Below are 57671 nucleotides of genomic sequence, written 5' to 3'. Positions count from 1 at the left end.
CGGTACACAGCACTACGGTTTCACCGTAGGTGACGACAACAGCGCCATCGGCCTGACGGGCAATTTTACCGGTTTCAAGAACCAGAGGGCGGCCACCCCATTCAATTTCTTTGCGGAAGTATTTGAAATCAATACTCATACTGTTCTGCTTTCCTCTTTAATACTGACAACAGCCATAGGAACAGAACGGAGCCGGGAATCTATGGGAGCGGACAGCGCATCGGACGGCATGGAGTCTGGCGGCTAAACCCCAGGCACCATGTGGTCGGAAACGCCGTGGCCCGCCGGGATTCACACCCCCGCGCCTTATTAAGCCTATGGCTGGTTTATCATCCCCCGTAAAACACGGAGGTGCAAGGAGGGGTGTGGATTATTCACGCCCCATTCCCTTTAAAAAGCGTGTGGGAATACAGCTTTAGGCCACATTCCCACACAAGCTCTTTTAGCGACGCAGGCCCAGACGAGCGATCAGCGCGTCATAACGTGCAACGCTTTTGCCGCGCAGGTAGTCCAGAAGACGGCGGCGACGACCAACGAGGATCAGCAGGCCACGACGGGAGTGGAAGTCCTTCGCGTGGGTTTTCAGATGCTCGGTGAGGTTGTTGATACGCTCGGTCAGGATAGCAACCTGCACTTCCGGGGAACCGGTGTCCGTCGGGGTGGTCTGGTATTCGCTGATAACTGCCGTGCGGCGTTCTGCTGTAATCGACATCACTGTCTCCATAAAACAAGTCGGTTTAGAGAATCCGTATCGGGCGCAGCAGCCCGTCTTCCAGGCGGCATAAACCTAATACGCGCCCCCCTTCCATGGCCCGGATGGGGCTGTCTTCATCAACCTGAGGAATACGTCCCATCAGATCGACAAGGCTCAGCGCCCGCCCGTGCAGCAAGGACGCTGCTTCATCTTCGGTCAGGGCCAGCGCCGGGATGTCGGCCAGCGCGGTCGCGACCGGACGCAGCAGCTCCGGTGAGGCATGGGGGTTGTCGTCGTTTGGCGTCAATTTGTCCAGTGTTATTGCATCGGCCTCAGTAAAAGGGCCCACGCGCAGGCGCCGCAACACAGTAATGTGGCCCACAGTGCCGCAGGCCAGAGCAACATCACGGGCAAGAGCGCGCATATACACTCCCTTGCCGGATTCGACCTCAAACACAGCCGTATCGTCATCTATGCGTTTGACCAGCTCAAACCGGTCTACTCTGGCAGGGCGTGGTGGCAGCTCCGGGGGCCGCCCTTCGCGGGCCATATCATAGGAGCGCTCTCCCGCCACCTTGAGGGCTGAGAAGACCGGCGGCACCTGCATGATGTTGCCCGTCAATGCGGGCAACGCCGCACGCAACTGGTCATCCGTGGGGCGCACGTCCGAATATCCTGTTACGGCGCCATCAGCATCATCGCTGTCCCGCGCTTCCCCCATCTTAAGGGTGAACTGGTACACTTTTGTGCCGTCCATAATATACGGAACGGTTTTGGTTGCCTTCCCGAATGCCAGCGGCAAAAGGCCGGTTGCCAGAGGGTCCAGCGTACCACCGTGCCCAACTTTCTGGGCATCGAACAGGCGTTTGGCGCGCCCCACAACCTGTGTGGAGGTCATGCCTGACGGTTTGTCTATGACAAGCCAGCCATCAATAGGTTGACCGCGTTTGCGTCGCATAAGGGGGAACCTCCCGTTGTCAGCAGGCTCTTCCGGCCCGGTAAAACTGGCCTGCATCTACCTGACGCCCGCAGTGGCTGCAATGCCGCCCTCCGCCAAAGTACCACACCTCCGCAGAGTCCCGGGGACATCAGGCACACCACGCATTGCCCAAAACTCCCGATATTTTGTGCTGCGGTCAGCCCATAGCTGGCAGGACTGGTCAGCCAGTTCCGGGTGCCTTATGTGTCAAAAGGCATCATGACAGACATACACGCACCTTCTCCCGTTACGGGCCAACACACACCGCAGCAGGCTGCGTGGTCTCTGGACGCGTCAGGGACAGCACTAGCGCTACGCGTGAGTGGGAACTGGGATGTTGAGCATGGGGGAATGGCCCCTTTTCCGCATGATGGTCTGCACTCCGCAACACCAGGCCAGGTTCTGCAATTAGATACGCATCAACTGGGAAACTGGGACACAGCCTTTATCTCCTTCCTGTGGGACGTAAAGCAGGCCGCCAATCATGCTGAGGTTCGGTTTGACCCCAGTACCCTACCCGGCCCGGCGCAGCGGCTTCTGGCGCTCCTCCCCCCAGAGCCTGCCAAACCGCCCTCCGCACAAAAAGCGGCTGCTCCTTTTCTGGAACGGGTAGGAGACAAGACCCTCCGGTATCTGGATGAGACGGGTACTGTGGCCATCATGGCAGCTGAGACCGCGAAAGGCGCTCTCAAAGCGCTAACCGGTAAAAGCGGTATGCGCCTGAAGGATCTAGCCACAGACCTCTGGAACGCTGGCCCTTCTGCCCTGCTGATTGTGGGCATTGTCAATTTTCTAGTTGGAGCAATTCTCGCTTTTGTCGGGCTGATTGAGCTCCGCCGTTTTGCTGCGGATATTTACGTTGCCAATCTGGTGGGCATTGCCTGCGCCAGAGAAATTTCGGCCATCATGACCGCTATTGTTATGGCTGGTCGTACAGGTGGAGCTTACGCTGCCCGCATTTCCACAATGTTGGGCAATGAAGAAATTGATGCACTGGAAGTATCGGGCATTCCAGTTTCCACCTATATCCTGCTGCCGTCTATTCTGTCCCTCTCCCTCATGATGCCGCTGCTATATATTTACGGCACCATTATCGCCATTTTTGGCGGGTTTGTCGTGGCAATGACCATGATGAGCGGGACCGCCATTGGGTACCTGACCACAACGGTAAACGGCATAGCCCTGCATGAATTTGTTTTTGGCTTCATCAAGTCTTTCTTTTTTGCAGGGTTCATTGCACTGGCAGCCTGCCGCGTGGGGTTAAAGGCAGGCCGAAGTGCCGCAGATGTCGGGATTGCAGCAACCCGTGCTGTCGTGATTGGTATTGTTGGGGTTATTGCCATGGACGCACTGTTTGCCATCATCGCTAACGTGCTGGATATCTGACCATGACAGAGACTTCAGCTCCCATAATCAGCGTACATGACCTGACCATTGCCTTTGGGCCAAAGGTTATTCAGCAGAACGTCTCCTTTGATCTTAAGCGCGGCTCCATTTTTGCCGTCATGGGCGGGTCTGGCTGTGGCAAAAGCACACTCCTGAAAAGCATGATCGGGCTTTTGCGCCCCGCTTCCGGCCAAATTCTGGTGGAAGGCGAAGACTATTGGGCACAAAACCAACGCCGCAGGACGGAACTGAACCACAGGTTTGGTGTCCTGTTCCAGAGTGCCGCGCTGTGGAGTTCCATGACCGTAGGGGAAAACGTTGCCCTGCCCATGGAAATGTTCACCTCTTTACGCCCGGACGTGATCCGTCGCCTTGTTGAGCTCAAGCTCGGCTTTGTAGGAATGGAACACGCTGTAGACCTGATGCCCTCCGAAATTTCAGGCGGGATGCGGAAACGCGCAGGCCTTGCGCGGGCCATTGCGCTAGACCCGGACATTCTGTTTTTTGATGAACCCTCCGCAGGGTTAGACCCCATTACATCGGCCCGGCTGGATGATCTTATCCTGACCTTGCGGGACGGGCTGGGCGCGACAATTGTTATCGTCAGTCATGAGCTGCCAAGCCTGTTTAAAATTGCTGATGATGGTATTTTTCTAGATGCCAAAACCCACACCCCCATTGCGCACGGTGCCCCGCGTGACCTGCGCGACCACAGCACCATTCCTGAAGTAATGGCTTTCATGAACCGTGAGGCGACCGTGCAGGACGCTTCTGCAACAAAGGGCGAAACGCATGGCTGAAGGCACGAACCGAAAAACCATTATTGGCGCGTTTGTGGTTGGCGGTGGTGTGTTGGCCATGGCCATCCTCATCCTGTTTGGCCATATGCGTCTCTTTTCCTCATCCCGTGAAGCTGTCGTGGTGTTTCAGAACTCCATTACCGGCCTGAGTGTAGGGGCTCCTGTTACGTTTCGCGGGGTTAAGGTGGGGTCTGTCAAAAGCATTACCCTGCGCTTCGACCCCAAAGACCATAAAGCCTATATTCCTGTTCTCCTGACACTGGAGCCGGAACAAATTCATGTGGTGCACGACTCGTTTGGTGGTGGGTCAGTGCATATTCAGGATCTAATAGATAATGGCCTGCGCGCTGAACTGAATGTGCTCAGTTTTGTCACTGGTCAGTCCAACATCGACCTGAATTTTGATAAATCCACGCCCGCCATTTTCCACCCGCGCATTACCAGAGAAACGGAAATCCCGGCCCGGCTTTCCCCTGTTGAAAAGCTGAAGGACACGCTTGGGCAAATTCCGGTCAAGGAAATGGCCGCTCATGCGGACAAGACCCTGCTTTCCGTGCAGGAGTTAACTGCCACCCTGAACGAGCAACTTCCGCCACTTATTGCCAGCATCAAAGCCACGGCAGACCATTCTGACGGCACGCTTTCTGCTGCAACGGATGCAATCCGCGATCTTCAGAAAAAGCTGGACGTTACCCTTGGTAAGATGGATGGCCTGCTGCAAACCAGCACGTCCCAGATGGCTGGCCGGGGTGCTGACCTGCATGCCACTCTGGTCTCTGCTACCAAAACGCTGGATACGTTGCAGACCATCCTGTCTCCACGGTCGGTTGACCGTGCCAATCTGGACGCCGCCTTGCGTGACATTGCGGCCTCTGCTGCCTCGCTCCGCGGGTTCGCCGGAGACGTGGAGCATAATCCGCAACTTCTGTTAATGGGACGCCGCCCATGATGCCTTACCTTCGCCACCTGGCGCTGCCCTTGCTCTGCGGGTGCGCCCTGCTTTCCGGCTGCGCTGCGCCGCCACTGCGCCTTTATACGTTGGGCATGCCATCAGACCAGAATACACAGCAGCAACCGCCCCGCCTTTCTGCCCATGCAACAACGGTGCTAATCAGCCGCGTTGTGCTGCCCGACTATCTGGACACACAGGACATTGTTATCCGCAATGGGGAAGAAATTGTCCGTAGCCCAAAGTCACGCTGGGCAACCCGGCTTTCGCTTGGCATTACAGATCTGATCACCAACGAAATCTCCCTCTCCCACCCCACGGCATTGATTACAGACCAACCTTTGGCGGACACCGCAACCCTGCGGGTACAGATCAATATTTCACGGTTTGATGTTGATACCGATGGTCATGCCGTACTGGATGCCAACTGGGCTATTATGCCCCAAGACCCTAACCAGCCCCTTATCCGAAACCGCGCGCACCTGACCGAAACAGGCCCACTGACATCTGACGCCGAAATGGCCGCTCTTATGCGCAAACTGGTTATTACGCTGGCAGACAACGTCAACGCATCTTTCCCGCCGCATCTATAAACAAACAGCCTGCCAGAAGGGTAAATGCCCCATCTTGCAGGCTGTTTGTTGTGCCAATTTTGTACGCTTAACGACTAAAAGGCTGTTTCAAAAGTTCAGAACTAAGGTCTGGGCGACTTTTCAAACACCCTCTAAGTCGGACGTGTCCTTTTAGGCTTCGCCTCTGCTTTGCGCGCCCCAACCGTGGTTTTCTTCACACCTGTAGCCGCAGGTTTAGCGTCTGCTTTTATCTTTTTCCGTACACTGGAGGAGACGATAGCACTCCTTCTTGGTTTGTTGGCTTTTGCCGAAGCGGAGGGAGCATCCCCAGCCTGCACCGTGTTGTGCTCTCTCGCTTTCTGAGGCTTCTGGGTGTTCATAATCTTAGCGATCAGTGCTTCGTACTCGGCTAAATAGGCCTCCATACACAAAGACCGCTCAGCCTCTGCCCGCACGGCTTTACGAAGACCTTTGGCCAGAGCTTTATCTGTCAGTAAGCGCAGAATCCCCTCAGCGATACGCTCTGGCTGATGGAAGGGCACCAGAAGGGCTGTCTCCTCGTGCGTCAGCAGCTCCTGCACCGGAGCTGTGTCACTGCCCACGATGGCACAGCCTGTTGCCATGGCTTCCCGCAATGACCAAGAAACCACAAACGGATAAGTCAGGTAAACATGGGCATCTGACCGCTGAAGAAGCGCTAAAAAGTCTTCATACGCGACTTTACCAACAAAATGGACACGCGACAGATCAATGGTATCGCCCAGTTCCTGCAACAAAATCTGACGCCAGCACCCTCTAGCCAGCTTGGCACCATAGCTGACCCCATCACTCCCTACGATAAGGACATGGGCATCTGGTTGCTCCTTAAGCACACGGGGCAACGCACGCATGAACACATGAAAACCGCGATACGGTTCAAGGTCACGGGACACATAGGTTACCAACTTCTGGTTGGGCTTGATGCGGACATCACCCAACACGAAATCTTTTTTATGGCTTTGAGAGTCAGGACAGCAAAGTGTCAGGTCCACCCCTTCTCTGACAACCGTAATCTTGTCCTGAGCCCAAGCGGGGTAAGCCCCTTTCTGGAACAAAGTGGGTGTCTGACCATAACCCGGATTTGTCAGCGCAAGGAGGTTAATGCTGTTTTTTGCCCGCACAAGCGGCACTAGGGCCGGGTCCATAGGGAATTCCGGATCGAAATTCACATCGTATCCCGGTTCCGTGTGGTAATAGAACTCAAAATATCCGAGCACTGGCACATCAGGGTAAACATCCTGAATATTCAGCAGTTCACCCCACCCATGATGACCAAGAATAATATCCGGCACAAAGCCAAGAGTTTTGAGAGTTGCGGCGGCCTTGGCAACTTCATCAGCCCGCATCAGGCCAGAATCAAGTTCCCGCACACCGGGGTGAGCCCCCTCTGCCACGGGCCGTGGCAAACGGTAGCGTACCCGCCTGACCCCCTGAATGACATTAGAGTTATCTTCGCTAATAAATACGATCTCATGCCCACCCTGCTGCACAAGATGTCTTACTAGATGAAGATACTGGCCTGGGAAGTTCTGATGAATAAAGAGGTATTTCAAGAGAGTGCTCGTTTGGTCATAAGATCATAAAAAAAGCCCGGCGCTGTTGGCCGGGCTTTTTTGTTTTACCGTCGGGAACCCGGTTTCCGTCCCCGTCCGACACCACGCTTGGGTACCGCTGCTTTTTTGGCACGACTGGAAGGCGCAGCGGCTACTTTCCGGCTGGGTGCCGGAGAAACTGGTGCAGCAGTAGCTGGCTTGCGCCCCCGCTTTGCGCGCGGTGAAGAAGGTGCCTCGTCTACCTGCTGTGTTTCCGCTTTTGCAGATGCCCGGCCACCACGTCTTTTCCGCGGTGCTTCTACCTCTGATACTTCGATTTCTTCTTCAATGAAGAGATCAAAGTCATCTTCATTCTCTGCAAATTTAGCAACGTCTTCCGCAAGCAGAGCAGCAAGATCGGCCGCGGCTTCTGCTGGGTTGGCAGCAACAGCCGAGGCTTTCCCTTTTTTGCTACCTGATGCACCACGCGGCACAATTTCCAACAGGAAAGCCTCTAGCGGGGCCAGAGAGTCTGCTTCAATCGGCGCATCTGTATCCAGCGGCCCAATTTTTGTCCCGTCCGTAAAAGTTGCGGTCAGACGGCACACAAATTTTTTGGCAGCCTGACCTTTCAGGCGCACACAAAGCCCAAGAATGGGCAGCGCCATCCCCCGGCTACCGCAATATTGTCCGCCCTCAACCCAAGGTGACAACCAGCCTTTGCCTAGAACAGCCTGATACTCAATATCAGCCGGGGAAATAATTTCTGCCGGAGACACACCAAACCCTTCGATCCAGGCGTTGCTGCCAGGCTGCCCCATCCATTCACCCAAACGCACGGCAACATCACCACGGCGCTGAATATGCGCGCCAATTTCTGGCTTCTGGTCTGGTACGTTATTGTGCTGGGCCTGTGCTTGTGCCTGCACACCTGCGGGAATGGGTGTTGGCGCTTTTACATCAGCACCACCTGCCGGAGCGGGAGCATGCGCCTGTGCACTCAGTTGTACAACCTGCAAACGAGGCGCTTCGTGGGGTGAGTTTTCTTCCTGATAAATCGTGACCATAACCTGTGCTGTGCCTGAATGCACCCGCACCAGAGCAGCGCCGCTAGCCGCGCCAAGCCACCCATCGTTTTCAAATGTTACGATATCGACCTGTCCAGCCATTTGGGTGGGGGAGCGGGTAATACGTACACCAGGGAGGCCTGCTGGCGTTGGGGGCTGCTGACCGGGCGTATAAAATACACAGAACAGGCCAGTCTGAAGCGTCATCAGATGTCCTGATACTTTTAGATCTGAAATACGCTGCTGCGCAGGCGTCTGGCTGGTCTGTGACATACATCCTCTTTCATCAGAAAACTTCGGAGAAAGTCAAAATCGAAACCATTAAAAATTTCGAAAAAGTATTTCTTCACTGCGTCATAGCTGTCTTGCCGCTAAGCACGCTTTTTATCAACACCTCATTTAGAGCGGCTCCGCGTAAATTTAGGGCTAACAAGGCCCCCCTCCCCGTTGCCCTGATACGCTCTGCCGGGGTCCCATGATCAAAAGCTAATACAGGCAGTCCAGCACGCCACGCCAACCCCATAGTAAAGCACCATGTCTCCGGCCAGATGGAAGGTAGAAATGCGGCATCCGATGCCGTAGAAGCAATAAGCTGTACGGCATCATCTTCCCGATATTCTCCGGTTATAAAAACCCGGCCCGTATCAAGAAGCGGCTGGTCATCCGGCGTATGTCCCACAATCACAAATTCCAGTGGAAGATCTCGCATTGCGGCATCCAATGCCGCCTGATGAAGAACACCGTACCCCTTCTCCATCCCAATCCCGCCGACAACGCAAAGCCGAATACGTTTGTCATATGTTGAGCCAAAACCAGAAAGAGCACCGCGCCCGACCACAAACTTGCTTGATGCCCCGCGCTGACCGCGGGAAAACTCACCATCCTCATCTTGCTCAAGTGGCCTTACGCGACATACGAGCGATGGGAAGTGCCGCGCCATACGGCCTGCAACATCATGCGACGGCGCATATACTAGCCGTGCCTTTTGCAAAAAGTCACCTGAACGCAACAAGAAATCAGGAACAGTTATAACTTCATCGCTCCGTGAACCAGCAATCGAGAGGCATTTTGTGCAACCGTCACTATTGGGCTCTCCGCAATATTCTCCATCTGGGCCCAGAAGCGAAATTCTTTGGCAAAACCACATATAATCGTGGATGTACACATCATAAGAGCACTCAAGCTCCTGAGGCAACGTATAGAGAAGTGGTGAGTAACCAACCAGATGATGCACTTCAATTTTACGGACCCCTTCCGCTTTCAGCACACGCTTGAGCATTGCCCAGTCGTCTGGCAACCGAAAACGTAAAGACGGAAATGAGTCTGGGTTACTACTCTCCTCCAAAACACAACCGCTATCGGTTGGACGTAATATTAAGCACCTTAGAGGCTTTTTTACATATTCTTTTGCGTGAGACTGAATGACACGCTCCACACCACCCCCATAATGGTGCGTGATAAGCAAAACAGATGTGTTTTTATCATTTTTAAGACTAGTTTCTTGACGAAATCTAACGAGGTCCATCCGCCTTCTGGCTTCAAATAACGGATCCTGTTTTATCCAGTCTGCAACCATATCATGATACCCTGGATGGAGCGTTTCCAGAATCTCAGAGTTTCGGTTTATCAGGTCTGTACGGCTTCTCCCAAAAGATGAGGAACCAAAATGCGCCACAAAAGCCCCAGCAGCAACCTTATGCTGCCACCCCAGAGCGTAGGCCCTCATACAAAAATCGTTTTCTTCTCCATAGCCCTGCGCAAAAACATCGTCGCGAAACAAGCCAGTCTTTTGCAAACAATCATGCCGGATATACAGGCAAAATCCATTACCTGTGGGGATGTCGTAAGCCTGCCCTTTATTGGCCAACTGAGCCACCTGCATCAGCTCTTCAATAAACGCTCCCTCAGGCATAGGATTTTCCCGATCGATAGCCGGATATGACAGGATACTGGCATCATTTGAAAATGGCGTTACTGTTCCAATGTTTTTTTGAGAATATGCTATAGATCGTAACTCAGCGACCCATCCATCTGGCACGAGCGTATCACTGTTTAGTAAAATAACATCATGCCCAACTGCCACATTCACCCCTGTATTGACAGCAGAAGGGAAACCACGGTTTACCGCATGCTCTCTATAAAGAAATTTATATTTTCTACAAAATTTCTTTATAGAATCAACAAGCTTCCTATCTGGGGATGCATCATTAATAACTATGATCTTAATTTTTGTCCGGCGTGTAGTTTTTTCAACTGCCCCCAGACACCCCATTGTTAGAGCATAGTCTTTGAAAACGGGTATGATAATCGCTAGCGGCGATTTTTTATCTTTATAATCTGGACCAACTATTCTTTCTTTGCAGTAAGGCAAAGGGAAGAAAGGAAGTGTTTGTGATTTATCCCGTATATGGTCTTCACCGTCTTTCTGTGAAATATACGTTGCAATAAGGTGAGCCCCCGTAGCTATTTTACGTGCATCAAGCGGGCTGCCCGCAAGGTCTTTCCCATCTGGGCCAAGAATGTGCACAGGGCCTTCCGGCAAAACGTTCCATGGAATAGCAACCTGCCTATACCGAGCTACAGGCCTTTCTGTAATAACCGTCTGGTTTATTTCCTGCGCGACAAAGCGGAAAAGTTCTTTTTTTCTGTCTCCACATAACACACGTAGAATGGGGGCTTCTTCGACATTATATGGCAACCAGGCCCACCCCGTTATGCCGCTTGCGTCTGCACGCACCAGCCCTTCACAGCGTGTTATTTTCTGAACATCAAATACGCCACCCAGGATGTCCTGACAGCCTTGTACAGTGACCTCGACCTGCTGTGCCGTATGCCATTCATCTGGACAGGACCAAACACCATGCCTCTTTTCTACTGGCATTTGTACATGATCGAAAAACAGGGTTGGCCGCATAGACTGCAAAGCTACACTGGAGACAAGCTCTCCATTCCCTGCCAATCCATACCAGCCAGGCAAGAATGCTTTTTGGCAGAGTTTATCCGCAAGCTCACCTACTTCAGGGCTATAGGCAAAATTGCATAAAACATAAGATAAAGACTTAAGGGCATCCGTGACATACCCGTAAGCATCCTGAAATGTAGCGAGTAAAAACCAGCCTTCCTGAAAATCAAACCGCTCCACAAGCGCATTCAGAAGCGCCAAAACACCGTTGCGGTCTCCCGCAGCATGCCGCGCCAGAACCAGAGCGAACATGACGTGAGGGTTATTCGGGGCTTGCCTGTTGGCACGCTCTAACCAATCCCAAGCTTTTTCCGGCTTTCCCGCAGCCCATGCCTCAACACCACACCGAAAGGATTTTTGAGCAGACTCACTCGCTATAGCTGCACGCTGCTGCTTGGTAAGAGATGCATCCTGCCATACAAAACCTGTGTGAAATGCTGTCATTGCTACAACTTTCTGCACATCAAACAGCTATATGTGAGTCAGCCCGGCTCTGACACACTGGTTTTTTCTTGTTCTTCCAAATTGGCAAGTTCACTAGCTGCTTGCGCTACATCCTGTGCTTTTGCTTTGGCATACCATTTCTTTGCGTCCAGAATATTTTTGTCACCAGCCAAGCCGAGAGACAAATATCGACCCATCATAAGCTGAGCGGCAGCATTCCCGCGCTGGGCTGCCTCCAAAAACCAGCGCTGCGCCGCAACACGATCCTGAGGGATGTCATGACCACCGCCATACATTGCCCCAACAGAGAACATGGCCCAAACCTGACCCGCTTTTGCAGCATTTTCATAAAGAGTGAGGGCTTCTGGGTGATTTTTATCTCCCCCCTCTCCTTTTATCAATAAATCAGCATAGGCTATCTGTGCTTCAACCATACCAGCGTCCGCAGCTTTTTTTATCCAGGCGCGCCCTTCCACCGGGTCTTTTTCTGCACCACGCCCATTCAGCAACATTGTGCCATACCAATACTGAGCATTTACGACACGCTCTGCAGCTTTATGCAGCCACTTAAGTGCCTCTGCTTCATTCGGCTGCGTCCCAACACCTTGAGCCAGACAAACACCAAAATTGAACGCAGATAAATAGTCGCCCTGTTCTGCTTTAGCCTGATAAGCATTCAGGATTTCTTGTCCGGCTTCAGGAGAAATTTTCCCCTGCAACACCATATTGCCAAGATTTGCTGCGGCTTCCCCATTGCCCTGTTCAACGGCAACTTTGAACCAACGCTTTGCTTCCTGCACATCTTGCGGAACAGCAACGCCCTCGCGATACAAATTACCTAAGGTATAACTGGCAGCTGCATGACCGTGATCCGAAGCATACCGGTACCATGCAACGGCTTCTGCATAATTGGGCGGTAGATCACCGCCCCGCCCATACATATCTCCAAGTGTTGCCGCTGCTTCAGCATCCCCTGCTAAGGCAGCACGCCGCAGCCAAGTTTCACCCCTGACTGTATCACGCTCAACACCCTGACCAAGCATCAGCCCCACGCCATACTTGGCCTGAGCACTGGAAACATGGTGTTCCGCAGCCTGTGCATAGTACTGCATGGCCTCAGTTATGCTGGCTTCTCGCCCCAAGCCGCGTTCGACCAGAACACCCATGAGGTAGAGTGCAGTCCCAAGACCTTTTTGGGCGGCTTTATCAAGCTCTATAGCAGCTTGTGCGTAATCCTCATCTGACTGAGCGGCATTGAGTGCTGCAATACCGAGACCCAGATTACCTTGGATGCATCCAGCCTGCGCTGCTTTCTTATACCAAAGCACTCCCTCATCAGGATTGCGAATATCCTCCGGCCCATTGCAGAGAATATAGCCATACATGGCTTGCGCATCCGGATTTCCAGCCTCAGCAGCCAGCTTCGCCCAAAATGCAGCTTTGTGATAATCCGGCTTGGGCTTGACCTCAGGAGCTTCCACCTCATCAAAAACGGAAACACTGCTTTGGTCTGCCTCCGCTTCTGCTGGAAGACCATACAAATAGAGCGTGGCAAGGATGAAGCCAGCCTGTCCCCACCCTTTTTTTGCTGCCCGCCGTGTCCAGCGTACGCCCTCTATAAGATTGGGAGGCGCACCGGTCGCATTAAGATATGCCTGCCCGACAAGAAACTGCGCCTCAGCATTTCCTTCCCGAGCAAGGACAGAAAGCTCCGAAAAGCCCTTGGCGGCATCATCCGGGTCTTCGAACAAAGTTTTGGCGCGGAGTAGCCTGTCTTCAAGTGAAGATCCATTACGCCCCAAAATACGCTTGAACAGACCCAGAACCATAAACCACCTTTCTTATGTCATAACCTCTCTCTAGGGGAGCGCGAACTCTCTTACGGTTCGCGCATACCGTTAGTCATGAGGGGCATGAAATTATTCAGCAGGTACTGCATGACAGTACGCTTACCAACCTTAATATCCGCTGAAACGGGCATACCGGGCTGCGGATGGAAGAAACTCGGCACGCCATGCAACGTGTAACGCTCAATCTTCAGACGAACACGATAGTATGATTTACCTGTTGCATCCGGCGTAACACCATTTTGCTGACCATCCTCGCTTGAAACAAAAGAGTCCGCACTGATGGTTCTTACGACTGCGTCAGCACCCCCATACTGCTGGAACGGGAATGTTGCGAATTTTACGAGAGCTTTATCACCAAGCTTAACAAAGCCGACATCCTGACCGGAAAGAACCGCTTCTACCTCCAGACCTTTCCCAACAGGCACAAGCGTCATAATACGCTGCGCTGTATTGACAACGGACCCTACAGACACTTTCCCGATGCTCAGGACCACAGCATCTTCATCTGCTTTCAGAGCAACCAAGTTGTTATGCAGCACTGCTTTACGGTACATACTGCTATACTCAGCCGCACTGTGTTCAGCCTTGATCAGGTTTTGGTAAATTTCCGCTTTCCAGCTCTGGATATAACCTTCTTTTTCAGCCACCTGCGCTGCGAGTTTATTACGCGTTGACGCGGCCTGTTGCTGAGCGGAAATTTGTGATCTTTCTGTCTCCATCAAAGTGCTTTGCGCACCCAATGTAGACAGTTTACTACCAACCTGATCTTTCTGAAGTTGCATTCGCATCTGATGCACGTCCGCAGCAACTTTGGTTTGGGCGGCATACATTGCTGCACTTGCTTCGTAACCTTGCAAATCATGCTGCAAGCTTGCGATCTGCTTGTCGTAATTGGCTATCTTTGCGTTATATTCCGCTTTACGACGCAGGAAAGCCTCGCCCTGCCTTACGGAGGCAGGTTGTTGCACATCAACCTGATATGGTTTGTCTTCAGCTTCCGCTTTCAGGCGTTCCACTTCTGCTTGATACTGGTCATTTTGCGTCCGCATATTATCGATATCGGCGCCACTAGTCGTCGGATCGAGGTGAGCAAGAATATCACCTTTTTTTACAAAATCCCCTTCTCTGACATCTATGGACCGTATGATTGAGGTATCCAACGGCTGTATAACAAGCGAATTCTCAACAGAGATCATCTGCCCCTGCGTAGAGACCACACGATCAAGGGGGAAAATCGCCATAGCTGTGACAGAGAACACAACCAGAGCACCAATCAGCCATATAATATACTGAGCGGAGGCCGTGGGAGGCAAATTGACCAGTGCCGCTGTAGGAGAGTGAAACTCCAAAAGGGCAATAGGCATATCACCCTGTGCATACGGGTCATCCGCCTGACGCAGCAAATCTACGCTGTTTCTTTCCACGCCGTCAGAGTTGGATTCATGCCCAGCGGGAATTACATCATTCTCGCTCATGGCTTATTCTCCTTCCGCGATCAGAGACGACATATCATCAGGCTTTCCGGATGATCGGCCTTCAGTGTGGCGGTTTTGCTGCATCCACAACGTACGATAAATATCACAACGCTCAAGCAGGACATCATGCGGCGCAATATCCACAACCGCACCGCGATCCATGACGCATATCTGGTCGCAGTTCACCAGAGAAGAGAGGCGATGCGACACAATGACCATCGTTCTACCTTCACCAATGCGCTCAAGGTTGGCGTTCACCAAAGCTTCGCTTTCCGGGTCGAGTGCTGAGGTTGCCTCATCCAGAATCATCAGCTTGGGGTCCGTAATGACAGCACGTGCAATAGCAAGCCGCTGACGCTGCCCCCCGGAAATATTGGTAGAGCCTTCTTCAATAAAGGTTTCATACCCTGCTGGCATACGCTCAATAAATTCTTCAGCGCCGGCCATACGCGCCGCACGAATGACATCATCAATCGTGAAACCCGGGCGACCTGCAGTAATGTTCTCACGAATTGTCCCGCGGAACAGAAAGTTGTCCTGAAGCACAACCCCGAAAGAGCGGCGCAGGTGAGTCAAATTGATCTCTCGCAGATCAATACCATCAAGCTTCAGATAACCCGTATAGGACCGGCTAACCCCTTGCAAAAGGCGTGTAATAGTGGATTTACCGGAGCCGCTTCGGCCAACCAGACCAAGCATGGTTCCTGCCGGGATCTCGAAATTCACGTCTTTCAATGCAAGGGTTGTGGCCCCGGGATAGGAAAAGTTAACGTCTTCGAAAGACAGCGCACCTTTGATAGGCGGACGCATACCGGTTGTAAGCGCTTTGGTTTCTGTCGGTTGGTTCAATACGGAAGCTGCCTCACTCAGAGACGTCATGACTTCCGTATAATCGTCCATCAACTTCGCCAGCCCCACAAGTGGGCTCGCTATGCGGCCGCCCAGCATCATGAACGCCACCAAGCCACCGGCCCCCACAGTGGAGGGGCTTACAAGAGCTAAATACGCACCGATGATAATAATACCGCGGGAAATAAACATATCCAACGGCATAATGAGCGTCTGTGGCCAGTTCTGCATACGGCCAGAGGCCAACTTCCAGCGCACAACCAGCGCGGTCATTTCATCCCAGACCTGCTTGCGGCTATTTTCCAAAGCAAGTGTCTTCAGTGTACGAATACCTGCTACAGTTTCATACAATATTGCATTACGGTCACGCTCTGCTGAAATTTGCTTGTTCATGATTCGCGTGAGCGGTGCCGTGAATATGACGACTATCAACCCGATCACACCCGCAGCAGCAACGGTCATCCATGCCAAAGTAGAGCTCAGATAAAAAAGAAATGGCAGAATAACGACCAGCGTGAACAGATCCAGGAATGTTGACATCAACTTCCCGGTCAAAAAATCACGGACTTTGTAAATAGCCATCACACGACCCAGCATATTACCGGTCTGTTGACGTTCGAAATATTCAAGGGGCAATGCAACAAGACGGCTGAACAAATGCAGAGAAAGCCGCGCATCTACTCGCGTTGACAAAATCAACGAAATTTCACGCCGTGCATAGGTCAGCAACACTTCGTAAAAAGAAAAGACAACGACTATCCCGGCGATAGAAACAAGTGTTGCCATTGAGTGGTAATTTACCACTTTATCAATCACCTGCATCACAATAAGCGGGGGGAATATCTGGAGAATACTGATTGTCATGGAGGCGATGGCAATATCACGCAGAGATTTTTTCTCGCGCAGCACCATCTTGGCAAACCAGCCAAAAGTAATGGGGGCCTCTGCTTCAGATTGACCTACCCTACCTTTGACAAGAAGGACGTCCCCCGTCCAGATGCGCCCCAGACGGAGTTCATCAACAGCAACGGGAACAGCCCCTTCCCCCTTCATGGGGTCCCTGAGCCACACGATACCTTTTTCAGGCGAAGCCCCGACCATTAGAGCCGCAGACCCATCACGGAACATCAGCACGATGGGCGGGGAGTTGGTCATACGTACCAGATAGCGCCACTTAATACGCATGGCCTTGGCCGCTGCACCCTGATCTCTCAACCAGCGCACCAAAGTGGCGGGAGACGGGCTTTCCTCGCCGGGTTCAGCGGCAAAATCCTGAATATCAAGCTCAAGACCATGATATTTTGCGGCTGCCATAGCAGCCCGCAACCGGATCATGGCAGGGTGGACACGTTCATTACCGTGAGCCGAATGGGAAGAAGAGCCGGCAACCTCAGGCACATGATCAGACTGCTGCACGAATAACCCTTTTGATAAAACCAACACTCTCCAACCGGCTTCTCCCTGTAATACAGGTGCCAGTAGGCCCCTATATGACAGCGAGAGGCACTGAGCTCCAAGTGTTTCTACACAAAAAAAGAAGTTTGTTTGTTATTTTAGTCAGGACTGGCAGAAAAAGCGGCTAGAAACTGCCTTTAATCCATAAAAACCAATTGCCAGATTATCTCTTGCAAGATTTTCTTGCACAAGAGTTTTGTTTTCTGCCGAACAAATAATAATCAGGTTGGTAAAATACTCACACAGTCCTTTTGCTCGTTCTTGAAATAAGACCGCCATTGCCTGCCCCAACGCACTAAAACTGGTGCAGCAGGGGCAACTATTCGGGTGTGCTCCTTTAACTGCGTCAGGAATTTCACCTGTCCTGACCCGACTGACCAACCAGCCTTCCTCACTCACTGGCACATCCCCTACAAACAGGACAGCGCTATGGGTTTTGTCTATGGCGCTCACATCCTGCGGGGTGAGAATACTGAACGGAACACGCGTGTCCTTCTGCCCTTTCCATGCCAATGCACTGGTGGACAGGGCGGCCTTACTCTGGAATAACGACTTGCCCGCTTGGCCTACGCCTGATGGGCGCTTCCCCTCACTTTCCTGCTTCATGGATGCCATGTCTACTCGTCTTCCGCTTCTCGATACCCTGCGTGATCAGGTCCTGCTGTGTGATGGTGGGATGGGATCACGCATCCAGATGCTTGATCTGGACCTGACGCGTGATTACTGGGGGCAGGAAAATTGTACTGAAATCCTGACTCTCTCACGCCCTGAACTCATACGCGAAATCCACCGTGGCTACTATGAAGCCGGGGCGGACATGGTGGAAACCAATACATTTGGTGGTTCGCCTATTACCTTGAGCGAATTCGGGCTGTCAGACAAGACACGAGAAATCAATCGGTCGTCCGCCATTCTGGCGCGTGAAGCTGCTGAAAGCTTTGCAGACGGGCGCAGTCGGTACGTGCTGGGCTCCATCGGGCCGGGCACCAAGCTCCCCTCCTTGGGAAATGTCGATTACGACACGCTGGAAGCCGCTCTAGCCGAACAGGGGCGCGGGCTTATTGAGGGTGGGGTGGATGCCTTCCTGATTGAAACCTGTCAGGACACGCTTCAGATTAAAGCCGCCGTCAATGGCATGAAAATTGCCCGGACAGAAATGGGTGTAACAACGCCTATCTTTGTACAGGTTACCGTTGAAACAACGGGTACTTTGCTTGTTGGCCCCGACATTGCGGCGGCCGCAACCGTCATTCACAGCCTTGATGCAGACCTGATTGGCCTGAACTGTGCCACCGGCCCGCAGGAAATGGCAGAGCACGTTCATTGGCTGTCAGAAAACTGGCCACGCCTTATTTCCGTGCTTCCAAACGCAGGCCTGCCGGAACTGGTGGATGGCAAAACCCACTATCCCCTCTCCCCTGAAGACATGGCGACCTGGGTTGAGCGCTTTATCAAAGAAGATGGCATTAACCTGATTGGCGGCTGCTGTGGCACCTCCACGCCTCATATTGCTGCGTTGGATGCCATGCTGCGCCGCCGTGCAGAGGGTACGGGCAGGCACCGCCCGGCCCCTGTTACCAGAACCTCTGTCTGGGTGCCCTCCGTTGCCAGCCTGTATACCCAAGTGCCACTCCGGCAGGAGAATGCCTATTTCTCCATTGGTGAGCGCTGCAATGCCAACGGCTCAAAAAAATGGCGCGAATTGCAGGAAGCCCATGACTGGGATGGATGCGTTGCCATAGGCCGCGAGCAGGCGAAAGAAGGCTCTAACGCTCTGGATGTCTGCACGGCTTTTGTGGGACGCGACGAGCGTGCGGAAATGGATGAAGTGATCAAGCGCTTCACATCCTCCGTCAACGCGCCTCTTGTCATTGATTCTACGGAAACGCCCGTTATTGAGGCCGCTCTCAAGCTGCATGGCGGCAAGCCCATCATCAACTCCATCAATTTTGAGGATGGAGAGGGTCCGGCAGCCGACCGTATGACACTGGCCCGGAAGTTTGGTGCTGCCGTTGTGGCGTTGACCATTGATGAAGAAGGCATGGCCCGCCGTCCGGAAGACAAGCTGCGCATTGCCACACGCCTGATTGAATTTGCCTGCGACAAATACGGCCTGCCGCAGTCCGACCTGATGATAGACCCGCTGACCTTCACCATTGCCACCGGCGCGGAAGATGACCGCAAGCTGGGCGTATGGACGCTGGAAGGCATCAAGATGATCCGGGACAATTTCCCGGATGTGCAGATTGTACTGGGGCTGTCCAACATCTCATTCGGCCTGAACCCGGCGGCTCGTGCGGTCCTTAACTCGGTCTATCTGGACCATGCCGTCAAGGCAGGCATGACGGCCGCCATTGTGCATGTCTCCAAAATCCGCCCGCTGCACATGATTGCGCCAGAAGAGGTCAAGGTTGCGGAAGATCTGATTTTTGACCGCCGCACAGCCGATTATGACCCACTGCAAAAACTGCTGGAGCTGTTTGCAGACCGCAAGGCATCCGAAGCCGTCAAACGCAAGGTTGCAGAAACGGTCGAAGAACGCCTGAAAGACCGCATTGTTGATGGTGACCGCAAGGGGCTGGAAGCAGACCTTGAAGAAGCCATGACCAGACTGGCGCCGCTCGACATCATCAACACCGTGCTACTGGATGGCATGAAGGTGGTAGGGGAGCTCTTTGGTTCAGGCAAAATGCAGCTTCCTTTTGTGCTGCAATCTGCCGAGACCATGAAGGCCGCCGTAGCATGGCTTGAACCCCACATGGAGCGCGCCGAAGGGCAGCACCGTGGAACCATTGTGCTGGCGACCGTAAAAGGAGACGTGCATGATATTGGCAAAAACCTTGTCGATATCATTCTGACAAATAACGGCTACCGCGTGGTCAATCTGGGCATCAAGGTGCCTGTCGCTGACATGATTGAAGCGACAAAGCGCGAGAAAGCTGACGCTATTGGCATGTCCGGGCTTTTGGTGAAGTCCACGGTCATCATGCGCGAAAACCTTGAGGAAATCAGCCGCGAAGGGCTGGATGTACCGGTGCTGCTTGGGGGCGCTGCCCTAACCCGCAACTATGTGGAAGAAGACTGTGTAGCGGCCTACAACCCCACAGGCCGCGTTGCTTATGCACGCGATGCCTTCGATGGGTTGACCCTGATGGACCACATTGCCCAGAACAAGTTTGACGACTACCGGGCCGCCATTGCCAAACGCCGTGAGGGCAAGGCCACACGGCGTAATGCCCGCACACCGGAAGCCGCTGAAACACGAGGCTTTACCCCTGTAGACCCAGCGCTCACGAAAGCCCGCCGTGCCCGCATGGTTGTGGATGAACCTGTGCTGACGCCCCCTTTCTGGGGTAGCAAGATTATCTCCGCCCCCACCGAGGCCGTGCTACCCTTCCTGAATGACCGCTCACTGTACCAGTTCCAGTGGGGCTTCAGAAAGCAGGGACGCTCGCTTGAGGAATTCATGGTATGGGCCAAGCAAGAACTACGCCCTATCCTGCTGCGGATGCTGGACCTTGCCGCCAAGGACTCTATCCTGAACCCGCAGGCCAGCTATGGTTACTGGAAAGCTGCAGGGAATGGGAACGACCTGATCCTGTTTGAAGAAGACGGCATAACAGAAGCTGCCCGCTTTACCCTGCCCCGCCAGCCTCGCGAAGACGGCGAGTGCATTGCCGACTTTGTGCGTGATATTTCAGACCCACAGCGTGATGTTGTAGCCTTGCAGGTTGTGACGGTCGGCCAGAAGGCCTCTGACTTTGCGCGGGACTGGTTTGAGGAAAACAAGTATCAGGATTACCTGTATCTGCACGGTCTGTCGGTTGAAATTGCCGAAGCCATGGCAGAATACACGCACAAGCGTATCCGTGCTGAACTCGGCTTTGCCGCAGAGGATGCGCGCGACATGGATACCCTGTTGCAGCAAGGGTATCGCGGGTCACGCTATTCCTTTGGGTATCCGGCCTGCCCACGCCTGGAAGATCAACACCCCATCCTTCGCCTTCTGGGCGCAGAGCGGATTGGTGTGTCTCTGACAGATGGGGACCAGCTCCATCCTGAACAATCGACCTCTGCTCTGGTCATTCTCAATAAAAAGGCCAAGTATTTTACTATCTAACAGCGCTTTGGCCTTGAGCATCCCTGAGAGTATTGGCGGCCCAATGCTCTCAGGGAAAAGTCTGTCAGGCAGATTTACCCTGCAAGCGCACCACCTACCCCACACTTTGCAGCTAAAGATGCGCTTTTGATTTTCAGGCCGGAAAAACTTTTCGTATTCAATACGACCTGTTGACCAAAAGGCCGTGTCCTGCCCATCTTACTGTTATGCAGCATCCTTCCCGCTCTTCAGCGCGTTTGGCGCACAACTCTACGGGTTCCTCGGCCTCTCAGGCTCCGGAGTCGGGAGATAAGCCGTATCGTGACCCTACGGCAGACATCATGGCGGCCTGTAATAAAGCTGGCCTTCATGCAACCTCCTGCGTAGCGGCCTTTATTGACCGCAGGAAGCCGGACATTGTGCAGGAAAGCGCCAACTTCATGCAGGAACTGGCTGCTATCTGGGCCCTTGAAGCGCTTGAACCTGAAGAAATCTGGACAGAAATTCTACGGCGGATTGAAGTGGGAGAACTGTTTTTACGCCTTAACCAGCCTCCACACCGCAAGAAGAAAAATGGTAGAACTCCTCGGCCGTGGCGCATTTCCACCAGCAAGCTCCCCTAACGCATCGCGTGACAAACACGCCCCTTCTGGCGTAACGGCAACACCATGGCTGTCATAGACTGTATTGCACTCTTACTGGTTGGGCTGTCCGTTCTACACGGTCTGTGGCGTGGCTTTACGCAGCAGGCACTGGGGGTAGGCAGTTGGATTCTTGCAATTTTTCTGGCCTGTCATTTTGTAAGCACGGCAGCACAATGGGTACGGACCTTTATTCACAACCCACTGCTTGCCGACATTGTCGCCTTTGTGGGGCTCTTTCTGGCATTGGTGGTCATATGCTCCCTGCTGGTCAGCACCATTGTCAAAACCGTAAAAAGCACCGCACTCAGCGGCATTGACTCTACGTTGGGAGGAGTATTCGGGCTGGTGCGCGGCCTTCTGGCTGTGCTGCTGCTTTTTATGGTCGCCCAGTGGTTTTTGCCCGCAGAAGACATGCAAAGCCTTGAAGAAAACGGGAGGCTCACCCCATATATTCAGCAGGGCGTGACAGCAATACAGCCATTCTTGCCCACTTTTAGCGCGAAAAGGCTTGCGCTAACGGGCATCACAGGTCATGACCCCACCCTATAGTCCCCCTACGCTCTCTTTCGGCTATTTGCGGAGGCCCTGCGCACCTATGCACGCCCACGATACCCGCTGTTCTCTTCCCACTACAGCTGCCTGTCATGATGATGACCACCCACATGAAGAATGTGCGGTTTTTGGTATCTGGAACACCAAAGACGCTGCTGCTCTGACAGCGCTTGGGCTCCATGCCTTACAACATCGCGGTCAGGAAGCTGCCGGGATTGTGTCCTACGACACCCAGTTTCACTCTCATCGCGGGCTTGGCCTTGTGGGTGACGTGTTCAATGACCCCCGCGTCATGACTACCCTTAAGGGTGACCGCGCGATAGGCCATAACCGTTACGCCACCTCAGGGGCCACCCTGCTGCGTAACGTGCAGCCGCTGTTTGCAGAATTTGCTTTTGGTGGCCTAGCCGTGGCGCATAACGGTAACCTCACCAACTCTGGCAGCCTGCGCAAAGAGCTGATCCGCCGTGGGTGCCTTTTCCAGTCCACCATGGACACGGAAGTTTTTGTGCACCTGATCGCCACCTCGCTTTACGCAACGGTGGAAGACCGGCTGATTGATGCCCTCAAACGGGTGACCGGCGCGTATTCTCTGGTTGTGCTCTCTACGGATGCCCTGATGGGCGTGCGAGACCCCATGGGCGTACGCCCGCTGGTTCTGGGCAAGATACCGGGCGAAAGTGGCGCAGAAGGCTCGTGGGTTCTGGCATCAGAAACCTGTGGGCTGGATATTATTGGCGCAGAATTCGTGCGGGATATTGAACCCGGTGAGCTGGTGATTATTGACCAGAACGGCATCCGCTCCCTGCGGCCCTTCGGGCAGACATCTCCGCATTTCTGCGTGTTCGAATATATCTACTTCGCGCGTCCGGACTCCGTACTTGAAGGCTTGCCGGTTTATGCTGTGCGCAAGCAGATTGGCCACGAACTAGCCCTGGAGAGCGCTGTAGAGGCTGACATTGTGGTACCGGTTCCGGATTCTGGTGTGCCGTCCGCCATGGGATATGCGGAAGCAAGCGGTATTCCTTTTGAGCTGGGCATTATCCGCAACCATTATGTCGGCCGTACCTTTATTGAGCCAACCGACCATATCCGTAATCTGGGTGTGAAGATGAAGCACTCCACCAACCGCCCTGCCCTTGATGGCAAGCGCGTTATTCTGGTGGACGACTCCATTGTGCGTGGCACAACATCCCGCAAGATTGTGGACATGGTCCGTGCGGCAGGGGCCAAGGAGGTGCACATGCGCATCTCCTCCCCACCCACCAAGCATTCCTGCTTCTATGGCATTGATACGCCTGAACGCAGCCATTTGCTGGCGGCACAGCATGACGTTGCCAAAATGGCAGAGCTGATTGGGGTGGATAGTCTGGCCTTTATTTCGCTGGATGGGCTGTACCGTGCCATGGGCCATGAAAGCCGGGCCGCTTACCGGGAACGCTATTGCGATGCCTGCTTTACCGGTGACTACCCCATCCCGTTGGTGGACCACGATCTGGAGTTCGGCAAAGGCACTGCCTGAGCCTTAACGTCAAAGGGCCTCTGCTTCAGCGTAGCAGAGGCCCTTATTTTTTACTGCCGTGCGCTCAGAGTACGGCTGGTTCAATAGGCCAGTCTGCTTTCGCCAAAGCCTGTGGCGCTAACAAAGCCATAACTACGCTAAACGGAACACCTGCCAACATTATTCCCCATGCCCATACAGGCACAGTATGATGGGAAAATAGCAGGCCCAGCGCCAACTGCACACCAATCAGGCCGCCGCCCGCACTTAAAAGCTGGGTCAATGCTGGCCTGTTTTTACGGGGGCTGAAGATGAGCCCCAGACTGGGTAAATACCCTATCCCAACAACAATGCAGAATATGGCCACCATGGTTATCGGCAATCTGGACCAATGCAGACCTGCTAGGGCAACGCCTAACGGGCTACATATCACTGTAGCAAGCACAGCATTTTGTACGGTGCGCTTGGCGTGCGTTGCATAGAGTGCCCGAGCAAAGTCCAGACGTGTGCCATACCCTGCCAGATTAAGCAGAAACGGCCAGTCTGCCCTCGCCTGCATCCATGATGCCAGACCACTGACTGACATAATGCAAATCATCTGCGGCGCCATAAGCATGGACGTCTTAAGGGCTGACCAGTTGGGTACCGCAAAGGTGTGCAAGACTTCCACCAAGACGTGCATAATAAAAATGCTTATAACCACTAGTACACAGCCTACCAGATAGCCAACTGGCCCCGGTGACATCATGGTGTTGGGAACAGGCGGGTTACGTAACCACGGAAACTGCCAAAGCATGCTCCGTACTACTACATTGCCTCTCTGCCCTGAACCTTGCGAAGACTCTACGGCATAAGAGGGCTTGCCCTTGTTCCTGCCGCGAAAAGATACCGCTTTGACGTTGACGCTTTGTTGCCCCGCCCCCTCCTGCCCAACGGCGGGCCGGGGTGTGTGCGCCAGCTCTATGACTGTCAAAACCATGCCAACGACCAGCAGGCAGAGAGCACTGTACCAAGGCAGGGACAAAAGACGTTCCTGAACCTGCGGAAACAGGAAGAGCACAAACACACCCATCAAGAACACAGCCCGAAGCAGTCTTACTGGTCCACGCAAGGCTTTGGGGGTGGCCGTATCCGAATTGACAGCCAAGGCGAGAGAAAGAGATTCCTGCGCCAGAATATTCAGCAGAGGCGCTCCTAAATAAAGGAGCGGCACTGCCATAAGCAGCATGATGAAGGCCAACACGACATGGATAGCCTTGTATTCTGCCGCAATCATACCCGGCGTCATGCTGGCTAAAGGGCTACGCACCTGCCGCCAGTAGTGCATAGCACCAGACGCCACGAGCCCTTGCAAGCCGAGCCACCACCACAGCGAAAAAGACTCTGGCAATTTGAAAATACCGTTTTGCCAGTGCGTTGTGGCGTGGTCCTGAAATGCCATAATAAAGGCGACCGTACTCCACGTCACTCCGGTGAGAAATGCGTAGTTCTCCCGGAAAAAGACCGGAGAAAGATAAAGCCGCAAAGCGTGCTTCATGTTCCTCATCGTGAGAGGGCCAGAAACAGTGTTTCAACATCTGGTTGTGTTGCGACCACTCCCACTTGCAAGGCAGCCTGATCAAGTGGTGCGTGCCACCCCTCTACCCAGAAGCCACCATCCTCTGCCGGAGCAAGCAGGTTCAAACCCCACCCCTCAGGCGGCAGGACTGACAGATGCCGCACCTGCTGGTGAAGACTATTCTTGGAAATATCCAGAACCAGTTTTCCGTGGCGCATCATCACGAAACGATCACAGATTGCCTCAAGATCAGAAATAATATGAGAGGAAACAAGCACTGTTGCCCCATGCTGATGGGCATAGTCTGGCAGCAGGCGCATGAAATCATGCCGGGCTTGAGGGTCAAGGCTGGCCACAGGTTCATCCAGCACAATGAGGTCTGGCCGGAACCGCAGCGCAAGTACAATGGCCAACCGCTGCCGCTCACCCCCGGAGAGAGATTTGATGCGGGCAGCAGGGTTCAGCCCGGCCCAGTCAAGCCAGCGGTTATCCTGCGGTGTTGTGGCGGGGCGGTAATCCGCTAGGTAGGACAGCAACTCCCCCACCTTGAACCATGTAAAACCGGTCATGGTCTGGGGTACAAACCCGACCCGATTACGGACCTCAGGGGTCAGATGCGCAATATCCTGACCAAAAAGGCGGATACTCCCTCCATCCCCTGACAAAAAACCAAGCAGGCACCCGATCAGGGTTGTCTTCCCCGCGCCGTTCGGCCCGAGAAGCGCTGCAATTTCTCCCGGCTGAAGGGTCAGGCTGAAATTATCAAGGGCACGTTTTGTGCTGAATTCTTTGGTCAGTGATGTAATTTCTAAGGGAAATACAGGTCCAGACACGCTTCTGACTCCGCTACAGACTATGCTGTTTATGGTGGCTGACTGGATGGCCGGCTAGACGTTACACTGCCGAAGTATTGGTGCAGCACGCCCCCGGTATTCCTCCACCCTGAAGCACATGCTGGTGGGCGGAGGGGATAGAGATACGGGGTCTATCTGGTAACCGCACCAGTCGGGGCTGGAGCATGAAGAGAAGACGCTGCCTGCGGGATCTGCACCGGTAACAGGCGCAGTTGTGTTGCGGCAACGTCTGCAATGTTCCCTACAAGCTGGCTGAGTTCACGCACCAATGAAACGGAGCCCGAGGAGGCTGCGCCTTGCAGACGAAGGCGCTGCAAATAGAACGGCGTGCCACCTGCTGGCGCACCAGCCTCCGCAGCCTGAATGGACAGGGCTGCTTCTATCTCAGCGCGGCCATCCGGGCCTTCAGAAAAACGGGTTATGGAAAGTTCGACATACGCTTCCGGCTGGGTAGTAACAGCATCGTTTTCCGCAAAAACTGCTGTTCCGGGGAGGCGTTGCGCCAGATCAGCCGCCAAAGCCCGGCTCACCTGCCCTGCCAGTGAATCTCCCCACGCATCGTTTTTGGAAACGGTGAGCTGGTACCCTGTATCCTTGGTCACGATACGGTCACGGTCCAGCCCGGAGGCAATGGTCGGCAACCTGACCTCAACATAGCGCGGGCCACCCGCCTGTGGCTGCTGGCTTGGCACAACAGCCAGCGTGTACAAGGTAGGCCCTGCACCGGAGCATGCCGTCAGGGACGTTGCCATAGCCCCAAGCCCCACAACGCCACACAGGAAACTACGACGGGTGGAAGAGCCCTGATCGGGCTGTGCAGAAGAAAAGCGTTTCATAGCATTACCGTCCAGAAAGCAGTGCTGAGGGATGATTGGTCAGGAACTCTGACAGGAAGCGCAACGAACGCGCGGTCTGCCCAAGCTGCTGCACCATGGCCTGAAGGTTACGGTGGAAGTCACTATTGCCACCATAGCTTCCCAGAAGGCGGTTGGCGTTCTGGACTGCCTGATCCAGTTGATTGGTCATTTCCGGCAGGCGGTCCATCAGCGGGCCAACCCCCTTACGCATCTGGGTGCTCATGTCCTGCAGGTTCTTCATGGAAACCCTCAGGCTAGCCAGAGACTGCTTGATATCCGGGCTGGTCAGAGTTTTATCCGCATTGGCCAGAAGGTTATTGGCGTTCACGCCAATCTGCTCAAACGGCATGGCCGACAAACGAGACGCCACGGTTGAGAGCGAATCCATAATGCCATTCATACCACCCGCCTGACTGGGAATAACCAGCGTTGGCCCTTCCATGCTTGTGGTGGCCTCTGGCGGATTCTTGATGAAATTGAGCGAGATCATGGTCTCACCCGTCAGGAAACTGGCGCTGTCCGTTGACGCACGCAAGCCGTTGGCCACCAGCATTCTGAACATTTCTGTCAGTGTGCCATGTTTGATGTCCTTTGCATCCAACACACGCTCTGGCTGAATCTGCATCCCGATACGCACACGCGGGTGGCCGGTTTTCTGGTCCAGATCCAATTTCACACTGGTAACGTTACCAATCTGAATCCCGAACATGGTGACCTGACTACCCGGTGCCAGCCCCTTGACCGAGGAGGTCACATAAGTGGCAAGAGGCACGCGTTCATGGTAGCCCGCGCTGTCTGCTTCTTCCTTGCTGTCATACAGTTTGAAGACCGTGTCCACAGGGGCTTCCTGTGCCTCATCGCCCCCAGTCCCGTCACGGGGCAAGCCGAAGGCCACACCGCCGGAAAAGAGTGCCTGAATGGACTGCAACTGTACCTTCAGGCCACCCGCCCCAAAACCAACCTGCACGCCGGAAACATTCCAGAAGCGCGTGTCAGTCCGCAAGTAGCGGTCATACGGTTCACGGACAAAAACCTGAATCAAAATCGGCCCACGCCCACCAGGGGGCATAGTGTAGCCAAGCACTTCCCCGACATCCACATCCCGGAAGAAGACGGGCGCTCCCTGCCCGATAGACCCAATAGAAGGCGCTATGAGCGTATAGGTCCGGCCCGGCTGATCTGACCGAACACCGGGAGGGGCTTCCAAGCCTTGAAAGGTCGTGACACGCTTGGCATGACCATCGGCTGCCGTGCCTGGGTCAAACGCGATATACGCGCCAGACATCAACGTCTCCAGCCCGGTAACACTGGCCCCGTTTATGCGCGGACGTACAACCCAGAAACGGGCATGGTCTGTCAGCATCTCACTGGTGCCGGAATTCATGCGGATACGCACTTTGACGTGCCGCAGGTCATCCGTCAGGGAAATATGCTGCACGGTGCCAAGCACCACAGCTTTGTTCTTAACCTGTGTCTGCCCGCTGGTCAGGCCATCTGCCGTGTCAAAAACAATTGTGATTTCCGGGCCGTTACTGGCGAAACTCCGCCAGACCAGAAAACCCGCGATCAGGACCGACAGGACCGGAATAATCCAGATAATGGAAAACCTGATACGGCGCACAACAGCATCCGGCATGCTGCCACCCTCGCCGGAATGGGGAGATTGATAAGAATTCTGTCCGTTCACGCCTGGTCCGGCTCCATATTACCTAAATAAGCCTGTGCATTTGTGGGCACATGCGGGGCGGTCCCATCCGGACCGGGGAAAGTAGTGGGGTGCGGGTCTACCCCACCCTGAGGCTGCACATCTTTAACCGCATCCCACATCAGGCGCGGGTCAAAGGTGTGCACAGCAAAAATGGTTAGAACAACAACGGCGGCAAAACAAACCATACCACCATTTGCCGTAACGCTGGCCAGATGGCTGAACCGTACCATGGCTACCAGAATGGAGACCATGAACACATCAATCATGGACCAGCGACCCACGATATCAATGACTCTATAGAGTTTGGAACGCAGGGCCAGCCCTTTGCGTGTGCCCCGCCGGATGCACCATACCATTTCTGTCAGGCCAACCATTTTGAGGACAGGAACAGTCACACTGGCAAAAAGCACAAGGATAGAGAGCGGTATCATCCCGCCCTCCCAAAGTTCCACAGCACCTTCTACAATGGTATGGCCACTGCCATTGCCCATTTTTATCACTGTCATCACTGGGTAAAGGTTAGCAGGTATATAAAAAACCATTGCTGACACCAGCAGGGCGGTGGTTCGGCTTAAACTGTTCGCCTTGCGTTGGCGCACCACATGGCCACAGCGCGGGCAATACCCTGCTGGCTCTGTGGGAGAAATGGCATGATCAAATTCAAGCACCAGACCGCAGCTCAAGCAGGAAAGCCGGTTGCTGGACGGTACCAATGCCCCGTCCTTTTCAACTGACACAGTCCTAACCGGGATACGCGTACCCTGCTTGGTACGCATTGTGCTGTCGACTTTCCTTTGTTCCCAGATCAGTTCCGTATCCAGCGTTGCATCGGTAGCGGCCATGGTCAGCATTAAGGCTGCAACCAGATAAACAGCAGCTCCTACTTCCACAAACGCCAGATCAACCAGCTTGGTATAGGCAACAAAAACCCCCAGAATATAAACTTCTACCATCGACCACGGGCGCAGAAGTTCATACCATTTCAGCAGATGGGGCACCCATGGCGGAAGAGTGGGGCGCAGGGCAGACGTCAGAATCATACCCATCATGGCAATAACAATGCCGGGTGCCAGCACGGTGGCAATAGCCACCAAAACGCCTACCTCACCCCAGCCCTCGTGAAGCAGTTCGATAGGGCCGGTAATAATGTCAACCGTCCGCTGCCGCCCGTACAGATCCAAAATCATGAGCGTAGAGAACAACATGGCCAGATACAGCGCCGCTGAACTGATACAAAAAGCCAGAGGCGTTGCGATAGGAGCCGTTTTGTTGCGCCTGTCCAGCATCTGGTTACAGCGCGGACACCGCGCCTGTGTACCGGGTTCTAGTGGAGGGAGTTTCTGAAACAGACCACAACACGGACATTCGATAACGTCCCGCACAACATCTACATGCCGGGTATCATCGACTGGAATGGTCTGTTCAGCCGAAACAACCTCTCGCAGCAGGTCTGTAAAGCGTGACGCATTCATGACAGCAACCTTAAAACGGAATTACGCTGCATGTAATAGGCGGTGTGCCAGATTGCAGCTATGCGGGCCCTAAGTCCTTCACATATTTTGCACAAAATTTTGTCTTTGCAATATTTCTGGTTGCGCTAGGGACACCACCATGATAGCTAGCCCTCGAAAACTGGTTATGCCCGCTTAGCTCAGTTGGTAGAGCACGTCATTCGTAATGATGGGGCCGGTGGTTCGAATCCTCCAGCGGGCACCAGTTTTTATTTTCCCTTACATATTAAGTGTTTTGTAGCAGCCTTATGGCAGTGAACTGTTTTAACAGCTTTCACAAACTGCTTGGCCCTACTCCCACCCGGCTTTGGTCAGGGTGTTTGTGTTGGCTGTGTAAGAGCATACAGGCTGATGGCAAGATGGTGTCCATTGGAATAATTCAGCCCTGAGACCATACCGCGTGACACCACGTGTGCGGCGTCTGCCCCCAAAGCGTTTAAAAAAGCAGTGCGTGCTTTTTCATCCACCAAAGCAACACCACAGGTGCGGTTATTGCGCATAAGGTCTGCGGCCTGTGTCACCCCGACCAGCTTTACCTTCCCACCCAATAAAAAAACCAGACTGGGCTCCGAAAAGGAAACAGACGCAATCTCTGTCTCAGCGCCGCAAGGCCTGTGTGTATTCACAAGTTCCGCCAGACGCGGCGCAAGCCAGATGCTCTGCAAGCGTGGCACGACCACCGTAAACAGACCCACATATAACAATGCCGCACAGGCTGCACTGGTCAGGACAGCTTTCCGCAACTCCGAACGCCAGAGCAGAATAGCCGAAAGGATAACGAGTGGAAGGCAGCCCCCTGCAACAATAAGAGCAGAAAGAGATACCACATGCTCCAGTTGCCACATTAAAACCGGGCCAGCAAAAGCAAGAGCCAAGCCAACCAAGACCCACGCTACACCATACACACCCAGCGCAGCGCGTGCCCAAACTGCCTTGGGCCACTGCTGCCAAACAGCCCCACCGCGCATGAGCATACCTGCCGTCAACACCGCCAACGCAGGATAGGTGGGCAGAACGTAATGGGGTAGTTTGGTGGCAATCAGCTCAAACACAACCCAGTGCGGGATGATCCAGCAGAGCAGATATTTTACAATCAGGCTCTGACGGTTTTTCCAGACAGCAGGCAACGCTGCCGCCACGAAAAACGACCCCGGCCAAAAGGCCAGCAGAAAGACCAGAATATGGTAGCCAGGTGCCAGCCCATGTGCCTGCTGTCCGGAAGCAACCTTGCCCAGAAAATTGGTCCCGACCGCATTTTTAAAAAATGCCCCGTGGCTCACAACGCCAATGGCAACACACCATGGAAGCATGATGGCCAAAGCAATGAGCCATCCCCATGCCGGACGCATTTTACGCCAGAGACTGAAATTACGTTCAACAAGACCGAGAGCAAGAGGCGTTGCCAAAGACGGAATAAGGATAACCGGGCCTTTGAGCATAAGCCCGCACCCGATAGCGGACCAGAACAGTACAGGGGTCTGCCAGCGAGTCTGACGCCCGTTCTCACGGTCCAGCAGGGCACGCACCAAAGCAACCTGCGCCAGCAGAACGGTCAGCAGCAAGGTGGAATCAATAGTACCCATACGGCTTTCTGCCGTTACAAGCACTGACACCGTGAGAAAAACAGCCGCCATAACACCAGCTGGCGCGCCGAAAAGTGCTGACCCAATCCATGCGGTCAGCACAACTGCCGCAGACATGGCCAGCAGAGACGGGATACGATACGCCCAGACCGCTCTGTCGTTTAATGTGCCGGTGGCGGCAACTGCCGCTGCTTCCAGCCAGTAAATACCTGCGGGCTGAAGATAACGCGGTTTGTCCTGAAACCGCACATCTACAAAGTTACCACTTTCCAGCATCTGGGCTGTGGCTTCCATGTAGCGCGGCTCATCCCGGTCAAAAGGCGGCGTAGCGGCCCGACCCGGCAAGAAGAGCAAAAACGCAACAAGCCCAAGGAGAGCCAGAGCACGCCCCGAAAGGCGTTGCCCCTGCCCCGTTACCAAGGCTTTCAGCATTCTTTAACCGTTTTTGGTAACCGCGTGCGGTTACGAAGCCAAATGACACCCAACAGATCACGCACACCTACGATGGCGCGATTAAGATTGGTATATTTTGATTGACCGTGCAGGCGCGGCCGATGTTTCACTGGGTGACACAACAGCGGCACCCCATAAGAATTAAGCAGCGCTGGCAGAAAACGGTGCAGACCTTCAAACTGCGGCAGACGGAGAAATGCGTCACGCTCGAACAGTTTTATGGGTGCCCCGGTATCCGGGCAGTCATCACGCAACAGGCGGCGGCGTAGGCCATTCGCAAAGCGCGTAGCAACACGGCGGGACCAGCCATCCTTACGGCGTTTTCTGACGCCCACCACCAAAGGAGGAGTGCCATTTGCTGAGCGCGCCAGATGCAAAAGGGCTATCAATTCACGCGGGTCATCCTGCCCATCGCCATCAATAGTGGCAATCCACTGCCCTTTTGCCGCCGTTATGCCGGTGCGCAGTGCGGCAGACTTACCGCAGCAATGGTCGTGGGACAGAACACGCAGAGACGGAAGACATTTTGCGCGTTGCTGCTGCAACACGGCAACCGTGTCATCCTGACTGCCATCATCGACAAAAATGATTTCTGTTGCGGGAAGATCAAGGCACGCATCGGCCAGTTCTTCACAGACGAACGGTAGGTTATCGCGCTCATTCAGAACTGCGATAACGATACTCAGGATCGGGGTTTTTTCACCCCGAAGAGAGGATTGGTCGTTCAAACCAGATCACACAGCATGACGCTGCAATCAGGCCGCGCGACGGGCGGCCAGAGCAGCAGGCAGGCCTGCAATAGCGCCATCAATGAGGGCACTTGCATTTTTTGCTGTCAGAGAGTCAGCAATAACACCACGGCTTGCTTCAACCGCAACATCAATTGCTGCCTGACGAACTTCTTTAATAGCGGCACGCTCAACAGCGTTGATACGGTCACGTGCCATCTGCTCATGCCGTTTTACAGCGGCTTCAGCTTCAGCACGGGCCTTTTCTGCTGCTTGCGCAGCATGCAGGCGGGACTGCTCGATCATAGATTTGGCTTCAACCAGAGCCTGCTCACGCTCACGCGTGGCGTCTTCCAGCATCTGCTCGGCTTCGCGGCGTAAACGGGCAGCCTCATCCAGCTCTTCACGAATTCGGGCAGCGCGGCTGTCCAGAATTGTGGTGATGGGCGCCCAGACTTTACGACCGAAGAAAACAAAGAACAGGACAAAGGAAACCGCGACCCAGAAACCTGCTTCGTGAAAAATGCCATTCATGATGATTATTCCTCTCGGAGCCGGTCAAACAGTCCGGTATACCGTTGCGCCTTCGACCTTCTGTGCAACCAGTGCGGGGTCAGCTTGTGCACCGGTCAGGCGGCTGACAAGTGACTGGGTGGTTTCTGCTGCAATATCTTTCAGTGCAGCAAAGGCCCGCAGCTTTTCAGCAGCCACACGTTTTTCAGCATCAGAAATTTCTGCGCCAAGACGTGCGTTAATTTCTTCCATTTTCTGCTCAGCAATACGCTGTTCTTCGTCCAGCGCCTGCTTCAGATTGGCCTGAGCTTCAGACAGGGCATCTCTACGCGCCTGTTGGAGTTCTGCCACGGCATTATCAGCATCCAGCTTAGCAGCACGAGCAACTTCGAGGTCATTCGAAATACGCGTACTACGATCTTCGAGCACACGGCCAACACGTGGCAGCATAACCCGGCTGAGCACCAGATAAAAACCAAGGAAAATCACGCCCCCCCAGATAACCTGACCGGTCACCAGAGGGTTGTGAAAATCCAGCTGAGGCATCCCTGCGGCGTGGGCACTTGGTGCCGCCATGGCCAGAAAAGACACGCCGGATAACGCAGCGAGCACACCGGCACGAACAGTCTTGATCATGACACCCACAGGAAGTCCTCCCTTTAACTCGCCGTGTCTTAGACGAAGAGAATCAGGAACGCGATCAGCAGAGCGAACAGAGCGATAGCTTCTGTCAGCGCAAAGCCGAGCATGCCCAGACCGAACACGTGCGGACGAGAAGCTGGGTTACGAGCAATGCTGCTCACCAGCGTTGAAAAGATGTTGCCGAGGCCGATACCAACGCCGGCAAGGGCGATCACGGCGATACCTGCACCGATTTCCCGGGCTGCAGCGATGTCCATATCAGTCACTTCCTTGTTTAAAGTACAGTTCAAACGAAACGGGCAAAGCAGCTCAGTGAGCCACGGCCTCCCGCAGGTAGATGCACGTCAGGATGGCAAACACATAGGCCTGCAGCACACCAACAAGCAACTCAAGAGCCACAAGCGCCATGTTGATGACGATTGGCCCGATTGCAAACACGTCACCCACCACACCAAAACCGGCGAGCATGACAACGAAGCTTGCAAAAATTTCAAACATGACGTGCCCAGCGACCATATTAGCAAACAGTCGGATGGACAGGCTCACGGGGCGGGACAGAAAGGACAGGATCTCAATCGGAATCAACAGCGGCGCAAGGGCCATACTGGCACCGGCCGGCATGAAATGCGCGAAGAAGCGGAAACCCTGAACCTTCAGAGACACGATAACCGTGAGCAGAAACACCATAACAGCCAGAGCGAGTGTTACCGCAATATGACTGGTGAAGGTGAAGGAGAAAGGCAGCAGACCCAGATAGTTACCTGCCAGAATGAAGAAAAACAGCGTAAAGATGAACGGGAAGAAGGCTGCACCTTCTGGCCCGATGGTATCCAGCGCCATATTTCTGATAAATTCGTAGCAGACTTCTGCAGCAGCCTGAAAGCGACCGGGCACTACAGCAGCAGGACGCATGCCGAAATACAGGAAAGCAAGAACGAGGCATACAGCCACGATCATGTATAAGGGGGACTGACTGAAGCGCAGTGCGTCACCAAGCCCGCCAAGAACGGGATGAAGCTCGAACTGACCAAGTACGTCGATACTGGAACCGCCCGCCAAAACCGCTCTCCTAACCCTTACTGCACCGGGTCTTAACCCACGGCTTGCAGCCTTCTGTTTTTTAAATCTGGGGTGGCTTCACCAGCCGCCAGACATTCAGCACTCCTGCACTTCCACCTAGCAGCGCGAAGATGATCAGGAAGATTGCACGGGTCTTGAACCAGTGGTCCAACCCCCAGCCTATTGCCACACCCACAACCAGCGCAGAGATCATTTCTGTCCCTGCACGGAGTGCCAGCGCAGGAAGAGATTGCTCATCCTGCCCCTGTGCGGCGGCTTTTTCCTCTTTCACCAGCTTTCCGGAGCGGCGCTCGGCTGCATCCAGACGCTTGGCAAAAGACTCGTTACTTTCTTCGCCCATACTTCGCACCTCCAGAGGGGTGCAGGCGCTTGCTAACGGGGCTGGTATTCCCTGTCAAGGAAGCATCGCCTGCACGTGCGGGAAAAACCGTCACTTCCGCAAAAAAAAGCGGTTTAGAGTCACTCTTTTTTCTCGGCTTCAGGCAGACCAACCAACCCACGGGCATAATCCTGAGCTTCGAACGGCCGCAAATCTTCCGCCTGCTCCCCCACACCGACAGCATGTACGGGCAGACCAAAGCTGTCCGCCAGAGCCACAACAATGCCGCCACGGGCAGAGCCGTCAAGCTTGGTCACCACAAGGCCGGTCACGTTCACCAACTCACGGAACACACGGACCTGCTCCATGGCATTCTGTCCGGTTGTGGCGTCCAGCACCAGCAACACTGTATGCGGCGCTGTCTCGTCAAACTTGCGCATGACGCGAATGACCTTAGCCAGCTCTTCCATCAGGGCGCTTTTGTTGTGCAGCCGACCTGCGGTGTCGATAAACAGCAGGTCTGCCTTTTCTGCCGTGGCGCGCTTTAACCCCTCAAAGGCAAGACCTGCGGCATCACAATTGGGTGGGCCAGCAATAACGGGGCAGTTGGTGCGCTCTCCCCACACCTGCAACTGCTCAACCGCTGCGGCACGGAAGGTATCCCCCGCCACCATCATCACTTTTTTGCCCTGCTCACCAAAAGAGCGCGCCATTTTACCAATGGTGGTGGTTTTCCCCACGCCATTTACCCCCACCACCAGCACAACATGCGGTTTATGCGCAGGGTCAGGTTCAAAAGGCTTGGCCACAGGCTCAAGAATGGTCGCAATTTCTTCTGCCAGCGCATCACGGATTTCTTCATCCGTTACTTCCGCACCAAAGCGGGACCGGCGGAAAGACTCGATAATACGCTCCGCCACGTTGGGGCCGAGGTCTGCGGTAATCAGCAGGTCCTCCAGTTCCTCAAGCGCTTCTTCATCCAGCTTGCGCTTGGTGAAGACAGACGTAAGCCCTCCACCCAGTTTCTGCGTAGAGCGGGACAAACCCTGCTTCAGGCGGGAAAAAAAACCTAGCGCCATTTCAAACCCTTTCCGCCAGCAGGCCGGTGTCCTCCACCTTAATGGCACGCAGGCTGACAATCTCACCAATTTCTGCTTCACCCTGCGCCAGACGCACCGGGGCAAACTGTTCACTATGGCCGGATGTAGGGGTTTCCATCAGCACCCGCAAATCCTGCCCAATCAAAGTTTCAAAATAAGCATGGGCGGCCTTGGCCCCTACATCCCGCAACTGGGCGGCACGGGCTTTGCGCTCTGGCACGGGCACTGCACGCATTCTGGCCGCTGGCGTTCCGGGCCGCTCGCTATACGGAAAGACATGCAGGTACGGGATACCCTGCTCCGCCAGAAAAGTGCGGGTTTCCTCAAACAGGGTGTCATCTTCTGTCGGGAAGCCAGCAATCACGTCCGCACCAATACCAAGCCCAGGCCGAAGGGCGCGGGCGCGGGCAATAACCCGCGCAGCATCTTCAGCCAGATGGCGGCGCTTCATGCGCTTGAGGATCAGGTCTGACCCCGCCTGCAATGATAAATGAAGATACGGCATGAAGCGTGGTTCGTTTTCCAGCAAACGCCAGATGTCATCATCAATTTCCACGGGGTCCACGGAGGACAGGCGCAGGCGCTCAAGCTGTGGCACCAACGCCAGCACACGGCGGCACAACTGACCAAGGCTTGGAGTACCTGGCAGATCTCCACCCCAAGAGGTCATGTCAACGCCTGTAAGCACGACTTCACGATAGCCCGATTCGACAAGCGCGCGGACCTGCTCCACCACAACACCCACAGGAGCCGAACGAGACGGACCACGCCCAAAAGGAATAATGCAGAACGTGCAACGATGATCACACCCCTGCTGCACCTGCACAAACGCGCGGGTACGCCCTGCAAACTCCGTCACCAGATGGGCGGCCGTTTCTTTGGCCGCCATGATGTCTGATACCGCACGGGCTTCCTGCATGGCGGCAGGAGACCAGCTATCAGCTTTGAGCTTTTCTTCATTTCCCAACACGCGGGTAACACCCGGCAAGGCGGCCCAGCGGTCTGGGTCAATCTGGGCGGCACACCCAGTCACCACAATGCGTGCACCCGGCTTATCCCGATGAGCACGACGAATGGCCTGACGCGCCTGCCGCTCGGCCTCGCCCGTAACGGCACAGGTGTTTACGATAATCACATCGTCCAGCGCGGCTGCGTGTTCGCGCATCACCTCACTTTCCCATGTGTTCAGGCGGCAGCCAAAAGTAAGAATTTCCGGTTTGGTCATGAGGGGTAGTCAGCCAGAACGACTGTCCCTTCAAAAGCAAGAGTTGCAGAGCCAGTCATAAGCACATGGTTATTGGCGGCCCATTCAATATGTAACGTGCCGCCATCCAGTTCCACAGTGCAGGTGCGTTCAATCAGGCCGCGCCGCGCCGCATTGACCACTGCCGCACACGCCCCGGAACCACAGGCCTCGGTAACACCCGCACCACGTTCATGCACTTTCAGGCGCATACGGGTTGGGCTTTCAATTTTTGCAAAGCCGATATTGGCACGTTCAGGAAAGAGCGCATCATGCTCCAAAGCATGACCTTGGCTCAACATTTCAAAGTCAGTGACGAAAAATGTCGCATGGGGGTTCCCCATGGACGCCGCTGCCGGGTCTCCGGGCAAAGGCAGATGGAGTGTGTCGTGTGCATACGCCAGCGGCACACGCTGCCATTCCAGCTTTGGCTCACCCATATCCACAGTCACCTGACCGTTTTCTGCAATACTGGCAGGCAGCACACCGGCGCGGGTTTGTAACACGGGCTTCCGATTACCACTCTCGCGCCACATAAGCTCTGCCACGCAGCGGGACGCGTTGCCGCAGGCCCCGGCTTCTGATCCGTCAGGATTAAAGAAGCGCACAAACACATCCGCCCCTTCCGCACATGCCGGGCGTAACGTGACCAACTGATCACACCCGATCCCGCGTTTTCGGTGCGCCAGTGCGGCAATACGCACGGGCGTGAGGGGCAGGTGAGCGGTACGTTCATCAAGAATGACAAAGTCATTCCCAAGTCCGTGCATCTTGTGAAAGGAGGTCAGCATGCTGCGCCTTATAAGCCAGTGCGCCTGCTAACGCCATAATGGAAGCAGGCCACTGACCTGACGTGTCAGGTTTTACAGAAAACGCCCCGGCGCGCCGCGCTGGAGCACCTCTATTTTATACCCATCGGGGTCTGTCAGGAAGAAAAACGTACCAACAACCCGGCCATCGTTTTCAAAAGTCTTGATAGGGGTAACAGTCAGGCCCGCTTCTGACAGACGCACATGCTCTGCCCGAATATCCTCAACAGACACGGCAAGATGCCCGTACCCATTCCCGAGGTCATAAGGCTCGGTCCGCCCTTGGTTGACGGTCAGTTCAAGCTCGAAGGTCTGTTCTGCATTGGACAGATAGATGAGGGAGAAATCAATAAATTCGAATTTTTCTGCAACCGTCAGGCCCAGAGCCTGCTCATAAAACGCCAGCGACCGTGCCTCATCGAGCACACGGATCATCGAATGGATCATTTTTGCCACAGTCATTATCCCTTAAACTTTATAATTATTTTTATGTTTATAATGCACACACAAAGCACCATGAAATTATTTTTTAAATAATGTGCTCTTTACGCACCCCATAAATAAATGGTTCACAAATAGGCACATCATTTTTGCCTGGATTATCCGTAAAACCATGGTTTTTTTTCGTTCCTTGTCGGGTTCGACTGTCCTGCGCGCGCGTACTCTGTTGTTTGTTGGTTCTGTTCTTGCAACCAGCAGCGTCACTGCGCCTTATTTCAATGTGGCACACGCTGCAGGAGACGACAGCGCTTCCCTGGACGTGCTTGAAAAGCAGATGGCGCGTATTCAGGCACAGCAGATGGAACTGCAAAAAACGCTTGTCAGCATGCAAAAGCAGATTGCAGCCCACCGGGCTGCACTGACCCACGGCGGCAAAAGCGGCAGCACACCACATCATGGTGGAAGCGGCCACGTCACGCCCCCGGTAGAAGCCGGTGAGGAAAGCCGGTGGGCCGCCACCACACCAGCGGAGCATTTCGCGACTGGCGGCCATACAACTACTGCCATGAACACGCACACATCACGCCTCCACCATGCCACTGGCCCTGATGCAGAGGCCGTTTTCTCTGGTGCCGATGACAAGCCAGATGTTGAGGCCGTGATTGGCCACCGTGCGGAAGATATTATTTCACATCTGGCAGAAAATGGTGTTGGCCCTCACCCGCGTGAAACCGTGGGCGCACAGGCGGCGGGCGCATTGGGCGACCATGGCGTATTCCATATGGGGCCTGTCAGCCTGATTCTGGGTGGCTTTCTGGATGCCTCAACGGTGCTGGAAAACCGGCATGTGCCGTCCGGTACATTCAATTACTGGCAAGCCATGCCTTACCCTAACGAGTCGCGGTACCATACCAACAACTTTGAAGGCAGCGCCCGCTACAGCCGTATCTCGCTTATGGCGCGTGGCAATGTTGATGCCCACTCCACCATTTCCGGCTTTTATGAAATGGACTTTGGAGCAGGCGCAGCCACGACAGACGCGTACGAAAGCAACAGCTATGCCTTCCGTATGCGTCAGCTTTATCTGGCTTACGATAATAGCGACATCAATTTCCATTTCTTGGCGGGTCAGGCATGGACCATGCTCACACCGGGGCGGATTGGTATTACACCACGACAGGAAAGCCTCCCGGAAACCATCGAGGCGTCCATGCTGGCTGGTCAGACATGGGCCAGACAGTTGCAGTTCAGGTTTGTGGAAGACTTTTTCAAGCATCGCCTGTGGCTTGGGCTGTCTATTGAAAACCCACAAACCCTGTATGAAACCACAGGCTTCACCAATAATGATGGCGCTGTACGCCTGCCTAACGGCAGAATTGCCACCATAAGCAGCAATGGTACAGGCCTGACGAACGACGCCCCCTTCTCCAACGAGATTGCTCCGGACGTTATTGCCAAGGTGGCATGGGACCCGTCCTGGGGCCATTACGAAGCGGAAGGGATTTTGCATTTTCCGCATGACCGAGTCGCAACGGAAGGTCAGGGTCATAACAATACGGCCATTGCAGGCGGTGGCGGCGGTTCCATGGTGCTGCCAGTCATCCCCCATAAAGTGGAAGTTCGGCTAGCCGGTCTGGCTGGCGTAGGGATTGGGCGCTATGGCTCGGTCTTGCTGCCAGATGCCACTCTGAAAGCCACCGGTGAGCCGGACCCCATACCGTCCGTTCAGGCAACGGGGGGTATTATTGCCCACCCCAACCCACGCATTGATGTGTATGGTTATTTTGGCTACCAGGCCGCAGGCCGCCGTTATTCCAGCTACGGCACAGGCGCCTATGGGTATGGTAACCCCGCCTACTCCAACCTTGGATGTGGTATTGAACTGTCCACGCTGGGCTGCACGGCCAACACGCGCAGTGTCATGGAAGCGACCATCGGCGCGTGGTATCGGTTCTTCAAAGGAAAATACGGAACTGTTGAGGCTGGAGCCCAGCTTGCGTACTCCCGCAGAGACGCCTGGAAAGGCCAAGGTGGAGGCCCGGATACAAATATGAGTCAGATATTTCTGGACTTCCGCTACCTGCCGTTCCAGTAACAGGGCACGCTTCTCAAAAAGCGCCTATGGGCAAAAGTTCTCCGGCCAGAGTCTGGCCTTTAAAGCGGGGAACCTTTATCCCCACCTTATTCTTGTTGCCTGGACCTAAAGACGTATGCCTTTTCAGAATGCCCCCGCCTCTCTTGCGAGCGCCCTTGCTGCTCGCGGGTATGATTCCGCAACCCCTGTTCAGGCGGCTGTCATCGCCCCTGAAGCCGAGGGGCGGGACCTGCTGGTTTCAGCCCGCACCGGCTCCGGTAAAACCGTAGCCTTCGGGCTGGCTATGGCCAGCACCCTGCTTGAAGAGTCTGGCCGCTGCCCCCATGCAGGTGCACCGCTGGCTCTTGTTATTGCTCCAACCCGTGAACTTGCCCTGCAGGTTCGTAACGAACTGGAATGGCTGTACGGCCAGACCGGTGCCCGCATTGTCTCCTGCGTAGGTGGTATGGAACCACGCAAGGAAGCACGCGCCCTTTCTGCCGGGTGCCACATTGTTGTGGGGACGCCGGGCCGTTTGTGTGACCATCTGTCACGCGGGCAGTTGAACCTGTCCAACCTGCGCGCTGTTGTGCTGGACGAAGCTGACGAAATGCTGGACCTCGGCTTCCGTGATGAGCTGGAAACCCTGCTCAAAGCCATGCCGGACACGCGCCGCACCCTGCTGTTTTCCGCCACCATTGCGCGTGAAATTGCAGCCCTTGCCCGCCGCTACCAGCACGATGCCCTGCGCATTGACACACAAACCGGCAGCGCACCGCACAGCGATATTTCCTACCGCGCCATTCTGACAGACCAGTCCGATATGGCTGGCTCCATTGTCAATGTTCTGCGGTTGATGGAGTCTCCCTCTGCAATCGTGTTCTGCCATACCCGCGAAGCAGTGCGCCAGTTACAGGCCATCCTTACGGAACGTGGGTTCTCCTCCGTCGCCATTTCCGGTGATCTGGGGCAGAACGAACGCAGCCGCGCCATTGAGAGCCTGCGCCATGGTCAGGCGCGCGTGTGCGTAGCAACAGACGTGGCAGCCCGTGGCATTGATATTCCGGACCTTGGTCTGGTTATTCATGCAAGCCTGCCATCTAACCCAGCAACGCTGCTGCATCGTTCAGGCCGTACAGGCCGTGCAGGCCGTAAAGGCACCTGCGTTCTGCTGGTTCCTGCAAGCCGCCGCCGTCTGGCAGAACGCCTGCTTGAAGCTGCAAAAGTTGAAGCTGAATGGAGCGGTGCGCCGACACCGGAAGCCATTGCCAATGCTGACGCTGAACGCCTTCTGGCTGCCCCGGCACTGAATGTGCAGGTACCAGAAAGCGGTGAGATGCATGACCTGATTGCCAAGCTGACGGAAAGCCACTCCTCTCAGCAACTGGCCGCAGCTCTGATTTCCATGTGGAGCCAGAACCTGCCAACACCAGCCAGTGTGCGCGTGCTCTCCCCCGGCTCTATCAAAAAAGCGCCGCGTGAAAGAACCCGTGACGGTGAACGGGGTGAGCGCCCTGAACGCGGTGAACGCAGCGAGCGCGGCCCGCGTGAAGCAGGCTCCTGGTTCCGTCTGTCCGTTGGCCGTGAAGACAAGGCCGACCCCAAATGGCTGGTGCCTATGCTGTGCCGTCTGGGTGGCATTAAAAAGCAGGATATTGGGGCCATTCGCATTCAGCCAGATCATACTTTGGTTGAAATTGCGCAGGATAAAGCTGAACGCTTCCAGTCCTGTGCTGCTGCAACTGATCCAGATGAGATCTCTGTTGAACCTGCAGAAGCCCCTCGTCAGGGTGGTTTCCGCGGCAAACCGGGCGGTGGCCCCGGACCGGGTGCTGGCAGCAAGCGGCCGCCTCGCAAAGGTGGCACTGGCGGCGGCGGGGATCGGCCTTTCAAAGGTGCGACCAGCCGCAAGCGTAAAAGCTTCTAAGGTTTGACGACAAAAGAAGGCCCTTCCATCTGGAAGGGCCTTCTTTATTGCACTGCTTTTCAGAGAGAAGGGTTACCCTTCGCCTAGCCCTTAGAGCTTTGGAAGACTGGTTGCGTCTTTCCAGTCAGCTTTCAACCGGTCTTTTTGGGACTTAATGGCGTTGCGTGTGGTCTCGCCTGTGCTGTTCCAGCTTTTTTTGGTTGTATCATATTTGTCCTGCGTGGCCTTCAGTTTATCCTGCCATTTCTGACGTGTGGCCTCATCCGCAGTCTTGATTTTATTTTCTACAGTATTTTTGGACGTATCAAACTTGTCCTGCCACTTCTGGCGGGTTTCTTTATTTGCATTGTTCCACTTATCCTGCGCGTTTTTACTGGCATTTTTTATGCTGTCGCGCTCAGACTCAAGTTTTTTACGGGTTGCTTCGTCTGTATTCTTCCACTTGTTCTCAGCTTCTTTTTGCGTATTGCTGACTTTATCCTGCCATTCCTGGCGGGTTTCATCGCTGGCATTATTCCATTTGTCACGCGCGGCTTTGCCCACATCCTTGACACTATCGCGCTCGGATTCAAGGCGTTTGCGTGTGGAAGCATCCGCGCTGTTCCACTGCTCCTTGGCCGTTTTCTGAGCAGAGTTCAGTTTGTCCTGCCATCCTTGTTTGGTTTGATCGGTGGAGGAAGCCAAACTGTCACGGGCATTTTTGAACGTATCTTTGAAGCTAGATGATAATTGCTTCGTATCATTCTTGACAGCACTCCGTGTGTTGTCCCACCCCTGTTGTACCTGCTCTTGCGCGGAGGCAACGGTTCCAGACAGCAAAAGCGCTGCAAGGGGTAAAACCACCATGGAAATTTTTTGAATGGAGCGCATGAATAATCCTTTCCTTATCCCTGATAATCAGCAGGGTAACGGAAGCGTGTTAACCATGATATTTTGTCAAAAAAACGCCTCGGTCTCTTCCCGTTAGGACGCACCGCGCCTGACCCTATGGCTTTATTTCTCTCTGTACACAGGAATACTTAATGTTCGCATCATTTCTATCAAAAAAGACTACATCTACCAGAGCCCCTTACTCCTTACCGGGCTGTGCAGCTTTAAGCCTCTCGGCTTTCCTGTGTCTTTCAGCCGCTCCAGTTTGCGCCAATGCGGACACCGCCGCAGCCAAACCTGTTGCTACACAGACAGACACTTCCAAAACAGCAACCCCTACATTTGAAGGCGAGGCAGCTCTTCTACCGCCAGATTCTATTACACATCATACAGAAACCTTCGCGGGGCATAAAATTGCGTATACGGCCCACGCTGGCACGCTTGTGCTGCGTGATAACGCTGGCAAGCCAACAGCCCGTGTTTTTTATGTTGCTTACACGCAAGACGGCGCAGACCCTGCAAAACGCCCTATCTCGTTCTTCTTTAATGGCGGACCGGGTGCTGCAACAGCTTACCTGCATTTAGGTGCTGCTGGACCAACCGTCCTGTCTTTCCCGACCGGCAACCCGACAGATGGCGCCAACGCCAAACTGGCCCCCAACCCTGATAGCTGGCTCCCGCAGACCGACATGGTTTTTCTGGATGCCCCCGGCACAGGATGGTCCACTCCTGTTGACGAAAAAACAGCAGACAAAACTTTTTATGGCGTAAAGCAGGATGCCAGCGCGTTTGCCAAAGCCATTCAGCTCTGGGCCAACACCAATAAGCGCCTTGCCTCCCCACGGTATCTGGTTGGGGAAAGCTACGGCGGCATTCGCTCCATTGAAGTGGCCGATGCTCTGGCGCAGCAGCAGAACTTGATGATCAACGGCATTGTCATGATTTCGCCAGCCCTTGATATGCTGCTGCTAGATACCGCCAACAGCCCGCTGGCTTCGGCACTTCTGTTGCCTTCTTTCGAGGCCTCCCGCCTAGCGCTTCAACACAAGCTTTCCCCTGACACAGCGGCGCATCAGTTGGATGAAGCCTACCACTATGCTCTGGGGCCCTATCTCTCCACACTGGCTAACACGCCCCCCACTGGCGATGACGCCAAGGCATTTTATACGGATGTTGCCACCCATAGCGGTCTGCCGCTGGACGTTATTACCAAAGAGCGTGGTGCGCCTCAGCCTTTCGCCCATGATGTACGCAGCCGGGATGGCCGTTTATATACCCTTTATGATGGCACCCTCTCCATTGCTGACCCCTTCCCTGAAGGAGTAGATAATGGTGACAGCCCGGACCCCACACTTTCAGGGTTTGGACGTGCCTATGGCAGCGCATTTGAGCATTATGCAGCCGACAGCTTAAACTTTCACACTGACCTGTCGTACAACTTGCTCAGCATGAAGGTGAATGCCGCATGGGACTTCAAGGGGAATGGTGAACCCGTTGCCCGCCAGATACCGGTATTGCGCCGCCTACTGGCCCTTAACCCCACCCTGCGGATTTTTATTGCCAATGGGTATTATGATCTGGCCTGCCCCTTTGCCAGTTCCCGCTGGGTTGCCGAGCATATTCCTGTAGGCCGTAACCGCATTGGGCTTCACCTCTATCCAGGCGGTCACATGCTTTATACGCGCACGGATAGCCGCGCCGCCCTTGCGCGCGATGTGCAGGCATTTCTTAGCCCCTAAGCCCAGAAGCCACTCCCCAAAACCTAAACTTGTTTTGGGGAGCCATGGCTTAGCTCACTCTATCAGCTAGGAAAGCGCTCTTTATGGATACTCTTGTTCAACTCCCGACACAGGAGACCGAACGCCTGCATTTGGTCCCTCTGAACGAAGACCATGCGGAGCCACTCCAAAAACTTACGAATCATAAAGAAATTACGGAGATCGTGCATTTTCTTCCCACTCCGTTTTCTGTGAAGGATGCGGAAGCACTGCTTACAGACAAAAGGAATGGGAAAGACCGATTTATAGGTGTCTGGCTTAAGGGCCAGCCAGACATGGTGGCCGTGATTGGCACTCATCTGCTGGAGACTCAGGACATTGAAGTTGGGTACTGGGTGCATCCTGAACACCACCGTAAGGGCATTGCGACAGAAGCCGTCTCAGCCGTGATCGCTATGCTTCAAAAACATTTTCCCAAGAGACAGATTATTGCTGAATGCCGGTCGGGGAATAAACCGTCCTGGCTTTTGCTCGAAAAGTTAGGCTTTCGTGATACCTTGCAGGCAGGTCACAGGCCGGGGCGCAGCAGACTAGCGCTACATCAAGACAGCTAGAACACCACGGCATAAAAAAAGGCGGGAGAGGAAACCCTCTCCCGCCCTTTCTGGACAAAGCAAAAGCTGCGTTCTGACAGATCAGCGCTTGCTGAACTGGAAGGAACGACGAGCTTTGGCGCGGCCGTATTTCTTACGTTCAACCTTACGGGAGTCACGTGTCAGGAAGCCTGCGGCTTTCAGAATGCTGCGCAGTGCTGGTTCGTAGTTGGTCAGCGCGCGGCTAATACCGTGACGAACTGCACCAGCCTGACCGGACAGACCACCACCGGTGACCGTGCACACAACGTCAAACTGGTTGTAGCGGTCAGCAACCAGGAAAGGCTGGGTCAGCAGCATACGCAGAACCGGACGGGCAAAGTAGGTGCCAACCGGACGGCCGTTTACTGTGATGTCCCCTTTACCGGGCTTGATCCATACGCGAGCAACGGCGTCTTTACGACGGCCCGTAGCGTAGGAGCGGCCCTGCGCGTCGCGCTTTACTTCATAGACAGGGGCTTCAGGAGCTGTTGCAACAACATCCTTCAGATCAGCCAGCGTGCCTGTACGTTCCTGAGTTTCAGACATGATGCTCAGCCTTTCTGCGCGTTAACGACGTTTTTGCGGTTCAGAGCCGCAACGTCCAGAGTCTGCGGCTTCTGACCGTCATGCGGGTGCTCTGCACCAGCATAAACATGCAGGTTGCGCATCTGCTGGCGCTGCAGCGGACCACGGGTGATCATGCGCTCAACAGCTTTTACAACAACGTGGTCAGGGTTTTTGCCACCCAGACGCTGTGCAATTGTGCGAGTCTTGATACCGCCGGGGTAACCCGTGTGGTAATGGAACAGCTTCTGGCCAGCTTTGTTGCCCGTCAGTGCCACTTTCTCAGCGTTGATGACAACTACGTGGTCGCCACAGTCAACGTGTGGGGTGAACTGGGGTTTGTGCTTGCCGCGCAGGCGGTTAGCGATGATGACGGCGAGACGACCAAGAGCGAGACCTTCGGCATCGATCAGGATCCAGTTCTTCGTCACCTCCGCAGGTTTCAGCGAGAGGGTGGTCTTCATAGAGTATGATTCCGTTAAGACTGTAGGCTTGTAAAGATGGCGCGTTATGAGGGGTTGCCATCTTTCAGTCAAGAGGAATTGGCGTTCATGGCCGATATTTCAACGGTTTTTCTTCAGGTAACATGTTACCGCTCCACCCCTTGCAGGCACCCCCCGCAGTGCACTAAAGGAGTCTGGAGTTGAAGAATTTCTCGTAAAAACAAGCAGGATTTCCGGCTGGTGAAGAAAAACGTTCTTATTACCGTAGGTGGCTTGGCCGCCCTTGCGTGCCTTGGGTGGTTTGGCGCCCGCCACGCAGAGCATGCCATGCTTGATAAGAGCATTGAAAGCTTCCGGCAGAGTCTGGGGTCTGATACCTCCCTCACCTACCAAAAGGCCTGGCCGGGGATGCTGGGACGTAGCGTCAAGTTTGAGGGGCTGGTGCTCCGTCAGGGACCGGAAACCCTTACAGCTGATGAAGCTGAAATTTCCAAGCCCTCAACATCGGGCGATGAGTCCCGCCGAATCGGTACCCTCTCTTTCCGTAATTTCCAGCTTGCAGATCCTGCAGGCAGCCTGAGGCTGGATAGCCTGCTGATGGAGGGAGTAACCCTACCCGTTAAAGCAGACGACCAGCAGGGCATTCCGGCTCAGGGGCTTGAGATCAAACATGCAACGGCTAGCCAGTTGCATGGCTTTATCAGCAGTTTACAGTCTGATATCTCCGCAACGTCCGTGTCTGTTGAGGATTATGGTGGCAACAGCCCCTCCAAACTCGACGCTCAGGCTGTCGCCCTGTCTACCGATGTAGCCCCCCAACGCCATATCAAAGCAGCTTCCATTCTGATTGATGGACTGGACCTCGCGGGACTATATGCCAGCTTGTCCACTGGCACGCCCTATACAGCCCGCAATGGCTCTCGAGATATCCGGGTTGATAAGCTGTCCGTTGATGGCACAACGCCCCTGATGCATGTGGCAACCCTGCGCTCCCATGCCACCAGAACGGACGCGCAAGAAAAAGAAGTCTCTAGCCTTGATGGGCTGGAACTGTGGCCGGATGTTCCCAACCTCGCTATTCTGCCTTCCTTGGGGTATGACCGCTTTCAGGGCGATCTCCTGCTCAGCGATACGCATGACTTCAAGGCCAACACCTTCCATGTGGATGATTTCCGCCTTGATGGTAAGGACATGGGCCGTTTGAACCTTGAAGGGGAATTCGGCCAAACCGACACGACTGCCCTGCTGAGCGCCGGGGCTGCTGACATGCCGGTACGCAGCATGACTATTACTTATAAAGATGGAGGCCTTGTACCACGCGCGCTTAAAGCGTCTGCTGATGCCCGTGGTATGAAGCCAGAGGAACTGGCAGCACAATTGCAGGCTCAGTTTGGCCCACAAGGACCAACCCCCTCTCCTGTTCTGGCCGCTTTCAGCTCTTACTTAAGCCGGACAGGCAAAGGCCCGCTTACAATAACCATCAAGCCACAACAGCCAGTGCCGCTTCTGGCCATTATTGCCAGTGCCGGGATGGTAGCCACCAACCCACAGGTTGCCAGACAAATCGGGTTATCTGTTAAAATACCCTAAGAAATCATCTTGATTTCATATACAAAAAAGGGGCCGTATTGGCCCCTTTTGCATGTCTTATTGTGTTGTACGCACAAGCGAAGATTGAGGCTGCTGCGCTTCCGCCGGTTTTTTTACTGGTTCTGTAGGACGCACGTGTTCAAACGTCATATCTTTCTGTGACGCCAGACGTTGGAAGTAAACTGTGCGCTCATGCCGAGAAACCCAGACCCGATTATGCCTTAGGAAGTCCGCCCCGAGCAAAGCAGTCTCATCCGTCTTGATACGAGAGACTTCCAGCACTGGCTGATCAAATGTTTCCGTCCCTATTTGCAGGGTAGAGAAGCGATGAGTATGGCCTCTGACTTTATGCTGATCTATCCCGCCTGAAATGGATAGTGGATCTGCTTCCAACTGTTCCTGTGTTACGCCCGCCCGATGCGCTTGCCGCTCTGTCACCACTGTTCTGGATGCGCCGCTATCCAGTATTGCGTCTATTCTGTGCGTGTTGTTGAGCTTAAGATCTAAACTAATACGGTTATGATCATCAGGCACGATGTCTATCTTGGAATTTGGCCCACTCCATAATGGAGTAGGAGACGGGCAGCCTTTGATCTCATCGTAAAGGTTGATGGTCTGCTTTTGCAGATCAAAAACCACATCGTAAGCACCCAAGAAGTCAGAACCAAACAAGCCAATGACCGGCTCACCGTGAAACGTACCAATATCGCCGGGAGAATCGAGCACAAGAACATCGTGCGTGGTTCCTGTCCCCAGCCCAAGGGTATCAATCTTATACGGAATAGCTGAGTAAGACCCGCCCACACCATGCATCCACAGGTTGCCGGGCACAGCGGATAACCCAAGCATTTTGACAGCCCTGCGTGACAGTGTGGAAAATTGAGCACCGGTATCAACCAGCATGACAACACGCCGGCCATTGATCGTGACATGTACCAGTGGTGAAGCATGGGTGTTCAGAACAGGTAGCGTTCCCAACGTCCCAACTCGACAACCGTGCTCCTCTGGTCCGGCACAGGCCGCCAGACTAGCCAGCATGGTCCCCAGCAGCATTTTTTTAAGGTTAGGCATTAATCCGCCCAAAACCGTATGGCTTGAACGGAAAAACGCCTGCACGCTCAGTTCCCCTTACGGGCAGCACCACCGCGCGGACGCACGGCAGGCAACATTTCGCCAGTTACGGCATAGTAGACGCGCTCTGCGATATTGGTTGCGTGATCCCCAATACGTTCCAGATTTTTTGCCACAAAGAGCAAATGAATGCATGGCCCGATCTTGCGGGGATCTTCCATCATATACGTGACAAGTTCACGGAACATGGCGGTGTACAGCTCATCCACCGCTGTATCCGCGTTCCATACTTCCATGGCGCGTTCGCTGTCGTTACAGGCCATGGCATCAATAGCTTTATGCAGGTTTTCCTGCACAAGGCGCCCCATGTTGCGCAGAGCACTGAAAGACATAGCCCCGTCCAGAGGCTCCACCTTCAGGGCACGACGCGCGATGGAGGAGGCATAATCGCCAATACGCTCAAGGTCACCGGTGATTTTCAGCACGGCAATAATCAAACGCAGGTCAACGGCCATAGGGGCACGCAGCGCCAGAATACGGATTGCCAGACTTTCGGCATCCCGCTCCAGCGTATCAACCTCTACATCCAGTTCGGGCGGCTCCAGAGCCGCTTCTTCATTCTGGTCCACCACAGCAGCGATAGCTTGTGCGGTCTGGCGCTCAACAAGGCCACCCATGCGGGCTACAATACCACGCAGGCGGTCAAGTTCCTGATCGTAACGGGTAACGGTATGCGCTGGTTCTGTGCCCATAACTCTGCCCTCCTTGCTCAGCCAAAGCGGCCGGTAATGTAATCCTGCGTACGGCTCTCACGCGGTGTGGTGAACATGCGGGCCGTGCTATCCACTTCCACCAGTTCACCCAGATAGAAAAAGGCCACCTGGTCCGCACAACGGGCAGCCTGCTGCATGTTGTGGGTGACAATGGCAATGGTGAACTCGGTTTTGAGTTCATCAAGCAGTTCTTCAATACGGGCCGTAGAAACCGGGTCCAGCGCACTGGTAGGTTCATCCAGCAGGATGACTTCCGGGCGTGTGGCAATGGTCCGGGCAATACACAAACGCTGCTGCTGGCCACCGGACAAAGCAGTCGCACTTGCCTGCAAGCGATCTTTCACCTCTGGCCACAAAGCAACACGGCGCAGGGCATCTTCCACCCGGCCATCCATCTCGGACCGGCCAACACGTTCATGCAGCCGGATACCAAAGGCAATATTGTCGTAAATGGACATAGGAAATGGGGTTGGCTTCTGGAACACCATGCCAATGCGAGAGCGCAACTGGTTGAGGTCTACTCCAGGAGCCAGAATGTTCTGTCCATCATATAGAACCTCACCCGTCGCTTTCTGGCCGGGATACAGGTCATACATTCTGTTGAGAACACGCAACAAGGTGGACTTGCCGCAGCCGGAAGGCCCGATCATGCCGGTTACACTGCGCTCTGGAAAATCGAGCGAAATACCGTGCAGCGCACGAGACTTGCCGTAGTAGAAATCCAGATTCCGCACCTGAATGGCCAACGGCGTGGCCTGTGCTGTATTGGTATCCAAAGGTTCAGCCTGCATGGTGCTATTCATGGCTTGTCCGTTCATGTCCGTCCTGCGCGGATGCCCACCCGCACCACAATATTAATAATCAACACACCCAGCGTAACCAGTAGCGCGCCAGTCCAGGCCTGCTGCATCCAGTCCTGATAAGCAGACCCTGCATACTGGTAAATTGCCACTGGCAAGCTGGCCATGGGGCGCCGCATATCCAGCGACCATTCAGAGTTGCCAAGTGATGTAAAGAGCAGAGGTGCTGTTTCACCTGCCACGCGCGCAATGGCTAGCAGAACCCCGGTCAGGATACCGCCACGGGCAGCTCTGACACAGATAAAAAGAATGACCCGCCACTTTGGCGCACCCAGCGCAATCCCTGCCTCACGCATGGCAACAGGCACAAGACGCAGCATGTCTTCAGTAGTCCGGACCATGATGGGCATAGCCAGAATGGCGAGAGCGACAGCCCCTGCAAAACCAGAAAAATGACCCAGCGGCGCAACCAGCACCATATAAATAAACAGGCCGATCAAAATGGACGGTGCTGAAAGCAGCATGTCAGACACAAAGCGCACAGCCCGTGCAAGGCGGCTGGTGCTGCCATATTCTGCCAGATAAATGCCCGTCATCAACCCGGCAGGCGCACCAAGCAAAATGGCAAGGCCGGTTTGCAACAGGCTACCCACAATAGCATTCGCTAAACCACCGCCCTGCCCGGGAGCGCCCATGGACCGCGTAAACAGTGCTGCGGTTAGCCCCGGCAGACCATTTTTAAGCAGGGTCCAGAGAATGGAACCGAGCACGAACACCACAAGAAACGTGGCACACCAGCTCAGCACAGTTGCAAACCGGTCCATCAATTTGCGTTGGGCCGCTAGGGAGCGTGAACGGGAAGACGGGGTGCGTGTGGCGGTCTGGCTGCTCATCAGCGTTTTCCTGCCTGTGATTCGCTCCGTACCAGCAGAACGCGGGAGCACCAAAGGGTGATAAAGGAAATAGCCATAAGAATGGCTCCAAGAGCCATGAGAGAGGCCAGTTTCAGGCTCCCGGCAGGACTTTCAGGAAATTCAAGCGCAATAAGAGACGCAATGGTGTTGGATGGGGCAAACAGCGACCAGCCTATATGGTTGCTGTCACCAATCACAAAGGTAACCGCCATGGTTTCACCCATTGCGCGGCCCATACCCAGCACAATGCCCCCCACAACCCCGTGGCGGGACCAAGGCAGCACAACCTGGCGCATCACTTCCCAGCGGGTAGCGCCCAGACCATAGGCGCTCTCACGCAACACGGTGGGCATGGACACGAACACATCCCGCATGACTGCGGTGATGGACGGCATGATCATGATGGCCAGAATCAGACCGGCTGTCAGAAGCCCTGTGCCGAATGGTGCGCCAGAAACCAGTGCGGAAAGCCCCGGCACATGCCCGAAAAGGTGACGCGCCGTTGGCTGCACATAATGTGCCATTGGCGGGACCAGCACAAAAAAGCCCCACATCCCGAAGATGATGGAGGGTACGGCGGCCAGAAGCTGTACAGCCATACCAATGACTGATGAGAGCGCTGGCGGCGCAAGAGCCGTGAGCCAGAAAGCCGTACCAAAAGAAAGCGGAATGGCAATGATAAGGCCAATGGCACTACTCGCCAACGTCCCGAAAACGGGAGCCGCCGCGCCAAAATGCTGGCTAACCGGGTTCCATGCTGCAGAGAACAGAAAACCGGGACCAAACGCCTTGAAAGCAGGAATACCCCCTACCGCCATGACAGTGATGATTGCACCAAGCACCAGCAAGACGCCAATGCCTGTGGCAAGAACTAACCCCTTGAACAGGGGGTCTCCCGTCATGGTGCTCTGGTGACGCGGCTTGACCATTGTGTGGGCAGGCTGCTGTGAGGTTCCGTCCATCTGCTCTCCGTTTCCGATCGGCAATCGGGCGAAGCGAGCAATACTGAACCCCTAGCCCGCCTGCAACCGAATGATGGTTTTATAGCCTCTAAAAGCCATATTTATCATAAAATTGTAGTATTATTTGGCCCAAAATAGCCCATGAACAGTCTCCCCCCTGACAGAATGGCCTTTGTGCCGTAAGGTGCACGCCCCCTGTAAACCACGACCAGACAGAAAGACCCTCAGCAATGGCCGGCTACCGCTCCCGCACTACCACCCACGGCCGTAACATGGCAGGTGCCCGCAGCCTGTGGCGCGCAACAGGCATGAAGGACTCAGACTTCGGCAAACCCATTATTGCCGTCGCCAACTCCTTCACCCAGTTTGTGCCCGGCCATGTGCACCTCAAGGACCTTGGGCAGCTTGTCTGCGAGTCTATTGCTGAAGCGGGCGGTATTGGTCGTGAATTTAATACCATTGCTGTTGATGATGGCATTGCCATGGGCCATGGCGGCATGCTGTACAGCCTTCCCTCCCGCGAACTAATTGCGGATGCCGTTGAATACATGGTCAACGCGCATTGTGCTGACGCGCTGGTATGCATCAGCAACTGCGATAAAATCACCCCCGGTATGTTGATGGCCTCCATGCGCCTGAACATTCCGACCATCTTTGTGTCCGGCGGCCCCATGGAGGCCGGACGCGTCACTCTGGATGACATTGAGCAGCGTGCTGACCTTGTAACCTCCATGGTTGCCGCAGCCGACCCTACGGTAAGCGAAGCGGATTCTGAGATTATTGAACGCTCCGCCTGCCCCACCTGTGGGTCCTGCTCCGGCATGTTCACCGCAAACTCCATGAACTGCCTGACCGAAGCACTGGGCCTGTCCCTGCCCGGCAATGGTAGCCTTGTGGCAACACATGCCGCACGCCGGGAACTGTTTGTAGAAGCGGGCCGCCGCATTGTGGATCTGGCCCGCCGCCATTACGAGCAGGATGATGCCAGCGTGCTGCCCCGCAGCATTGCCACCATGCAGGCGTTTGAAAACGCCATGTCTGTTGATATTGCCATGGGGGGGTCAACCAACACGGTATTGCATCTGCTTGCCGCCGCCCATGAAGGCAGCGTGCCCTTCACCATGAAGGACATTGACCAGCTTTCCCGCCGTGTGCCCAACCTGTGTAAGGTCTCCCCTTCCCGTGCAGATGTGCACATGGAAGATGTGCACCGTGCCGGTGGCATTCCCGCCATTATGGGTGAACTGGACCGGCTAGGCCTGCTGCATAACGATATTCCAATGGTACACGCGCCATCCCTCAAAGAAGCGCTGGCCAAGTGGGACATCCGGTCTGAAGACGGTGCAAGCAAAACAGAAGCACGTGAATTTTTCCGGGCGGCGCCGGGCGGCGTACGCACCACGCAGGCGTTCTCTCAGGCCAGCCTTTACAAGGAACTGGATACCGATCAGGCAAAAGGCGCCATTCGGGATGCCGCACACGCTTACAGTAAAGATGGTGGCTTAGCTGTCCTATACGGCAACATTGCCGAGGACGGCGCCATTGTTAAAACCGCAGGTGTTGCTGCCGGGTTGGAAACATTCTCCGGTCCGGCCCGTATTTTTGAAAGTCAGGACGCCGCCGTTTCCGCCATTCTGACCGACAAAATCAAACCTGGTGACGTGGTCCTGATCCGCTATGAAGGCCCGAAAGGTGGCCCCGGCATGCAGGAAATGCTGTACCCAACCAGTTATCTGAAATCAAAAGGGCTGGCCGAAAAATGCGCCCTGATTACAGATGGTCGCTTCTCTGGTGGCAGCTCTGGCCTGTCTATTGGTCACATCTCGCCAGAAGCCGCTGAGGGTGGCACCATTGGGCTGGTAGAAGAAGGAGATATCATTGAAATTGATATTCCCAACCGCCGCCTTGCTGTCGCAGTTGCGGGGAGTGAGCTTTCTGCGCGTCGTGAAAAAATGGATGATAAGGGCGATCAGGCTTGGCAGCCAAACCGTGAGCGCGTGGTCTCCAATGCCTTGAAGGCCTATGCCGCCCTAACAACCAGCGCGGCCCGTGGCGCTGTGCGTGACGTATCCCAGCTTACCCGCCGTACACCACGGTAACGGACGCCTACAAAAACGCCCCTCACACAAACCTGACGTGAGGGGCGTTTTTTTACAAAAAAACCTTTAAATTTTTATACACGGCCACGCCACAGCCACACCACAAGAAATGGCACAAAAAAATAAAAGGCAACACCGGCAATAAGAATAAGAAGAACTGAGTAAAGTTCTATATGTAGTCCTATTTTGCAGATATAATTAGCTGCGCCCAGCATTCCCAATACACACAAAAACCCACCCATATTGGCCAGAAGAGACCGGCCATCATTCAGTTCTTCCATTTTTTGCAGGAAGCTGGACTGTCTTGTGGGGGGTGTGGGCATGGGAACCTCCTTAACCTGAATCCGGCATACAGCGAACCAGAGAGTAACCGTGCTCGCATAATTGTCTCTGCTCATAAATCGATATGCGTGAGAAGTCACCCGCTGTTTCCACACAGCCGCCCTACAGGATGTTCAGCTTAAACATGGGTTTAGGATATCCTTTCTTTCGAGCAGCCCTGTCATACGTTTTTTGAACGCACAGAGACGATTGACATTTTCCTATAATGGCTGAAGAGAGAGCCCGTTTTTACAATCGCGTCGGTCTGCGCCAAGGGGTGCAGATGTCATAAGGCACAAACCGTAATGACCCTTCTCCAGAGTCAGCCTCCCATTTCTGCAAAACGCGAACAGCGTGCCACCCTGATAGGGCTGAGCGCCATAGTATGGTGGAGTGTCAATGTTGGCTTGGTGCGGGGCGTCAGCAATGCTTACGGCCCAATTGAGGGCATGGCTCTTATGTACACGATAGCAGCCATTTTGCTGATTATCGCCTCTGGCAAACCTAAGCTTGAAAAGCCATCATTTCTATATCTGTTGTGCGGCGGCGCCCTGTTTGTGGGAACAGAATTATCCTTTGCGTTATCCATCGGGTATGCCAGCAACAATCGTCAGGCCATTGAAGTCAGTATGATCAACTACTTATGGCCAACCTTCACCATGATTGCGGCCATTGTATTAAATGGCCGCAAAGCAAACAAGCTGATCTTCCCTGGCGTTATGATCTCGGCCCTTGGCGTCTTCTGGGTGCTTGGAGAAAAGAATGGCGTGAATATTCAGGAAATTTGCGGAGATATTGCCAGCAACCCATTAAGTTACGGCCTTGCCTTAAGCTCTGCCGTCCTCTGGACACTCTACAGCACGGTTACACTTCGTATGGCGCATGGTAAAAACTACGTGCCGTTCTTTTTCATTATAGTTGCGCTAGTGCTTTGGGGTGAATTTCTGCTGCACGGCGACAGTAAACTAGTACTGAATACTGATGGCCTCATCTATCTTTTGGGAGGGGCGACAGCCATTGCTGGCGGCTACATCACATGGAATACTGGTTTGCTCCATGGCAATGTGACGGTTATGGCCGGAGCGTCTTACTTTATTCCTGTTTTTTCTGCTGTTTTTGCTGCGTTTTTTCTCCATACTACCCTTACAACAGCGTTCTGGAATGGTGCTGCCATGGTCTGCACAGGCTCTATTCTGTGCTGGCTGGCAACGCGCAGCAAGGCCCCCAATACATCTCTTCCACCTCATGGTGATTGTGTGCCGTCATAAGACTATAGGGCACTTCAAAAGGGTGCCTTTATAGATTTAAATAAATAAAATTTTTGTTTGTATTGTCTCTTTTGTATTCTTGAAGAAATTATTTTCTCAACAGTAAAGCTGCTTCTTCTAAGATTGGGGGAGGCCACCACATGATTAAATTATATTGGGCGGTATAAAGCCGAAACTGCTTCGTTATGTGTTGAGTCTACACCATAACATCGGCGCGTTTGCCACACGCTCCATCTTCAAAAAATTCTCTTTAAATGAGGTGGGCCATTGATACGTGCTTTTTAAATAAAAAAGAGCGCCCACGAGGAGCGCTCTTTTTTGCTGACACAGCTCAAACTGAGGCTGCGTACGCGTTTTACTGTGCTGGAGCTGCTGGAGCTGCTGGAGCTGCTGG

The 57671-nt window shown here is 54.3% G+C and carries 51 protein-coding genes and 1 tRNA gene (1 of these 52 running past the window's edge); 16 read left to right on the top strand and 36 right to left on the bottom strand.

Annotated features, from left to right (window positions below; translation table 11 throughout):
- The 3 genes from pnp to truB all read right to left on the bottom strand — a co-directional run.
- On the bottom strand, positions 1–139 hold the 5' end (the start) of the coding sequence (gene pnp / locus ACTIDN_RS07650; RefSeq protein ID WP_048837529.1) for a polyribonucleotide nucleotidyltransferase. It extends 2021 nt beyond the left edge of the window; 139 of the gene's 2160 nt are visible here — the first part of the coding sequence; its start codon is at positions 137–139; its stop codon lies beyond the left edge, outside the window.
- A 303-nt stretch (positions 140–442) separates the two neighbouring features.
- Positions 443–712, bottom strand: a complete 270-nt coding sequence (gene rpsO / locus ACTIDN_RS07645; protein WP_048837609.1) for a 30S ribosomal protein S15 — start codon at positions 710–712, stop codon at positions 443–445.
- 25 nt (positions 713–737) lie between these two features.
- The gene (gene truB / locus ACTIDN_RS07640; RefSeq protein ID WP_048837610.1) at positions 738–1652 is read right to left on the bottom strand and encodes a tRNA pseudouridine(55) synthase TruB; all 915 of its coding nucleotides are present in this window, start codon (positions 1650–1652) and stop codon (positions 738–740) included.
- Positions 1653–1892: 240 nt separating this feature from the next.
- Here truB and ACTIDN_RS07635 point away from each other — a divergent pair, with 240 nt between their 5' ends.
- Genes ACTIDN_RS07635 through ACTIDN_RS07620 form a run of 4 tightly spaced genes read left to right on the top strand, consistent with a single transcriptional unit; the run spans position 1893 to position 5401 of the window.
- Positions 1893–3059: an MlaE family ABC transporter permease gene (locus ACTIDN_RS07635; RefSeq protein WP_441376584.1), complete on the top strand. Its 1167-nt coding sequence runs from the start codon at positions 1893–1895 to the stop codon at positions 3057–3059.
- 2 nt (positions 3060–3061) lie between these two features.
- Positions 3062–3859 carry an ABC transporter ATP-binding protein gene (locus ACTIDN_RS07630; protein WP_441376583.1) on the top strand — a complete coding sequence of 266 codons (798 nt, stop codon included), beginning with the start codon at positions 3062–3064 and terminating at the stop codon, positions 3857–3859.
- Entirely contained in the window at positions 3852–4808 is a 957-nt protein-coding gene (locus ACTIDN_RS07625; RefSeq protein ID WP_415508568.1) for an MlaD family protein, read from the top strand. The genes ACTIDN_RS07630 and ACTIDN_RS07625 overlap by 8 nt, the downstream gene beginning before the upstream one ends.
- The gene (locus ACTIDN_RS07620) at positions 4805–5401 is read left to right on the top strand and encodes a PqiC family protein (RefSeq protein ID WP_441376582.1); all 597 of its coding nucleotides are present in this window, start codon (positions 4805–4807) and stop codon (positions 5399–5401) included. Before ACTIDN_RS07625 ends, ACTIDN_RS07620 begins: the two co-directional genes overlap by 4 nt.
- A gap of 131 nt (positions 5402–5532) precedes the next feature.
- Here the strand turns inward: ACTIDN_RS07620 and ACTIDN_RS07615 are convergent, their stop codons facing one another.
- The 7 genes from ACTIDN_RS07615 to ACTIDN_RS07585 all read right to left on the bottom strand — a co-directional run bounded on the left by ACTIDN_RS07615 (position 5533) and on the right by ACTIDN_RS07585 (position 17668).
- Entirely contained in the window at positions 5533–6972 is a 1440-nt protein-coding gene (locus tag ACTIDN_RS07615) for a glycosyltransferase (RefSeq protein ID WP_441376581.1), read from the bottom strand.
- Positions 6973–7037: 65 nt separating this feature from the next.
- The gene (locus tag ACTIDN_RS07610) at positions 7038–8291 is read right to left on the bottom strand and encodes a hypothetical protein (protein WP_441376580.1); all 1254 of its coding nucleotides are present in this window, start codon (positions 8289–8291) and stop codon (positions 7038–7040) included.
- Positions 8292–8364: 73 nt separating this feature from the next.
- Positions 8365–11160: a glycosyltransferase gene (locus tag ACTIDN_RS07605; protein WP_441376579.1), complete on the bottom strand. Its 2796-nt coding sequence runs from the start codon at positions 11158–11160 to the stop codon at positions 8365–8367.
- A gap of 302 nt (positions 11161–11462) precedes the next feature.
- Complete coding sequence (locus tag ACTIDN_RS07600) at positions 11463–13253, bottom strand: tetratricopeptide repeat protein (RefSeq protein ID WP_441376578.1); 1791 nt, start codon at positions 13251–13253, stop codon at positions 11463–11465.
- Between the two features lie 50 nt (positions 13254–13303).
- Positions 13304–14749: an HlyD family type I secretion periplasmic adaptor subunit gene (locus tag ACTIDN_RS07595; protein ID WP_441376577.1), complete on the bottom strand. Its 1446-nt coding sequence runs from the start codon at positions 14747–14749 to the stop codon at positions 13304–13306.
- A gap of 3 nt (positions 14750–14752) precedes the next feature.
- Positions 14753–17014 (bottom strand): peptidase domain-containing ABC transporter, encoded by a 2262-nt coding sequence (locus ACTIDN_RS07590; protein ID WP_441376576.1) that lies wholly within the window; start codon positions 17012–17014, stop codon positions 14753–14755.
- Between the two features lie 141 nt (positions 17015–17155).
- On the bottom strand, positions 17156–17668 hold the full coding sequence (locus tag ACTIDN_RS07585; RefSeq protein WP_441376575.1) for a hypothetical protein: 513 nt from the start codon (positions 17666–17668) through the stop codon (positions 17156–17158).
- On the opposite strand from ACTIDN_RS07585, the gene metH reads away from it, so the two are divergent.
- The 4 genes from metH to purF all read left to right on the top strand — a co-directional run bounded on the left by metH (position 17667) and on the right by purF (position 23870).
- Entirely contained in the window at positions 17667–21173 is a 3507-nt protein-coding gene (metH, locus tag ACTIDN_RS07580) for a methionine synthase (protein WP_441376574.1), read from the top strand. The genes ACTIDN_RS07585 and metH overlap by 2 nt on opposite strands.
- Before the next feature lie 206 nt (positions 21174–21379).
- The gene (locus ACTIDN_RS07575) at positions 21380–21775 is read left to right on the top strand and encodes a phosphoribosyl-ATP pyrophosphatase (RefSeq protein WP_441376573.1); all 396 of its coding nucleotides are present in this window, start codon (positions 21380–21382) and stop codon (positions 21773–21775) included.
- Between the two features lie 45 nt (positions 21776–21820).
- Positions 21821–22345: a CvpA family protein gene (locus ACTIDN_RS07570; RefSeq protein ID WP_441376572.1), complete on the top strand. Its 525-nt coding sequence runs from the start codon at positions 21821–21823 to the stop codon at positions 22343–22345.
- A 46-nt stretch (positions 22346–22391) separates the two neighbouring features.
- A complete protein-coding gene (gene purF, locus ACTIDN_RS07565; protein ID WP_441376571.1) occupies positions 22392–23870 on the top strand; it encodes an amidophosphoribosyltransferase in 1479 nt (492 codons plus the stop codon).
- A 64-nt stretch (positions 23871–23934) separates the two neighbouring features.
- Here purF and ACTIDN_RS07560 read toward each other — a convergent pair whose 3' ends face one another.
- The 5 genes from ACTIDN_RS07560 to ACTIDN_RS07540 all read right to left on the bottom strand — a co-directional run bounded on the left by ACTIDN_RS07560 (position 23935) and on the right by ACTIDN_RS07540 (position 30298).
- A complete protein-coding gene (locus ACTIDN_RS07560) occupies positions 23935–25386 on the bottom strand; it encodes a hypothetical protein (RefSeq protein ID WP_441376570.1) in 1452 nt (483 codons plus the stop codon).
- 5 nt (positions 25387–25391) lie between these two features.
- A complete protein-coding gene (locus tag ACTIDN_RS07555; RefSeq protein WP_441376569.1) occupies positions 25392–26240 on the bottom strand; it encodes an ABC transporter ATP-binding protein in 849 nt (282 codons plus the stop codon).
- Positions 26241–26392: 152 nt separating this feature from the next.
- Positions 26393–27097, bottom strand: coding sequence for a PqiC family protein (locus tag ACTIDN_RS07550; protein ID WP_441376568.1), 705 nt, complete (start codon positions 27095–27097; stop codon positions 26393–26395).
- 4 nt (positions 27098–27101) lie between these two features.
- Complete coding sequence (locus ACTIDN_RS07545; RefSeq protein WP_415508584.1) at positions 27102–28754, bottom strand: PqiB family protein; 1653 nt, start codon at positions 28752–28754, stop codon at positions 27102–27104.
- A 47-nt stretch (positions 28755–28801) separates the two neighbouring features.
- Positions 28802–30298: a paraquat-inducible protein A gene (locus tag ACTIDN_RS07540; RefSeq protein ID WP_441376567.1), complete on the bottom strand. Its 1497-nt coding sequence runs from the start codon at positions 30296–30298 to the stop codon at positions 28802–28804.
- A 168-nt stretch (positions 30299–30466) separates the two neighbouring features.
- Between ACTIDN_RS07540 and ACTIDN_RS07535 the strand changes: the two genes are divergently transcribed.
- A tRNA-Thr gene (locus ACTIDN_RS07535) sits at positions 30467–30542 on the top strand.
- A 106-nt stretch (positions 30543–30648) separates the two neighbouring features.
- Here ACTIDN_RS07535 and ACTIDN_RS07530 read toward each other — a convergent pair.
- From ACTIDN_RS07530 to ACTIDN_RS07480, 11 genes are all read right to left on the bottom strand, one after another.
- Entirely contained in the window at positions 30649–32352 is a 1704-nt protein-coding gene (locus ACTIDN_RS07530; RefSeq protein ID WP_441376566.1) for an ArnT family glycosyltransferase, read from the bottom strand.
- On the bottom strand, positions 32346–33101 hold the full coding sequence (locus ACTIDN_RS07525) for a glycosyltransferase (protein ID WP_441376565.1): 756 nt from the start codon (positions 33099–33101) through the stop codon (positions 32346–32348). Before ACTIDN_RS07525 ends, ACTIDN_RS07530 begins: the two co-directional genes overlap by 7 nt.
- Positions 33102–33128: 27 nt before the next feature.
- Complete coding sequence (locus ACTIDN_RS07520) at positions 33129–33626, bottom strand: F0F1 ATP synthase subunit B family protein (RefSeq protein WP_048837614.1); 498 nt, start codon at positions 33624–33626, stop codon at positions 33129–33131.
- A gap of 33 nt (positions 33627–33659) precedes the next feature.
- Positions 33660–34250 carry a F0F1 ATP synthase subunit B family protein gene (locus tag ACTIDN_RS07515; RefSeq protein ID WP_441376564.1) on the bottom strand — a complete coding sequence of 197 codons (591 nt, stop codon included), beginning with the start codon at positions 34248–34250 and terminating at the stop codon, positions 33660–33662.
- Between the two features lie 38 nt (positions 34251–34288).
- Entirely contained in the window at positions 34289–34513 is a 225-nt protein-coding gene (locus ACTIDN_RS07510; protein ID WP_003624142.1) for an ATP synthase subunit C family protein, read from the bottom strand.
- Positions 34514–34565: 52 nt separating this feature from the next.
- Positions 34566–35315: a F0F1 ATP synthase subunit A gene (locus tag ACTIDN_RS07505; RefSeq protein WP_086651653.1), complete on the bottom strand. Its 750-nt coding sequence runs from the start codon at positions 35313–35315 to the stop codon at positions 34566–34568.
- Positions 35316–35376: 61 nt separating this feature from the next.
- Positions 35377–35676, bottom strand: a complete 300-nt coding sequence (locus tag ACTIDN_RS07500; RefSeq protein WP_048837551.1) for an AtpZ/AtpI family protein — start codon at positions 35674–35676, stop codon at positions 35377–35379.
- Positions 35677–35795: 119 nt separating this feature from the next.
- Complete coding sequence (ftsY, locus tag ACTIDN_RS07495; protein WP_415509037.1) at positions 35796–36734, bottom strand: signal recognition particle-docking protein FtsY; 939 nt, start codon at positions 36732–36734, stop codon at positions 35796–35798.
- A 1-nt stretch (position 36735) separates the two neighbouring features.
- Positions 36736–37980 (bottom strand): tRNA (N(6)-L-threonylcarbamoyladenosine(37)-C(2))-methylthiotransferase MtaB, encoded by a 1245-nt coding sequence (gene mtaB, locus ACTIDN_RS07490; protein WP_441376563.1) that lies wholly within the window; start codon positions 37978–37980, stop codon positions 36736–36738.
- Positions 37977–38789: a diaminopimelate epimerase gene (dapF, locus tag ACTIDN_RS07485; protein WP_441376562.1), complete on the bottom strand. Its 813-nt coding sequence runs from the start codon at positions 38787–38789 to the stop codon at positions 37977–37979. Before dapF ends, mtaB begins: the two co-directional genes overlap by 4 nt.
- 72 nt (positions 38790–38861) lie before the next feature.
- Positions 38862–39263, bottom strand: a complete 402-nt coding sequence (locus tag ACTIDN_RS07480) for a VOC family protein (protein ID WP_441376596.1) — start codon at positions 39261–39263, stop codon at positions 38862–38864.
- A gap of 157 nt (positions 39264–39420) precedes the next feature.
- Between ACTIDN_RS07480 and ACTIDN_RS07475 the strand changes: the two genes are divergently transcribed.
- Together ACTIDN_RS07475 and ACTIDN_RS07470 are read left to right on the top strand one after the other, a co-directional pair.
- On the top strand, positions 39421–41343 hold the full coding sequence (locus tag ACTIDN_RS07475) for a hypothetical protein (RefSeq protein ID WP_441376561.1): 1923 nt from the start codon (positions 39421–39423) through the stop codon (positions 41341–41343).
- 115 nt (positions 41344–41458) lie between these two features.
- Positions 41459–43249 (top strand): DEAD/DEAH box helicase, encoded by a 1791-nt coding sequence (locus tag ACTIDN_RS07470; RefSeq protein ID WP_441376560.1) that lies wholly within the window; start codon positions 41459–41461, stop codon positions 43247–43249.
- Between the two features lie 90 nt (positions 43250–43339).
- Here the strand turns inward: ACTIDN_RS07470 and ACTIDN_RS07465 are convergent, their stop codons facing one another.
- The gene (locus ACTIDN_RS07465) at positions 43340–44119 is read right to left on the bottom strand and encodes a hypothetical protein (protein WP_441376559.1); all 780 of its coding nucleotides are present in this window, start codon (positions 44117–44119) and stop codon (positions 43340–43342) included.
- A gap of 152 nt (positions 44120–44271) precedes the next feature.
- On the opposite strand from ACTIDN_RS07465, the gene ACTIDN_RS07460 reads away from it, so the two are divergent.
- A complete protein-coding gene (locus ACTIDN_RS07460) occupies positions 44272–45858 on the top strand; it encodes a S10 family peptidase (protein ID WP_441376558.1) in 1587 nt (528 codons plus the stop codon).
- An 83-nt stretch (positions 45859–45941) separates the two neighbouring features.
- The gene (locus ACTIDN_RS07455; RefSeq protein WP_441376557.1) at positions 45942–46451 is read left to right on the top strand and encodes a GNAT family N-acetyltransferase; all 510 of its coding nucleotides are present in this window, start codon (positions 45942–45944) and stop codon (positions 46449–46451) included.
- An 81-nt stretch (positions 46452–46532) separates the two neighbouring features.
- On the opposite strand, the gene rpsI is transcribed toward ACTIDN_RS07455, so the two are convergent.
- Both rpsI and rplM read right to left on the bottom strand, forming a co-directional pair.
- On the bottom strand, positions 46533–47018 hold the full coding sequence (gene rpsI / locus ACTIDN_RS07450; RefSeq protein ID WP_048837560.1) for a 30S ribosomal protein S9: 486 nt from the start codon (positions 47016–47018) through the stop codon (positions 46533–46535).
- Positions 47019–47023: 5 nt separating this feature from the next.
- A complete protein-coding gene (gene rplM, locus ACTIDN_RS07445; RefSeq protein ID WP_048837561.1) occupies positions 47024–47500 on the bottom strand; it encodes a 50S ribosomal protein L13 in 477 nt (158 codons plus the stop codon).
- A gap of 219 nt (positions 47501–47719) precedes the next feature.
- On the opposite strand from rplM, the gene ACTIDN_RS07440 reads away from it, so the two are divergent.
- Positions 47720–49069: a hypothetical protein gene (locus ACTIDN_RS07440; protein ID WP_415508851.1), complete on the top strand. Its 1350-nt coding sequence runs from the start codon at positions 47720–47722 to the stop codon at positions 49067–49069.
- A 57-nt stretch (positions 49070–49126) separates the two neighbouring features.
- Here ACTIDN_RS07440 and ACTIDN_RS07435 read toward each other — a convergent pair whose 3' ends face one another.
- The 5 genes from ACTIDN_RS07435 to pstC are packed head-to-tail and all read right to left on the bottom strand — an operon-like array spanning position 49127 to position 53556.
- Positions 49127–50185, bottom strand: coding sequence for a retroviral-like aspartic protease family protein (locus tag ACTIDN_RS07435; protein WP_441376556.1), 1059 nt, complete (start codon positions 50183–50185; stop codon positions 49127–49129).
- Between the two features lie 2 nt (positions 50186–50187).
- On the bottom strand, positions 50188–50892 hold the full coding sequence (gene phoU, locus ACTIDN_RS07430) for a phosphate signaling complex protein PhoU (RefSeq protein ID WP_415508853.1): 705 nt from the start codon (positions 50890–50892) through the stop codon (positions 50188–50190).
- A 17-nt stretch (positions 50893–50909) separates the two neighbouring features.
- Positions 50910–51704 carry a phosphate ABC transporter ATP-binding protein PstB gene (gene pstB, locus ACTIDN_RS07425; protein ID WP_086651688.1) on the bottom strand — a complete coding sequence of 265 codons (795 nt, stop codon included), beginning with the start codon at positions 51702–51704 and terminating at the stop codon, positions 50910–50912.
- A 23-nt stretch (positions 51705–51727) separates the two neighbouring features.
- Entirely contained in the window at positions 51728–52606 is an 879-nt protein-coding gene (gene pstA / locus ACTIDN_RS07420; protein WP_415508854.1) for a phosphate ABC transporter permease PstA, read from the bottom strand.
- Positions 52606–53556: a phosphate ABC transporter permease subunit PstC gene (gene pstC / locus ACTIDN_RS07415; RefSeq protein WP_415508869.1), complete on the bottom strand. Its 951-nt coding sequence runs from the start codon at positions 53554–53556 to the stop codon at positions 52606–52608. The genes pstA and pstC overlap by 1 nt, the downstream gene beginning before the upstream one ends.
- A gap of 263 nt (positions 53557–53819) precedes the next feature.
- Here pstC and ilvD point away from each other — a divergent pair, with 263 nt between their 5' ends.
- Positions 53820–55688, top strand: a complete 1869-nt coding sequence (gene ilvD, locus ACTIDN_RS07410) for a dihydroxy-acid dehydratase (RefSeq protein WP_441376555.1) — start codon at positions 53820–53822, stop codon at positions 55686–55688.
- A gap of 74 nt (positions 55689–55762) precedes the next feature.
- Here the strand turns inward: ilvD and ACTIDN_RS07405 are convergent, their stop codons facing one another.
- Complete coding sequence (locus ACTIDN_RS07405; RefSeq protein WP_441376554.1) at positions 55763–56011, bottom strand: hypothetical protein; 249 nt, start codon at positions 56009–56011, stop codon at positions 55763–55765.
- A 303-nt stretch (positions 56012–56314) separates the two neighbouring features.
- Between ACTIDN_RS07405 and yddG the strand changes: the two genes are divergently transcribed.
- Complete coding sequence (gene yddG, locus ACTIDN_RS07400; RefSeq protein WP_441376553.1) at positions 56315–57277, top strand: aromatic amino acid DMT transporter YddG; 963 nt, start codon at positions 56315–56317, stop codon at positions 57275–57277.
- A gap of 183 nt (positions 57278–57460) precedes the next feature.
- Here the strand turns inward: yddG and ACTIDN_RS07395 are convergent.
- A partial coding sequence (locus ACTIDN_RS07395) for a hypothetical protein (protein ID WP_441376552.1) occupies positions 57461–57671 on the bottom strand: 211 nt, incomplete at its 5' end.

The organism is Acetobacter sp., assembly GCF_052102375.1.
In the GTDB taxonomy this organism is placed as follows: domain Bacteria; phylum Pseudomonadota; class Alphaproteobacteria; order Acetobacterales; family Acetobacteraceae; genus Acetobacter.
This window is presented reverse-complemented; position numbering and strand designations above follow the sequence as displayed.

Excerpts from the sequence above, each read along its gene's own strand:
- rpsO (WP_048837609.1), bottom strand. The coding sequence starts at position 712 with ATGTCGATTACAGCAGAACGCCGCACGGCAGTTATCAGCGAATACCAG.
- truB (WP_048837610.1), bottom strand. The coding sequence starts at position 1,652 with ATGCGACGCAAACGCGGTCAACCTATTGATGGCTGGCTTGTCATAGAC.
- ACTIDN_RS07635 (WP_441376584.1), top strand. The coding sequence starts at position 1,893 with ATGACAGACATACACGCACCTTCTCCCGTTACGGGCCAACACACACCG.
- ACTIDN_RS07630 (WP_441376583.1), top strand. The coding sequence starts at position 3,062 with ATGACAGAGACTTCAGCTCCCATAATCAGCGTACATGACCTGACCATT.
- ACTIDN_RS07625 (WP_415508568.1), top strand. The coding sequence starts at position 3,852 with ATGGCTGAAGGCACGAACCGAAAAACCATTATTGGCGCGTTTGTGGTT.
- ACTIDN_RS07620 (WP_441376582.1), top strand. The coding sequence starts at position 4,805 with ATGATGCCTTACCTTCGCCACCTGGCGCTGCCCTTGCTCTGCGGGTGC.
- ACTIDN_RS07610 (WP_441376580.1), bottom strand. The coding sequence starts at position 8,291 with ATGTCACAGACCAGCCAGACGCCTGCGCAGCAGCGTATTTCAGATCTA.
- ACTIDN_RS07600 (WP_441376578.1), bottom strand. The coding sequence starts at position 13,253 with ATGGTTCTGGGTCTGTTCAAGCGTATTTTGGGGCGTAATGGATCTTCA.
- ACTIDN_RS07595 (WP_441376577.1), bottom strand. The coding sequence starts at position 14,749 with ATGAGCGAGAATGATGTAATTCCCGCTGGGCATGAATCCAACTCTGAC.
- metH (WP_441376574.1), top strand. The coding sequence starts at position 17,667 with ATGTCTACTCGTCTTCCGCTTCTCGATACCCTGCGTGATCAGGTCCTG.
- ACTIDN_RS07585 (WP_441376575.1), bottom strand. The coding sequence starts at position 17,668 with ATGGCATCCATGAAGCAGGAAAGTGAGGGGAAGCGCCCATCAGGCGTA.
- ACTIDN_RS07575 (WP_441376573.1), top strand. The coding sequence starts at position 21,380 with ATGCAGCATCCTTCCCGCTCTTCAGCGCGTTTGGCGCACAACTCTACG.
- ACTIDN_RS07570 (WP_441376572.1), top strand. The coding sequence starts at position 21,821 with ATGGCTGTCATAGACTGTATTGCACTCTTACTGGTTGGGCTGTCCGTT.
- purF (WP_441376571.1), top strand. The coding sequence starts at position 22,392 with ATGCACGCCCACGATACCCGCTGTTCTCTTCCCACTACAGCTGCCTGT.
- ACTIDN_RS07560 (WP_441376570.1), bottom strand. The coding sequence starts at position 25,386 with ATGAAGCACGCTTTGCGGCTTTATCTTTCTCCGGTCTTTTTCCGGGAG.
- ACTIDN_RS07550 (WP_441376568.1), bottom strand. The coding sequence starts at position 27,097 with ATGAAACGCTTTTCTTCTGCACAGCCCGATCAGGGCTCTTCCACCCGT.
- ACTIDN_RS07545 (WP_415508584.1), bottom strand. The coding sequence starts at position 28,754 with ATGCCGGATGCTGTTGTGCGCCGTATCAGGTTTTCCATTATCTGGATT.
- ACTIDN_RS07540 (WP_441376567.1), bottom strand. The coding sequence starts at position 30,298 with ATGAATGCGTCACGCTTTACAGACCTGCTGCGAGAGGTTGTTTCGGCT.
- ACTIDN_RS07530 (WP_441376566.1), bottom strand. The coding sequence starts at position 32,352 with ATGCTGAAAGCCTTGGTAACGGGGCAGGGGCAACGCCTTTCGGGGCGT.
- ACTIDN_RS07515 (WP_441376564.1), bottom strand. The coding sequence starts at position 34,250 with ATGATCAAGACTGTTCGTGCCGGTGTGCTCGCTGCGTTATCCGGCGTG.
- ACTIDN_RS07510 (WP_003624142.1), bottom strand. The coding sequence starts at position 34,513 with ATGGACATCGCTGCAGCCCGGGAAATCGGTGCAGGTATCGCCGTGATC.
- ACTIDN_RS07500 (WP_048837551.1), bottom strand. The coding sequence starts at position 35,676 with ATGGGCGAAGAAAGTAACGAGTCTTTTGCCAAGCGTCTGGATGCAGCC.
- ftsY (WP_415509037.1), bottom strand. The coding sequence starts at position 36,734 with ATGGCGCTAGGTTTTTTTTCCCGCCTGAAGCAGGGTTTGTCCCGCTCT.
- mtaB (WP_441376563.1), bottom strand. The coding sequence starts at position 37,980 with ATGACCAAACCGGAAATTCTTACTTTTGGCTGCCGCCTGAACACATGG.
- dapF (WP_441376562.1), bottom strand. The coding sequence starts at position 38,789 with ATGCTGACCTCCTTTCACAAGATGCACGGACTTGGGAATGACTTTGTC.
- ACTIDN_RS07475 (WP_441376561.1), top strand. The coding sequence starts at position 39,421 with ATGGTTTTTTTTCGTTCCTTGTCGGGTTCGACTGTCCTGCGCGCGCGT.
- ACTIDN_RS07470 (WP_441376560.1), top strand. The coding sequence starts at position 41,459 with ATGCCTTTTCAGAATGCCCCCGCCTCTCTTGCGAGCGCCCTTGCTGCT.
- ACTIDN_RS07465 (WP_441376559.1), bottom strand. The coding sequence starts at position 44,119 with ATGCGCTCCATTCAAAAAATTTCCATGGTGGTTTTACCCCTTGCAGCG.
- ACTIDN_RS07460 (WP_441376558.1), top strand. The coding sequence starts at position 44,272 with ATGTTCGCATCATTTCTATCAAAAAAGACTACATCTACCAGAGCCCCT.
- ACTIDN_RS07455 (WP_441376557.1), top strand. The coding sequence starts at position 45,942 with ATGGATACTCTTGTTCAACTCCCGACACAGGAGACCGAACGCCTGCAT.
- rpsI (WP_048837560.1), bottom strand. The coding sequence starts at position 47,018 with ATGTCTGAAACTCAGGAACGTACAGGCACGCTGGCTGATCTGAAGGAT.
- rplM (WP_048837561.1), bottom strand. The coding sequence starts at position 47,500 with ATGAAGACCACCCTCTCGCTGAAACCTGCGGAGGTGACGAAGAACTGG.
- phoU (WP_415508853.1), bottom strand. The coding sequence starts at position 50,892 with ATGGGCACAGAACCAGCGCATACCGTTACCCGTTACGATCAGGAACTT.
- pstB (WP_086651688.1), bottom strand. The coding sequence starts at position 51,704 with ATGCAGGCTGAACCTTTGGATACCAATACAGCACAGGCCACGCCGTTG.
- pstA (WP_415508854.1), bottom strand. The coding sequence starts at position 52,606 with ATGAGCAGCCAGACCGCCACACGCACCCCGTCTTCCCGTTCACGCTCC.
- pstC (WP_415508869.1), bottom strand. The coding sequence starts at position 53,556 with ATGGTCAAGCCGCGTCACCAGAGCACCATGACGGGAGACCCCCTGTTC.
- ilvD (WP_441376555.1), top strand. The coding sequence starts at position 53,820 with ATGGCCGGCTACCGCTCCCGCACTACCACCCACGGCCGTAACATGGCA.
- ACTIDN_RS07405 (WP_441376554.1), bottom strand. The coding sequence starts at position 56,011 with ATGCCCACACCCCCCACAAGACAGTCCAGCTTCCTGCAAAAAATGGAA.
- yddG (WP_441376553.1), top strand. The coding sequence starts at position 56,315 with ATGACCCTTCTCCAGAGTCAGCCTCCCATTTCTGCAAAACGCGAACAG.